This window comes from Agromyces chromiiresistens, assembly GCF_029167465.1.
Lineage (GTDB): Bacteria > Actinomycetota > Actinomycetes > Actinomycetales > Microbacteriaceae > Agromyces > Agromyces chromiiresistens.
On sequence record NZ_JARFNL010000006.1, the window covers coordinates 288,358 to 346,028 of the forward strand.

The following is a 57,671-nucleotide window of genomic DNA, read 5'->3' on the forward strand; positions in this document are numbered from 1 at the left end:
CCTCACGCAGTCGAACCGGCACATCGCGGGCGACGAGGTCTTCGACCAGCTCACGGCCGAGGGCAAGCACGTCGTCGTCCTCGGCGGCGGCGACACGGGCGCCGACTGCATCGGCACCGCGCACCGTCAGGGCGCGCTGTCGGTGACGAACCTCGCGATCGGCAAGCAGCCGGGGCAGGAGCGGCCCGACCACCAGCCGTGGCCGATGCACCCGACCGTCTTCGAGGTGCAGAGCGCCCACGAAGAGGGCGGCCGTCGCGAGTTCCTCGCCTCCACGGTCGAGTTCCTCGCGAACGAGGCGGGCGAGGTCCGAGCCATCCGGGTCGCCGAGACCGAGTACCTCGACGGCCGCCGCGTGCCCAAGGCGGGCACCGAGCGCGAGATCCCCGCCGACCTCGTGCTGCTCGCCCTCGGATTCACCGGTCCCGAGACGAACGAGCTCGACGAGCAGCTGCAGCTCGCGGTCACCGACCGCGGCAACCTCTCGCGCGACGCGGCGTACGCCACGGCCGAGCCGGGCGTCTTCGTGGCTGGCGACGCGGGCCGCGGCCAGTCGCTCATCGTCTGGGCGATCGCCGAGGGCCGTGCTGCGGCCGCCGCAGTAGACCGGTACCTTGAAGGCGAGACCTCGCTGCCGAGCCCCATCGCGGCGACGGCGCGCGCCATCGCCGTCTGAACCCCAGGCGCGCCGCTCGGCGCGTCGTCCGAACCACGATCAGCGCCTCGGCGCGGAACACCGGGAGTAACACCACATGAGACGAGCGAAGATCGTCGCCACCCTCGGGCCGGCGACATCGAGCTACGAGCAGATCCGGGCGATCATCGATGCGGGCGTCGACGTCGCCCGCATGAACCTCAGCCACGGCACGTACGACGTCCACGAGGGCGTCTACCAGAACGTGCGCAAGGCGGCGGCCGACTCCGGCCGTGCGGTCGCCGTCCTCGTCGACCTGCAGGGGCCGAAGATCCGCCTCGGCAAGTTCGCCGACGGGCCGCACGAGCTCGCCGAGGGCGACATCTTCAAGATCACCACTGAAGACATCCTCGGCACGAAGGAGATCGTCGGCACGACGTTCAAGGGGCTGCCGCAGGACGTGAAGCCCGGCGACTTCCTGCTCATCGACGACGGCAAGGTTCGGGTCGAGGTGCTCGAGACCGACGGCACGGTCGTCACGACCAAGGTCATCGTCGCGGGTCCCGTCTCGAACAACAAGGGCATCAACCTGCCCGGCGTCGCGGTCAACGTCCCGGCCCTCTCCGACAAGGACGAGGCCGACCTGCGCTGGGGCCTGGAGCTCGGCGCCGACCTCATCGCGCTGTCGTTCGTGCGCAACGCCGCCGACATCACCCGCGTGCACGAGATCATGGACGAGGTCGGCCGCCGCGTGCCCGTCGTCGCGAAGGTCGAGAAGCCGCAGGCGGTCGACGCGCTCGAGGAGATCACCGAGGCGTTCGACGCGGTCATGGTCGCGCGCGGCGACCTCGGCGTCGAGCTGCCGCTCGAGGCCGTGCCGATCGTGCAGAAGCGCGCCGTCGAGATCGCCCGCCGCCTCGCGAAGCCGGTCATCGTCGCGACGCAGATGCTCGAGTCGATGATCCACAGCCCCGTGCCGACGCGCGCCGAGACCTCCGACGTCGCGAACGCCGTCCTCGACGGCGCCGACGCGGTCATGCTCTCGGGCGAGACGAGCGTGGGGGAGTACCCCGTGATCACGGTGCAGACCATGGCCCGCATCATCGAGTCGACCGAACAGCACGGGCTCGACCGGATCGCCCCGCTCGGCACGAAGCCGCGCACCCAGTCGGGCGCCATCACCGCCGCCGCGGTCGAGGTCGCCGACTTCGTCGAGGCGAAGTACCTCTGCGTGTTCACCGAGTCGGGCGAGACGGTGCGCCGCATGACGCGCCTGCGCTCGAAGATCCCGATCCTGGCGTTCACGCCCGACCCCGCGATCCGACGCCGCATGGCGCTCAACTGGGGCGTCGAGTCGTTCGTGGTCTCGCGCGTCACCCACACCGACCAGATGGTCGGGCAGGTCGACGAGGCGCTCGCGAAGACCGGCAAGGCGGTCAACGGCGAGAAGGTCGTCATCATCTCGGGTTCGCCTCCCGGCATTCCGGGCACCACGAACGACGTGCGCGTGCACGTCGTCGGCGAGGTGCTCTAGCGGTTCCTCGGTGAAGGGTCGGTCAGGAATGACCGGCCCTTCACCGTCTTCCGGGCACCGCGGCGGGATGCCTCGGTCGCGCGTCGTGGCAGAATCCGATCGTGGTCGTGAGATTCGAGTGCCGGACGGTCCTCGCCCTGAGCCCGTCGGAGGCGTTCGAGCGCTCGCTCGACATCGACCTGCACATGGCGTCGATGGCACGCTCCCGCGAGCGCGCCGTCGCCGGGGTGACGTCGGGCAGGATCGGGCCCGGCGAGCAGGTGACCTGGCGCGCGTGGCACTTCGGCGTTCCGCTCAGCATGACGAGCCGCATCACCGCGTACGACGAACCGCGATGCTTCATCGACGAACAGGTGCGCGGCCCGTTCCGGTCGTTCCGTCATGTGCACCGGTTCGAACCGACCGCCGACGGCACCGGCGCGATCATGACCGACGAGGTCGAGTTCGACGCGCCGTTCGGCCCGCTCGGTCGGATCGCGGAGGTCGTGCTCGGGCCCTATCTGCGGCATCTCATCGAGGCTCGGAACGCCCACCTCGCGGAGCGCGGGACGGGCTGATCCGCGAACGCCGCGCGGGCGATGGTGCCGGTGGTGGGGGTCGAACCCACACGCCCTTTCGGGCAAAGCATTTTGAGTGCTCCGCGTCTGCCATTCCGCCACACCGGCCAGAGGCCTCGCCCAGAATACCGTAGGCTTTCCTGCGTGACTGACACCGAATCAACTCAGCCGGCAGCTCCGCGCCGCGTGGTCGTGGCAGAAGATGAGTCGCTCATCCGCCTCGACATCGTCGAGATTCTGCGCGACAACGGCTACGAGGTCGTCGGCGAGGCGGGCGACGGCGAGACCGCCGTGGCGCTTGCGACCGAACTGCGCCCCGATCTCGTCATCATGGACGTCAAGATGCCGCAGCTCGACGGCATCTCCGCGGCCGAGCGCCTCTCGAAGGGCCACATCGCCCCGGTCGTGCTGCTGACCGCCTTCAGCCAGAAGGAGCTGGTCGAGCGCGCGAGCGAGGCCGGTGCACTGGCCTACGTCGTGAAGCCCTTCACCCCGAACGACCTGCTGCCGGCGATCGAGATCGCCCTGGCCCGCCACGCGCAGATCATCGCCCTCGAGGCCGAGGTCGGCGACCTCGTCGAGCGCTTCGAGACCCGCAAGCTCGTCGACCGGGCGAAGGGCCTCCTCAACGAGAAGATGGGCCTCTCCGAGCCCGAGGCGTTCCGCTGGATCCAGAAGGCGTCGATGGATCGCCGCCTCACGATGAAGGACGTCTCGCAGGCGATCATCGAACAGCTCGCGCCCAAGAAGTAGGGCCCGCAGAACATCGAACGGCGGATGCCTCGACGAGCACGGTCTCGTCGAGGCATCCGCCGTTCGTGATCGCGGCACGTGGGCCGGGGCCGGGAGCCGGCCGGACGTCCGGCGGTGTCGGCGGCCGCTTGTAGGCTGGTGCGGTGACGGACGCAGACAAGCCCACCCTCCTCGTCGTCGATGGCCACTCGCTGGCCTTCCGAGCCTTCTACGCCCTTCCGGTCGACAGCTTCACGACGCGCGACGGCCAGCACACGAACGCCATCCACGGCTTCCTCTCGATGCTGCTGCTCCTGCTCCAGAACGAGAAGCCCACGCACCTCGCGGTCGCGTTCGACGTGTCGCGGCACTCCTTCCGCACGCGCGAGTACGCCGAGTACAAGGGCACCCGGGGCGAGACCCCGCCCGAGTTCAAGGGCCAGGTGCCGCTGCTGCAAGAGGCCTTGCAGGCGATGGGGATCCAGGTCCTCGAGAAAGAGGACTTCGAGGCCGACGACATCCTCGCGACCCTGGCGGCGCGCGGGCGCACCGAGGGCTATCGCGTGCTGCTCGTCTCGGGCGACCGCGACACCATCCAGCTGGTGAACGACGACGTCACGCTGCTCTACCCGAACGCCCAGGGCGTCTCGCAGCTCAAGCGGTACGACCCCGAGGCGGTCGTCGAGCGGTACGGCATCCGCCCCGAGCAGTACCCCGACGTCGCGGCACTCGTCGGCGAGACGAGCGACAACCTGACCGGCATCACGAAGGTGGGCGAGAAGACCGCGGTCAAGTGGCTCGGGCTCTACGGCGACCTCGACGGCATCCTCGCCCACGCCGACGAGATCAAGGGCGTCGTCGGGCAGAACCTGCGCGACGAGAAAGAGAACGCGATCCGCAATCGCAAGCTCAACCGTCTCGTCGACGACGTCGAACTCGACGTCGTGATCCCCGAGCTCGCCGCGCGTCCGATCGACATCGAAGCGGTCCGCCCGCTCTTCGAGCGGCTCGAGTTCCGCACGCTCTTCGAGCGCCTGCGCAAGCTCGCGGCGGGCGAGACGAACGGCAACGGCAACGGGGCGGCGCCCGCGGCCGAGCCGGCACCGCTCATCGCCGCGCCGACGATGCCGACCTCGCAGAGCCTCGCCGGCGCCGAACTCGCGGCGTGGCTCGAGCGCGCCGTCGCCGCAGAGCCCGCGGGGCTCGGCCTCAGCCTCGAGGTCATCGACGGCCTCGTGGTGGGTGCCGGCATTGCGACGGCGACCGAGACGGTGCACCTCGCCTGGCGATCCGGCGCGGCCGAAGCAGGGCCGTTCGAGGCGTGGCTCGCCTCCGACTCCCCGAAGATCATGACCGATGCGAAGCCGCAGCTCGAGGCACTCGCGCGATCCGGTCTCGCCCTCGACGGGCTCGTCCTCGACACGCTCGTGGCCGGCTGGCTCGTGCGACCGAACCTGGTCGAGAAGACCCTGCCCGACCTCGTCGACCGCTACCTCGGCGAGACGGTGCCGCAGGCCGATCCCGCGCAGCTCGTCCCCGAAGAGGGCACCGACGCCGGCGCGCCGGAGTACGCGTGGTTCACGGTGCGCGTGGCGCCCGCCGTTCTGCGTGCCCTGCCCGAGCGGTCGCGTCAGCTGCTCGCCGACATCGAGATGCCGCTCGTCCCCGTGCTGGCCGCGATGGAGTTGCGCGGCGTGACCGTCGACCACGCCGAGCTCGCAGCGCTGTCCGCCGAACTCGGCGAGCGGGCCGCCGGCCTCGCCGAGGCCGCGTACGCGGAGATCGGTCGCGAGGTGAACCTCGGCTCGCCGAAGCAGTTGCAGGAGGTGCTGTTCGACCAGCTCGGCATGCCGAAGACGCGCGCCACGAAGACCGGCTACACGACCGATGCGAGTGCGCTGGCCGACCTCCAGGAGTCCAGCCCGCACCCGTTCCTCGGCTACCTGCTCGAGCACCGCGATGCGACCAAGCTGCGCCAGATCGTCGATTCGCTCGACAAGTCGATCGCGGCCGACGGCCGCATCCACACGAACTACGGCCAGATCGGCGCGGCGACCGGGCGCATGTCGTCGAACGATCCGAACCTGCAGAACATCCCGATCCGCACCGAAGACGGGCGACGCATCCGAAAGGCGTTCCGCCACGGTGCCGGGTACGCAGAACTCCTGACGGCCGACTATTCGCAGATCGAGATGCGCATCATGGCGCACCTCTCCGGCGACCCCGGGCTCATCGAGGCGTTCAACGCGGGCGAAGACCTGCACCGGTTCGTGGGTGCGCGCGTGTTCGCGGTCGACCCCGCCGACGTCACGCCGCTCATGCGCACGAAGGTCAAGGCGATGTCGTACGGCCTCGCCTACGGCTTGAGCGCGTTCGGCCTCTCGAAGCAGCTGCGCATCGATCGCGCTGAGGCGCAGCAGCTCATGCGCGAGTACTTCGAGCGCTTCGGAGCGGTGCGCGACTACCTGCGCGGCGTGGTCGAGCAGGCGAAGATCGACGGCTACACGGAGACGATCTTCGGCCGGCGCCGTCCGTTCCCCGACCTCAACAGCCCGAACCGCGTGCACCGCGAGAACGCGGAGCGCGCCGCGCTCAATTCGCCGATCCAGGGTTCGGCCGCCGACATCATGAAGATCGCGATGGTCGGCGTCGAGCGCGAGATCCGTGCGCAGGGGCTCGAGAGCCGCATGCTGCTCACCGTCCACGACGAGCTCATCTTCGAGGTGGCGGGCGGCGAATCCGAGGCGCTCGAGGCGCTCGTGCGCGACAAGATGGCGAACGCGGCCGAACTCAAGGTGCCGCTCGACGTACAGGTCGGGCGGGGCAGCGACTGGGAGGACGCGGCGCACTGATCGAGGGATCCTCGACGTCGACACGGGCGGGTTCGCTGTCCTAGGTTCGGAGGATGGCATCGAGTGAGCGCACCCCGACCGACGTCGACCGCATCGCCGAAGGCTGGGTCGACACGCTGGTCGACCTCGACCCGAGCATCGGCACCTACATCGGCCGGACGAGCCACGACGACCGGCTCGCCGACTACTCGCCGGCCGGGCACGAGCGGCGGGTCGCCGCGATCCGCGAGGCGGCCGCCGCGCTTCGGGCCGCCGACCCGGCCGACGACGTCGACCGCATCACGGTCGCGGACCTCGGCTCCGAGCTGGAGCTCGAGCTCGCCCGGCACGACGCCGGGCTCCACCTCCGGGACCTCAACGTGATCGCGAGCCCGACGCAGGAGATCCGCGACGTGTTCGACCTCATGCCGACCGCCGAGGTCGACGACTGGTCGCGCATCGCGAATCGCCTCGGAGCGGTCCCGGGCGCGCTCGACGGCTACATCGAGACCCTGCGCGCGGGCGTCGGGGCGGGCATCGTCCCCGCGGTCCGGCAGGTGCACGAGGTCGCGGCGCAGGCGCGGCGCATCGCGAAGGCCGACGGCTTCTTCGCGACGTTCGCCGCGAGCGCGAAGGCGGGGGAGTCCGAGCTCCCCGACGCGCTTCGGCGCGACCTCGAGGCGGGCGCCGGCACGGCGAGCGAGGCGTACGACCGGCTCGCCGAGTTCCTCGAGTCCGAGCTCGCGCCGGTAGCGGGCGACGCCGATGCCGTCGGCCGCGACATCTACGCCCTCGAGTCGCGGCGCTTCCTCGGCGCCGTGATCGACCTCGACGAGACCTACGAATGGGGCATCGAAGAACTCGCGCGCATGGTCGCCGAGCAGGAGTCGATCGCGAACGAGATCAAGCCCGGGGCATCCGTTGCCGAGGCCATCGCGTTCCTCGACGACGATCCGAGCCGCAAGCTGCACGGCACCGACGCACTCCAACGGTGGATGCAGGAGACCAGCGACCGCGCGGTCGCGGAGCTCGCCGGCACTCAGTTCGACATCCCCGCCGAGATCCGCACCCTCGAGTGCATGATCGCCCCCACCCAGGAGGGCGGCATCTACTACACGGGCCCGAGCGACGACTTCTCACGGCCAGGTCGCATGTGGTGGTCGGTGCCGGAGGGCGTCACCGAGTTCGACACCTGGCGCGAACTCACCACGGTCTACCACGAGGGGGTCCCGGGTCACCACCTCCAGATCGGCCAGGCGGTCGTCAACCGCGGCCAGCTCAACACCTGGCGCCGGCAGCTCGCCGGCACGTCGGGTCACGCCGAGGGATGGGCGCTCTACGCAGAGCGTCTGATGCAGGGGCTCGGCTACCTCGACGATCCGGCCGACCGGCTCGGCATGCTCGACGGCCAGCGCATGCGCGCCGCCCGCGTCGTGCTCGACATCGGCGTGCACCTCGGCAAGCAGCGCCCCGACGGGCAGGGAGTCTGGACGGGCGACTACGCCTTCGAGTTCCTCGGGCAGAACGTCAACATGAACGAGGGCTTCGTGCGCTTCGAGGTGCACCGCTACCTCGGCTGGCCGGGGCAGGCACCCTCGTACAAGGTGGGCCAGCGCATCTGGGAGCAGCTGCGCGACGAGGTCGCCCGCCGGGAGGGCTCCGGCTTCGACATCCGCGACTTCCACCGGCGCGCGCTGGCGCTCGGCGGCGTCGGACTCGACACACTGCGCTCCGCGCTGCTCGGCTGAGTCCCGGGCGCGACGTGGCGCGTATCGTCATCGCAGGCGCGTCCGGGTTCATCGGCGCGCACCTCGTGCACCGCTACCGCGTCGCGGGCGATTCGGTGGCGACGATCGGCCGGTCCGGCGGGGACGCCTCGTGGTCCGATCCTCACGCGATCCGCCGGCTGCTCGACGGCGCCGACGTGCTCGTCAACCTCGCCGGGCGGAGCGTGAACTGCAGGTACACGCCTGCGAACCGTGAGGCGATCATGCAGTCGCGGCTGACGACGACCGCCGAACTGCGCGAGGCGGTCGCCGACGTCGACGAGCCGCCGGCCGTCTGGTTCAACTCCTCGACCGCGACGATCTACCGGCACGCCGACGACCGGCCGATGACCGAGTCGAGCGGTGAGCTCGGCACGGGGTTCTCGGTCGCCGTCGCGAAGGCGTGGGAGCGGGAGTTCTTCGACGGGGAGCTGCCGATGACCCGGCGGGTCGCGCTGCGGATCGCGATCGTGCTCGGCGACGGCAGTGCGCTGCGCCCGCTCGCGATGCTCGCCCGGCTCGGGCTCGGCGGCGCGCACCTCGACGGCCGGTGGCCGTCGTCGCGGGCGCGCCGCGGGGCCGGCACGCAGCACGTGTTCCGCACGCCCCGCGGCCGGCAGCGCTTCAGCTGGGTGCATGTCGAGGATGTCGCGCGCGCGATCGACTTCCTCCGCGACCGCGCCGACCTCAGCGGTCCGGTGAACGTCAGCTCGCCGAACCCGAGCGATGACCGCACCCTCATGCGCACCATCCGTCGACTCGTCGGTGCGCCGGTCGGCCTGCCCACGACGCGATGGATGCTCGAGCTCGGGTCGGCGGTCATCGGCACCGAGACCGAGCTCCTGCTCAAGAGCCGGTGGGTGCTGCCGCAGCGGTTGCTCGACGCCGGCTTCGAGTTCAGGTACCCCGAGCTGGAACCGGCGCTCGCGAGCATCCTCCGACCGACGGAGGGTGCCGTCGCCGCCGGCCCGGCTCGGCTCGGATGAGCCCCGGAGCCGTGCGGTTGCCGCGCACGCAGCGGTTCCGTTAGGATGGAGCGTCACTCGTGTGACATCCCTGTCCGCATGCCCATCGCGGAAACACATAACGCTCTACCGCGCGATGGGCTCGATATTGTCCTTTACGGAGCATTCACTACATGACAACCGCAACGACCAAGGCGCCCAAGCAGGTCGCGATCAACGACATCGGATCTGCTGACGATTTCCTCGCCGCGGTCGAGAAGACTTTGAAGTTCTTCAACGACGGCGACCTCATCGAGGGCACCGTCGTGAAGATCGACCGCGACGAGGTCCTCCTCGACGTCGGCTACAAGACCGAGGGCGTCATCCCCTCGCGCGAGCTTTCCATCAAGCACGACGTCGACCCCAGCGAGGTCGTCGGCGTCGGCGACACCGTCGAGGCCCTCGTTCTCCAGAAGGAGGACAAGGAAGGCCGCCTCATCCTGTCGAAGAAGCGTGCGCAGTACGAGCGCGCGTGGGGCGACGTGGAGAAGATCAAGGAGGCCGACGGCGTCGTGACCGGTTCGGTCATCGAGGTCGTCAAGGGCGGCCTGATCGTCGACATCGGCCTCCGCGGCTTCCTCCCGGCGTCGCTCATCGAGCTCCGCCGCGTGCGCGACCTCACGCCGTACCTCGGCCAGGAGATCGAGGCGAAGATCCTCGAGCTCGACAAGAACCGCAACAACGTGGTGCTCTCGCGCCGCGCGCTGCTCGAGCAGACGCAGTCCGAGTCGCGTTCGACGTTCCTCGCGAACCTGCACCCGGGCCAGATCCGCAAGGGTGTCATCTCGTCGATCGTCAACTTCGGTGCGTTCGTCGACCTCGGCGGCGTGGACGGCCTCGTGCACGTCTCCGAGCTGTCGTGGAAGCACATCGAGCACGCCAGCGAGGTCGTCGAGGTCGGCCAGGAGGTCACCGTCGAGGTGCTCTCCGTCGAGCTCGACCGCGAGCGCGTCTCGCTGTCGCTCAAGGCGACGCAGGAGGACCCGTGGCAGGTCTTCGCCCGGACCCACGCGATCGGCCAGGTCGCTCCGGGCAAGGTCACCAAGCTCGTGCCGTTCGGTGCGTTCGTTCGCGTCGCCGACGGCATCGAGGGCCTCGTGCACATCTCGGAGCTGTCGGGCAAGCACGTCGAGCTCGCCGAGCAGGTCGTGTCGGTCGGCGAAGAGGTCTTCGTCAAGGTCATCGACATCGACCTCGAGCGTCGCCGCATCTCGCTCTCGCTGAAGCAGGCGAACGAGGGCGTCGACCCCGAGGGCACCGAGTTCGACCCGGCGCTCTACGGCATGCTCACCGAGTACGACGAGCAGGGCAACTACAAGTACCCCGAGGGCTTCGACCCCGAGACCAACGAGTGGCGCGAGGGCTTCGAGGCCCAGCGCGAGAAGTGGGAGCAGGACTACGCTGCCGCCCAGGCTCGCTGGGAGGCGCACAAGAAGCAGGTTGCTGCTTCGCTCGCCGCCCAGGCTGCCGACGACTCGTTCTCGGCCGGCAGTGCCTCCTACTCGAGCGACTCGGCCGGCACGGGCACCCTTGCCGACGACGCCTCGCTCGCGGCGCTGCGCGAGAAGCTCTCGAGCAACAACTGATCGCACCTGCGACACGACTGAAGGCCGGTTCCCTCGGGAACCGGCCTTCGGCCGTTTCAGGGCGTCGTCGCGGGATGCCTCGCGGCTGCCTCGCGGCGGGCGCGACGACGCCGCACGACGAACACGAGCGCGATCACGAGCGCCACGATGCCGAAGACCACGAGCACGGGCGCCAGCACTGCGGCGAACGCGAGCGCGAAGCTCCCGGCGTCTTCCGCGGCACTCACGACCGGGCCGCCGAATCCGAGTGTCGCTGTGTTGACGACCGGCCGGGCGGCGGCCTTCGCCACGTGCACGAGCAGCGCGAGGCCGACGCCGATCGCGACGGGAACCCAGGCGTTCGAGCTGAAGAACGACCCGGGATCGGTCACGACGGCGGTCGTCGAGTCGATCCCGGTGCCGAAGACGATTCCGCCGGCGGTCGGCCTGACGACCGTCTGCACGACATCGTTCGCCGAGTCGAGACCCGGCACCTTGTCGGCGATGAACTCGACCGCGAGCAGGAGGGCCAGCACGAGCAGGACCCACTCGTTCGAGAGCCACGCCCACGCGGGCGGCAGTTCGACGAGGGTCGTGAAGCGATCGAGCGCACCGAGCACGACGAGCGGGATCCAGGCGTTGAGACCGGCCGCGAGCGCGAGCCCGGTGCCGGTGAGCAGCTCGAGCATCCGCGCCTCCTCGTGGGTCGAGTCGAGTGTCGCACGATTAGAGTGGTGTCGTGTATCTGATCGGGCTCACTGGTGGTATCGCCTCGGGGAAGTCGACCGTCGCGCGCAGGCTGTACGAACACGGGGCGGTTCACATCGATGCCGACGACCTCGCCCGGCGGGTCGTCGCACCGGGCACCCCCGGGCTCGCGGCGGTCATCGCGGAGTTCGGCGAGAGCGTCCTCCGACCCGACGGCTCACTCGACCGCGCGAAGCTCGGCGAGATCGTCTTCAAGGACGACGCCGCGCGGGCCCGCCTGAACTCCATCGTCCACCCCGCGGTGCGGGAGCTGTCGTCGCGGCTCATCGCCCGCGCCGAGGCCGATGACCCCGATGCCGTCGTCGTGTACGACGTGCCGCTCCTCGTCGAGGCATCCGTCGATCACCCGTTCGACCTCGTCGTCGTGACGAACGCGCCGCGCCGCACCCAGGTGAAGCGGCTCGTCGAGGAGCGCGGCCTCGACCTGATGCAGGCCGAGGCGCGAGTCGACGCGCAGGTCGACAACACTCGGCGGCTCGCGATCGCCGACGTGGTCATCGACACCGACGGCTCGCTCGCGCACACGATGAGCCAGACCGACGCCCTGTGGGCGCGGGTCGTGGCCGAGCGCTCCGGACGCGATGTCGGAGGCCGCTCCTAGACTTGGAGCATGCAGGCCACGCGCTCAGTTCGCCCGTTCGAGGTCATCAGCGAGTATCGACCGAGCGGTGACCAGCCGCAGGCGATCGCCGAACTCGCCGGCCGCATCAACGCGGGTGAGACCGACGTCGTGCTGCTCGGAGCGACCGGTACCGGCAAGTCGGCGACGACGGCCTGGCTCATCGAGCAGGTCCAGCGTCCGACCCTCGTGCTGGCCCACAACAAGACCCTCGCCGCGCAGCTCGCGAACGAGTTCCGCGAGCTGCTGCCGAACAACGCGGTCGAGTACTTCGTCTCCTACTACGACTACTACCAGCCAGAGGCCTACGTCCCGCAGACCGATACGTTCATCGAGAAAGACAGTTCGATCAACGCCGAGGTCGAGCGGCTGCGCCACTCGACGACGAACTCCCTGCTCAGCCGGCGCGACGTCGTCGTGGTGTCGACCGTGTCCTGCATCTACGGCCTCGGCACGCCCGAGGAGTACCTCGGGGCGATGATGCCGCTGCAGGTCGGCCAACGGGTCGACCGCGACTGGCTCATCCGCAAGTTCGTCTCGATGCAGTACCAGCGCAACGACGTCGACTTCTCGCGGGGCACGTTCCGCGTGCGCGGCGACACGATCGAGATCATCCCCGTCTACGAAGAGCTGGCGATCCGCATCGAGATGTTCGGCGACGAGATCGAGGCGCTCTACAGCCTGCATCCGCTCACGGGGCAGATCGTCCGCCAGCTCGACGCGGTTCCCGTCTTCCCGGGATCGCACTACGTCGCATCGACCGACGTGATGCAGCGCGCCATCGGAACCATCCGCGACGAGCTCGACGAGCGCCTCGCCGAGCTCGAACGCGAGGGCAAGCTGCTCGAGGCGCAGCGGCTGCGCATGCGCACGACCTTCGACCTGGAGATGATGGAGCAGATCGGGTTCTGCTCGGGCATCGAGAACTACTCGCGGCACATCGACGGGCGCGCGCCCGGCGAAGCGCCGCACTGCCTGCTCGACTACTTCGCCGACGACTTCCTCGTCGTGATCGACGAGTCGCACGTGACGGTGCCGCAGATCGGTGCCATGTACGAGGGCGACTCGTCGCGCAAGCGCACCCTCGTCGAACACGGGTTCCGGCTGCCGAGCGCCCTCGACAACCGCCCCCTCAAGTGGGACGAGTTCAAGGCGCGCGTCGGCCAGACCGTGTACCTCTCCGCGACGCCGGGCCGATACGAGATGGGCATCGCCGACGGCGTCGTCGAGCAGATCATCCGGCCGACCGGCCTCGTCGATCCGCAGATCGTCGTGAAGCCGTCGAAGGGGCAGATCGACGACCTGCTCGAAGAGATCCGCAAGCGTGCCGAGCGCGACGAGCGAGTCCTCGTCACCACCCTCACGAAGAAGATGGCCGAAGAGCTCACCGACTTCCTCACCGAGGCCGGGGTCAGGGTGCGCTACCTGCACTCCGACGTCGACACGCTCCGGCGGGTCGAACTGCTCACCGAGCTTCGCGCAGGCGTCTACGACGTGCTCGTCGGCATCAACCTGCTGCGCGAGGGTCTCGACCTCCCCGAGGTGTCGCTCGTCGCGATCCTCGACGCCGACAAAGAGGGGTTCCTCCGGTCGTCGACCTCGCTCATCCAGACGATCGGGCGCGCCGCGCGCAACGTCTCGGGCGAGGTGCACATGTACGCCGACGTGCTCACCGACTCGATGAAGCAGGCGATCGACGAGACGACGCGTCGGCGCGACCGGCAGCTCGAGTACAACCGCGTCAACGGCATCGATCCCCAGCCACTGCGCAAGCGCATCGCCGACATCACCGAGGTGCTCGCGCGCGAAGAGGCCGACACCGCTGCGCTGCTCGCGGGCCGCGACGGCCGTAAGAAGTCGCCGGTGCCGAACCTCCGTACCGAAGGCATCGCCGCCGAGGGCGCGAACGACCTCGAAGAGCTCATCCGCGACCTCAACGACCAGATGCTCGAGGCGGCCGGCGAGCTCAAGTTCGAACTCGCCGCGCGACTGCGCGACGAGGTGTCCGAGCTCAAGCGCGAGCTCCGGCAGATGGAGAAGGCGGGGCACCTGGGCTGACGGGCACGGCGGGCGCGCTGCAGTCTCGACGGGGGCGCCCGCCGGTCCGATTCGAACATCTGTTCGCCGACAGCGCATCGGTCGAGGCATCCGTGTCGGTGGGTCTCTCTAGACTCGAAGGGTGCCAGTTTCACGTCTCGATGCCCATTCGCGCCTGAGTGTCCGCGGTGCCCGCGTGCACAACCTGCACAACGTCGACGTCGAGATCCCGCGCGACGCGATGGTCGTGTTCACAGGCCTCTCGGGTTCGGGCAAGTCGTCGCTCGCGTTCGACACGATCTTCGCCGAGGGGCAACGACGCTACGTCGAGTCGCTGTCGGCATACGCCCGGCAGTTCCTCGGGCAGGTCGACCGGCCCGACGTCGACTTCATCGAGGGCCTGAGCCCCGCCGTGTCGATCGACCAGAAGTCGACGAACCGCAACCCCCGCTCGACGGTCGGCACGATCACCGAGATCTACGACTACATGCGACTGCTGTGGGCGCGCATCGGCGTGCCGCACTGCCCGGTCTGCGGCGAGAAGATCCAGCGGCAGACGGTGCAGCAGATCGCCGACCGGCTGATGGAGCTCGAGGAGGGCACCCGGTTCCAGGTGCTGAGCCCCGTGGTGTCGAAGAAGAAGGGCGAGTTCGTCGACCTCTTCCGCGAACTGGCGGCGCAGGGCTATTCGCGTGCCGTCGTCGACGGCGAACTCATCCGCCTCGACGAGCCGCCGAAGCTCAAGAAGCAGATCAAGCACGACATCTCCGTCGTCGTCGACCGGCTCGTCGCCGGGCCCGACGTGCTGGGCCGGCTCACCGACTCGCTCGAGACGGCGCTCCGGCTCACCGACGGCCTGGTGCAGGTCAACTTCGTCGACGAGTCGGGTCCCGACGCCTGGCACACCTTCTCCGAGAAGCTCTCGTGCCCGAACCAGCACCCGATCCAGCTCACCGAGATCGAGCCGCGCACCTTCTCGTTCAACGCGCCGTTCGGCGCCTGTCCCGAGTGCTCCGGCCTCGGCACGCGCATGTCGGTCGACGAAGAGCTGCTGCTCGGCGACCCGGCCCTCTCGATCACCGACGGCGTCATCCTCCCGTGGACCTCGCAGGGCAAGAGCCTCTACAACTACTACGAGAAGCTGCTCGACGGGCTCGCCCGCGACCTCGGCTTCTCCCTCGACACGCCGTGGGCCGAGCTCCCCGACGAGGCACGGCAGGCGGTCCTGCGCGGGCAGAACTTCGAGGTCAAGGTGCGCTGGCGCAACCGGTACGGCCGTGAGATGAGCTACACCTCGGGCTTCGAGGGCGTCGTGCCGTACATCGAGCGGCAGTACCTCCAGGCCGAGACCGACGTGCAACGGGCGCGGTGGGCCGAGTACCTGCGCGAGGTGCCCTGCCCCGTGTGCGACGGCAAGCGGCTGAAGCCCGAGGTGCTGTCCGTGCTGATCCACGATCACAGCATCGCCGACGTCGGCCTGCTGAGCCTCACCGATGCGCGCGCATTCATGGACCGCCTCGAGCTCACCGATCGCGAGCAGGCCATCGGCGCCCAGGTGCTGCGCGAGATCAAGGTCCGCCTCGACTTCCTCATCCGGGTCGGCCTCAGCTACCTCGACCTCGCGCGCGCCGCCGGCACCCTCTCCGGCGGCGAGGCGCAGCGCATCCGCCTCGCCACGCAGATCGGCTCGGGCCTCACGGGCGTGCTGTACGTGCTCGACGAGCCGAGCATCGGCCTGCACCAGCGCGACAACCGGCGTCTCATCGACACCCTCGTCGCGTTGCGCGACCTGGGCAACACGCTCATCGTCGTCGAACACGACGAAGACACCATCCGCACGGCCGACTGGATCGTCGACATCGGCCCCGGGGCCGGTGTCAACGGCGGTACCGTCGTGCACTCCGGCAGCTACGACGACCTGCTGAGGAACACGCGCTCGCTCACTGGCGACTACCTGTCCGGCCGCAAAGAGATCGCGACCCCGGCGCGACGCCGGCCGATCGACCGCGACCGCATGATCTCGGTGCAGGGCGCCGCGGCGAACAACCTCCGCGGCATCGACGTCGAGTTCCCGCTCGGAACGTTCACGGCGGTGACCGGCGTGAGCGGCTCGGGCAAGTCGTCGCTCGTCAACGACATCCTCTACCGCGTTCTCGCGAACAAGCTCAACGGCGCGCGCAAGGTCCCGGGCAAGCACCGCCGGGTGACCGGCCTCGAGCAGCTCGACAAGGTCGTGCACGTCGACCAGGCGCCGATCGGGCGCACACCGCGATCGAACCCCGCGACCTACACGGGCGTGTTCGACCGCATCCGCACGCTCTTCTCCGAGACGACCGAGGCCAAGGCCCGAGGCTACCTTCCGGGGCGGTTCAGCTTCAACGTCAAGGGCGGGCGCTGCGAGGCGTGCTCGGGCGACGGCACGATCAAGATCGAGATGAACTTCCTGCCCGACGTCTACGTCGCGTGCGAGGTGTGCGGCGGCAAGCGGTACAACCGCGAGACGCTGCAGGTGCACTACAAGGGCAAGAACATCGCCGAGGTGCTCGAGATGCCGATCTCCGAGGCGGCCGAGTTCTTCGAGCCGATCTCGGCGATCCACCGCTATCTCAAGACGCTCGTCGACGTCGGACTCGGCTACGTGCAGCTCGGACAGAGCGCGACGACGCTCTCGGGCGGCGAGGCGCAGCGCGTGAAGCTGGCGACCGAGCTGCAGCGACGGTCGAACGGCCGCAGCGTCTACGTGCTCGACGAGCCGACGACCGGCCTGCACTTCGAAGACGTGCAGAAGCTCCTCCGGGTGCTCGGCAAGCTTGTCGAGAAGGGCAACACCGTGATCGTCATCGAGCACTCGCTCGACGTCATCAAGTCGGCCGACTGGATCATCGACCTCGGGCCGGAGGGCGGCTCGGGCGGAGGCCAGGTCGTCGCCACCGGCACTCCCGAGCATGTCGCGACGGTCGCCGAGAGCCACACGGGCTACTTCCTCCGCGAGATCTTCGACGCCGCCGCCGAGCGCGCCGACGTCGCCAGCTGAGCCGATGGTGAGCGCGCGACCGAGCTCCGACACGGTTCCGTACCGCCCGAAGCCGGGCGAGATCCCGACGAGTCCCGGCGTGTACCGCTTCCGCGACGCCGACAGGCGGGTGCTCTACGTCGGCAAGGCGAAGAACCTGCGGGCGAGGCTCTCGAACTACTTCGCTCCGCTGAGGAGCCTCCACGAGCGCACCCGGCGCATGGTCACGAGCGCCTCGTCGGTCGAGTGGACGGTCGTCGGCAGCGAGGTCGAGGCGCTCCAGCTCGAGATCACGTGGATCAACGAGTTCCATCCCCCGTTCAATGTCCGCTTCAAGGACGACAAGTCGTACCCGTACCTCGCCGTGACGATGGCCGACGAGGCGCCGCGAGCCTTCGTCACGCGCAATCGCAAGATCCGCGGCGCCCGCTACTTCGGGCCGTACCCGAAGGTGTGGGCGATCAACGAGACGCTCGAGATCCTGCTGAAGCTCTTCCCGATCCGCACGTGCAAAGACAGCGACTACCGGCGGGCGATGGCGAGCGGCAAGCCGTGCTTCGCCGGTCAGATCGGTCGCTGCTTCGGGCCGTGCTCAGGGCTCGTCACCATCGAGGAGCACCGCGAGAACGTCGACCGCTTCGTCGGGTTCATGCAGAATCAGGACCGGCGCATCGTCGGCGAGCTGACCGATCGCATGCAGGCCGCCGCCGCCGCGCAGGAGTACGAGGCAGCCGCCCGCTACCGCGACCGCCTGCAGGCGGCGAACGCCTTCTTCGAGAAGAGCGCGGTCGTGCTCGGCGACAAGGTCGACCTCGACGTCTTCGGCGTCGACCACGACGAGCTCGCCGCCGCCGTCCAGCTGTTCATCGTCCGGGGCGGTCGAGTGCGCGGCGTGCACTCGTGGACCGTCGACAAGGAGCTCGACGTGCCGCTCGGCGACCTCGTCGACTCGATCGTGCAGAACGCCTACGCCGATGGGCTGACTCCGCCGGCCGAGGTCGTCGTTCCCGAGCTCCCCGACGACGCTGCGGCGCTCGAGGACTGGCTGGGCGCGACCGCCGGACGGAAGGTGCGCCTGCGGGTGGCGCAGCGCGGCGACAAGGCCTCGCTCCTGCAGACCGCGACGCAGAACGCACGCCAGACGCTCATGCTCTACAAGACCCGTCGTAGCGCCGACTTCACGACGCGCTCGCGTGCCCTCGAAGACATCCAGGAGGCGCTCGGCATGGCCGATGCGCCGCTCCGGATCGAGTGCTACGACGTCTCGCACCTGAGCGGCACCAACATCGTGGCATCCATGGTGGTCTTCGAAGACGGCCTGCCGCGCAAAGACGAGTACCGCCGGTTCACGATCCCGCAGTCGAGCGACGACACCGACTCGATCCATCAGGTGCTCACCCGACGGTTGGCGTACCTCGCGAACGCGCACGAGGCTGCGGCCGAGCGCGAGGGAGACGCCGGCGACGCTCCCGAGCGGCGCAAGAAGTTCGCCTACCCGCCGAACCTGCTCGTCGTCGACGGCGGGCAGCCGCAGGTCGCGGCCGCGGAGCGCGCCCTGCGGGAGTCGGGAGTCCAGGGCATCTACCTCTGCGGCATCGCGAAGCGTCTCGAGGAGATCTGGACGCCCGAGAGCGACTTCCCGGTCATCCTGCCGCGCAACAGCGACGCGCTCTTCCTGTTCCAGCGGGTGCGCGACGAGGCCCATCGGTTCGCGATCACGCACCAGCGGCAGCGTCGCAAGCGCGACATCGGGTCGGTGCTCGCCGAGATCCCGGGCCTGGGCCCCGCCCGGGTGAAGGAGTTGCTGCGCCATTTCGGCTCGGTCGCGCGGTTGCGTGCGGCCGACGAGCACGCCATCGCCGAAGTGAAGGGCATCGGCCCGACGCTCGCGGCGACCGTCCACGCGCAGCTGCACGCCGATCCCGCGCCCGCACCCCGCTAGGCTGGTGTGTCGGTACGAGAAGGGGGCTGGCATGGCGGCGGGGGAGCCCGAGCGGCAGGAGATGCTCATCGTCACGGGGATGTCCGGTGCCGGACGATCGACCGTGGGCAATGCGCTCGAGGACCTCGGCTGGTACGTCGTCGACAACCTGCCGCCGCAGATGCTGCGCCCGCTCGTCGAGCTCGTCGAACGAGCCGGCACGTCTCTGCCGCGCATCGCGGCGGTCGTCGACATCCGCGGCCGTGACTTCTTCGCCGAGCTCCAGGACATCATCCAGGCGCTGCGCACCGGCGTGAACGTCCGCGTCGTCTTCCTCGACGCGAACGACGCGGTGCTCGTGCGGCGTTTCGAGGCGGTCCGCAGGCCGCACCCCCTGCAGGGCAACGGCACCCTCCTCGACGGGATCGGCGCCGAACGTGCTCGCCTCGCGACCCTTCGCGAGGCGAGCGACTTCGTCGTCGACACCTCCGACCTCAACATCCACCAACTCGCCAACCTCATCACCGAGACGTTCGCCGACGCCGACCATGCGGGCCTCCGGGTGACGATGCAGAGCTTCGGCTTCAAGTACGGTGCTCCGACCGACGCCGACCTCATCGCCGACGCCAGGTTCCTGCCCAATCCGTTCTGGAATCCCGAACTGCGACACCTCACGGGCGAAGACGCCCCGGTGCGCGACTTCGTGCTCGGCCAGCCGGGCGCCATGGAGTTCATCGACGCCTACGCCAAGGCGCTCGAACCCGTCCTCGCCGGCTACCAGCGAGAGAACAAGCGGCACGCGACGATCGCGATCGGCTGCACGGGCGGCAAGCACCGCTCGGTGGCGATGGTCCGAGAGCTGAGCGAGCGCGTCGCGAACATGCCCGGCGTCGTCGTGAGCGTGAAGCATCGCGACCTCGGTCGCGAATGACGCCGGGCCCGCAACACAGATTGGAACACAGGTGCCATTGACCGCTGATGTGAAAGAGGAGCTCGCCCGCGTCGAGGTCTCCAAGACGAGCGTACGAGTCGCGGAACTCGCGTCCGTGCTGCGCTTCGCCGGCGGACTCCACATCATCCAGAACCGCATCGCGATCGAAGCGGAGCTCGACTCGAAGACGGTCGCCAAGCGCGTCACCCGCGATCTCGGCGAGATCTACGGTGTTCGTCCCGACGTCTCGGTGATCTCGCCGTCCGGTGTCCGCCGCACCAACCAGTACCTCATCCGCGTGCTCGACGGCGGCGAGACCCTCGCCCGTCAGACGGGGCTGCTCGATGCGCGTCGCCGGCAGGTGCGCGGCCTCCCGAACAAGCTGACGACGGGCTCGCGCGACGAGATCGCCGCGGTCTGGCGCGGCGCCTTCCTCGCGCAGGGGAGCCTCACCGATCCCGGCCGCTCGGCCGCGCTCGAGATCACCTGCCCCGGCAACGAGACGGCGATGGCGCTCGTCGGGGCGGCCGGGAGACTCGGCATCTCCGCCAAGGCGCGCGAGGTGCGGGGCGTGCACCGCGTCGTCATCCGCGACGGAGAGGCGATCAGCGCGATGCTCTCGGCCATGGGGGCGACCGGCACCGTCCGCAACTGGGAGGAGCTCCGCCAGCGCCGCGAGGTGCGGGCGACGGCCAACCGGCTGGTCAACTTCGACGACGCGAACCTGCGCCGGTCGGCCCAAGCCGCAGTCGCCGCGTGCGCGCGGGTCGAGCGGGCGATGGAACTGCTCGGCGACGACATCCCCGACCACCTGCGCTACGCCGGCGAGCTCCGGCTCGCGCACCGCGATGCGAGCCTCGACGAGCTCGGCCACCACGCCGACCCGCCGATGACGAAGGACGCCGTCGCCGGACGGATCCGGCGACTGCTCGCGATGGCCGACAAGCGTGCCGCCGACCTCGGCGTCCCGGGCACCGAGGCGAGCCTGCCTGCTGATCTCGACGAGGTCTGAGCCCCAGTCGTCCTTCCCGCCGTTGCCCCGCGTGACGAGCCCCGATGGCGGCGTCGGGGTCGGGCATAGACTCGGGAGAGCGGCCGTGGAGACCCGGGTGAGACGCCCGGGTGCCCCGGCGCGTCTGACAAGGAGAAGCAATGGCTGACTACACCCTCCCCGATCTCGCCTACGACTATTCGGCGCTCGAGCCGGCGATCAGCGGCACGATCATGGAGCTGCACCACTCGAAGCACCACCAGGCGTACGTGACCGGCGCGAACACCGCGCTCGCCCAGCTCGCCGAGGCGCGCGACTCGGGCAACCTCGCGAACGTCAACAAGCTCGAGAAGGACCTCGCGTTCAACCTCGGCGGCCACGTCAACCACTCGATCTTCTGGACGAACCTGTCGCCGAACGGCGGCGACAAGCCGACCGGAGAGCTCGCCGCCGCGATCGACGACCAGTTCGGCTCGTTCGACAAGTTCCAGGCCCACTTCACCGCGACGGCGCTCGGCGTGCAGGGCTCGGGCTGGGCCGTGCTGGCGTGGGACTCGCTCGGTCAGCGCCTGATCATCGTGCAGTTCTTCGACCAGCAGGGCAACCTGCCGGCCGGGATCGTTCCGCTCCTCATGCTCGACGTCTGGGAGCACGCGTACTACCTCGACTACAAGAACGTGCGCGCCGACTACGTCAAGGCGTTCTGGACGATCGTCGACTGGGAGAACGTCCAGCAGCGCTTCACCGCAGCTGGTGAGAAGACCTCAGGGCTGCTGCTACTGTCGTAAATCGGATGGTGTCCCCGGCATCGTCCGGGGACGCCGTCGTCCGATCCGTCCATCCGTGAAACGGCGCGATCCGCGCCACGTCAGGAGACATCCGTGTCTGTAAAGATCGGCATCAACGGCTTCGGCCGTATCGGCCGCAACTACTTCCGCGCGGCACTCGCCCAGGGCGCCGACCTCGAGATCGTCGCGGTGAACGACCTCACCGACAACAAGACGCTCGCCCACCTCCTGAAGTTCGACTCGGTCACGGGCCAGCTCGACGCCACCGTCGAGTACGACGACGAGCACATCATCGTCGACGGCACGCCGATCCGCGCCTTCGCGGAGCGCGACCCCGCGAACCTCCCGTGGGGCGACCTCGGCGTCGACATCGTCATCGAGTCGACGGGCTTCTTCACGAAGGCCGCCGACGCGCGCAAGCACCTCGAGGCCGGGGCGAAGAAGGTGCTGATCTCCGCACCCGCGACCGACGAGGACGCGACGTTCGTCATGGGCGTGAACGAAGACACGTACGTGCCCGAGCGCCACCACATCATCTCGAACGCCTCCTGCACCACGAACTGCCTTGCGCCGCTCGCCAAGGTGTTCAACGACGCGTTCGGCATCGAGCGCGGTCTCATGACCACGGTGCACGCCTACACCGCCGACCAGAACCTGCAGGACGGCCCGCACAAGGACCTGCGTCGCGCACGCGCCGCGGCGATCAACATCGTGCCGACCTCGACCGGCGCCGCCAAGGCGATCGGGCTCGTGCTGCCCGAGCTCGTCGGCAAGCTCGACGGCTTCGCCCTCCGCGTGCCCGTGCCGACCGGCTCGATCACCGACCTCACCGTGACGGCCTCGCGCCCCGTGACGGTCGACGAGATCAAGGCCGCCTACAGGGCCGCCGCCGAGGGGCCGCTGAAGGGCATCCTCAAGTACTCGGAGGACGAGCTCGTCTCCTCCGACATCGTCTCCGACCCGCACTCGTCGATCTTCGACGCCGGACTCGTGCGCGTGATCGGCGACCAGGTGAAGCTGTCCGCCTGGTACGACAACGAGTGGGGCTATTCCAACCGCCTCGTCGACCTGACCGAGTACGTGGCCGACCGGCTCTGAAAGCGAGAAACGTGACCCTGCGAACCATCTCCTCACTCGGCGACCTCGCGGGCAAGCGCGTCGTCGTCCGCTGCGACCTCAACGTTCCGTTGAACGACGGGGTCATCACGGACGACGGCCGCGTGCGCGCGTCCGTCCCGACGATCGACGCCCTGCGCTCGCAGGGCGCCCGTGTGATCGTCATCTCCCACCTCGGTCGCCCCGACGGCGCGCCCGACCCCAAGTACAGCCTGGCGCCCGTCGCCTCGCGGCTCGGCGAACTGCTCGGCGCCCCCGTGGCGTTCGCGACCGACACGGTCGGCGAGGATGCCTCGGCGAAGGCGGCGGCGCTCGGCGACGCCGACGTGCTCGTGCTCGAGAACCTGCGCTTCAACCCGGGGGAGACCTCGAAGAACGAGGCCGAGCGCACCGCGTTCGCCGGTGAGCTCGCGGCCTTCGCCGACGCGGTCGTCTCCGACGGCTTCGGCGTCGTGCATCGCAAGCAGGCGAGCGTGTACGAGCTCGCCGAGCTGCGCCCGAGCGCCGCGGGACTGCTGATCGCCGCCGAGCTCGACGTGCTCGACCGGCTCACCGAGAACCCCGAGCGCCCGTACACGGTCGTGCTCGGCGGTTCGAAGGTCTCCGACAAGCTCGGGGTCATCGCCCACCTGCTGCCCCGTGTCGATCGCCTCCTCATCGGTGGCGGCATGCTGTTCACGTTCCTCGCCGCCCAGGGGCACAAGGTCGCGTCGAGCCTGCTCGAGGCCGACCAGATCGACACCGTCAACGGCTACCTCGCCGAGGCCGCCGAGCGCGGGGTCGAACTCGTGCTGCCGACCGACGTCGTGGTCGCGGCATCGTTCTCGGCCGATGCGGAGCACGTCGTCACCCCGGCCGACGCGATCGAGGAGACGCCGTTCGGAGCCTCCGGGCTCGGCCTCGACATCGGTCCCGAGACGGCGGCGCGGTTCGCCGAGCTCGTGCGCGACTCGAAGACGGTGTTCTGGAACGGCCCGATGGGCGTCTTCGAACTCGCCCCGTTCGCCGCCGGCACCCGTGCGGTGGCCGAGGCGCTCACCGAGGTCGACGGCCTCAGCGTGGTCGGCGGAGGCGACTCGGCCGCTGCCGTGCGCGTGCTCGGCTTCGACGACGAACGATTCGGACACATCTCGACGGGCGGGGGCGCGAGCCTCGAATTCCTCGAGGGTAAGAAGCTCCCCGGACTGGAGGTCCTCGGATGGCAGTGAAGCGCACCCCGTTCATCGCAGGCAACTGGAAGATGAACCTCGACCACCTGCAGTCGATCGCGTTCGTGCAGAAGCTCGCGTGGGCGCTCGGCGACGCGAAGCACGACTTCGCCGACGCGGAGGTCGCGGTCTTCCCGCCGTTCACCGACCTGCGCAGCGTGCAGACGCTCGTCGCAGCCGACTCGCTGTCGATCGGCTATGGCGCGCAGGACCTGTCGAAGCACGACTCCGGCGCCTACACGGGTGAGATCTCGGGCGCGTTCCTGAAGCAGCTCGACTGTGGGTACGTCATCATCGGCCACTCCGAGCGGCGCACGCTGCACGGCGAGACCGACGACGACGTGAACGCGAAGGTCATCGCCGCCCACCGCCACGGCCTCGTGCCAGTGCTCTGCGTCGGTGAGACCGCGGACGACCTCGAGGCGCACGGTGCCAGCGCGGTGCCGGTCGCACAGCTGCGCGCGGCGCTCGAGGGCGTCGATGCGGCCAAGGGCCTCGTCATCGCCTACGAGCCGGTCTGGGCGATCGGATCGGGTCAGGCGGCGACGCCCGCCCAGGCCGAACAGGTCGCCGCCGCCCTGCGCGCGGTGCTCGCCGAGATCGCCGGCGACGAGATCGCCGCGTCGACCCGCATCCTCTACGGCGGATCGGTCAAGGCGGCCAACATCGCCGCGTTCCTGCGCGAGCCGAACGTCGACGGTGCGCTCGTGGGCGGTGCGAGCCTCGACATCGACGAGTTCTCGAGCATCGTCCGCTTCAAGAAGCACGTCGGCGCCTGACCCGCGTCGGGGGTCGGCGCGAGTCTCCGACCTCCGACGCCGCGCCCGGCTATACTCGATTGTCGGCATCGACCCCCTGCGTCGTGCCCGGAAAGGTTCACCGTGGAGATTCTCCAAGTCGTGCTCGAGGTGCTGCTCGGCCTCACGAGCCTGCTGCTGACGCTGCTCATCCTGCTGCACAAGGGTCGCGGCGGCGGTCTGTCCGACATGTTCGGCGGTGGCGTCACCTCGAGCCTGGGTGCGTCGGGCGTCGCCGAGCGCAACCTGAACCGCATCACGGTGGTGCTGGGCCTCGTCTGGATCACGTGCATCGTGATCCTCGGGCTCATCACGAAGTTCCAGACCGGCGCCTGACGAGGAGGAGACATGGCATCAGGCAACAGCGCCATCCGCGGCTCCCGCGTGGGAGCCGGACCGATGGGCGAGCAGGACCGCGGCTTCCACGCCGATCGCGTCGCGATCAGCTACTGGGACGCCCAGGGCAACGAGACCGTCCGGTACTTCGCGGCGAACCTGCCCGAAGAGGAGATCCCCGACGTCATCGACAGCCCGTCCACGGGGCTGCCGGCTGGTCGTGACCGTGAGAATCCTCCCGCGGTGACCAAGCTCGAACCGTACAAGACCCACCTCGCGTACGTGAAGGAGCGTCGTACCGAAGACGAGGCGGCCGCGCTGCTCGACGAGGCGCTCACCCAGCTCCGCACCCGGCGCGGGCAGCTTCCCAAAGACTGATTTCGCTCCCTGGGCGACGAGAACGGGGCGGGCCATCGGCCCGCCCCGTTCGTCGTGCGTGGGGTGATCCGCGTCAGTACTCCCGGGCGATGAGCGCCTCGGGCACCTCGGCCGCGGCGTCGCGGTCGACGAAGAACACGGTGCGCCGGCGTCCCTTGATGCCGGCGACCGGCACCTCGTCGCGGCTCGCGCCGGCGAGTGCGAGCCCGAGGGCGGAGGCCTTGTCGGCACCCGCGAGCACCATCCATACGCGCTGAGACGCGTTGAGCACCGGGCGGGTGAGGCTGAGGCGCTCGGGCGGCGGCTTCGGCGAATCGCGCACGGGGATGACCGTCTGGTCGGCGACCTCGATGCCCGACCGGTGCGGGAAGAGCGAGGCGATGTGTCCATCGGGTCCGACGCCGAGGAACGTGATGTCGAAGATCGGGTGCTCGGCGCCCTCGGCGGCATGGTCGGCCAGCTCGGCCGCGTACTCGACGGCGGCCTCGTCGAGCGTCAGTCCGGAGTCGGAAGCCGGGAACGGATGCACGTTCTCGTCGGGGAGGTCGAGATCGTCGAGGAGGGCGTCGCGCGACTGGCGATCGTTGCGATCGGCATCGCCGTGCGGAACCCACCGTTCGTCGCCCCACCAGAAGTGCACGCGCGACCAGTCGATCGACATGCGAGCGGGGGAGGCGGCCACGGCCTCGAGCACGGCCGAGCCCATCGACCCGCCCGTGAGCACGACGTGCACGACGGGCTGCGCGTCGAGCAGGTCGAGCGTCTTCGTGATGAATCGCGCGGCCACCGCGCCGGCGAGCGTCGCCTTGTCGGGGTGCACGAGCACCCGGCGTTCGTTCGTCACTCGATCTCCTCCGCACCGTCGTCGGCGAGGAGCCGGAGCCCCTTCGCGATGACTTCACCGTACAGCTCGTCGGGGTCGAGTCGGCGCAGCTCATCGGCGAGGCAGTCGCGAAGGCTGCGTCGGGGGAGCGCGACGTCGTGCAGCGGCTGGTCGGGCTGACGCAGCGTCGCAACTCCCGGCACGTCGCGCACGAGCTCGATGGGGCCGCTCGGGCGATCGAGCCGCACACCGTGGATGCCGTGCGACCCCTCGTCGACGCCGGTGAGCTCGACCTCGGTCGAGCAGCCGAGCTGCAGCCGCAGCCAGGCGCCGAGCAGGGTCGTCGACGGCGAGTCGATCGCGCCCGACACGTGCACCGCGGTGATCGGCTCGTAGGGCGGCTGGTCGAGCACGGCGGCGAGCTGGGCCCGCCAGAGCGTGAGCCTCGTCCACGAGAAGTCGGCGTCCCCGGGGGTGTAGCTCGCCGCGAGCGCATGCAGGGCCGCCTGCGGATCGGGCTGGGTCGAGGCATCCGTGATGCGTCGCTGCGCGATGCGCCCGAGCGGTGAGCGCCCGGGCACCGCCGGCGCGGCGCCGGGCCACCACGTGACCACCGGGGCGTCGGGCAGCAGCAGGGCCATCACGAGGCTCTCCTCGTAGCGCGCGGCGTCGCCGTGCGCGCGGAGGATGATGACCTCGCTCGCACCCGCGTCGCCGCCCACCCGGATCTCGGCGTCGAGTCGGGCTTCGATCGCGTCGGATTCGGTACCGGGCTCGATCGAGACCACGATGACGCGCATCGGATGCTCGCGCGAGGCGTCGTTGGCCGCCTCGATGGCCTCCTCCTCGGCGTCGGGCGTGGTGGCGATGACGAGCGTGAGCACCCGGCCGAGGGCGACGACGCCGCCGTCCTCCCGGATCTTCACGAGCGTCTTCGAGACCTGGCTCGTGGTCGTGTCGGGCAGTTCGACGATCATGGGCGTCTCCAAGTGCGTCCGTCGCGGGCGAGCAGCTCGTCGGCCGAGCTCGGCCCCCAGGTGCCGGGCCGGTACTGTTCGGGCTGACCCTGGGTCGCCCAGAACTCCTCGATCGGGTCGAGGATCTTCCAGCTGAGCTCGACCTCCTCCTGGCGGGGGAAGAGCGGCGGGTCGCCGAGCAGCACGTCGAGGATGAGCCGCTCGTACGCCTCGGGGCTCGCCTCGGTGAACGCGTGGCCGTATCCGAAGTCCATCGTGACGTCGCGCACCTGCATGCCGGCGCCCGGAACCTTCGAGCCGAACCGGATGGTGACGCCCTCGTCGGGCTGCACGCGGATGACGAGCGCGTTCTGGCCCAGCTCGGAGGTCTGGCTGTCGGCGAAGAGCTGCTGCGGCGCCCGCTTGAACACGACGGCGATCTCCGTGACGCGACGCCCGAGGCGCTTGCCGGCACGCAGGTAGAACGGTACGCCGGCCCAGCGCCGGGTTCCGATCGTGAGCTTCATCGCCGCGTAGGTCTCGGTCGTCGAGGCGGGGTTCATGCCGTCCTCCTCGAGGAAGCCGACGACGTGCTCGCCACCCTGCCAGCCGCCCGAGTACTGACCGCGCGCGGTGCCCGTCGCGAGGTCCTCGGGGATGCGCACGGCGGCAAGGATCTTCTCCTTCTCAGCGCGCAGGTCGGCGGCGTCGAACGAGATCGGCTCCTCCATCGCGGTGAGCGCGAGCAGCTGCAGCAGGTGGTTCTGGATGACGTCGCGGGCCGCGCCGATGCCGTCGTAGTAGCCGGCACGACCGCCGACCCCGATGTCCTCGGCCATCGTGATCTGCACGTGGTCGACGTAGTTGGTGTTCCAGATCGGCTCGTACAGCTGGTTGGCGAAGCGCAGGGCGAGGATGTTCTGCACCGTCTCCTTGCCGAGGTAGTGGTCGATGCGGAAGACCGAGTCGGGCGGGAACACGCTCGCCACGACGTCGTTGAGCTCGCGCGCCGACGCCAGGTCGCTGCCGAACGGCTTCTCGATCACGACCCGCCGCCACTGGCCGTCGCGCTGCTCGGTGAGGCCCGAGCGCTTGAGCTGCTCGGTGACGAGCGGGAACGACTTCGGCGGGATGGACAGGTAGAACGCGTGGTTGCCCATCGTGCCGCGTTCGCGGTCGAGCGTCGCGACGACGTCACGCAGGCGGTCGAACGCCGCGTCGTCGTCGAACGTCCCGGTGACGAACCGGATGCCTCGCGCGAGCTGCTGCCAGACGTCCTCGCGGAACTCGGTGCGGGCGTACTCCTTCACGGAGTCGTGCACGATCTGTGCGAAGTCCTCGTCCTCCCAGTCGCGGCGGGCGAACCCGACGAGCGCGAAGCCCGGGGGCAGGAGCCCGCGGTTCGCGAGGTCGTAGACCGCCGGCATCAGCTTCTTGCGCGAGAGGTCGCCCGTCACGCCGAAGATGATGAGGCTCGACGGCCCCGCGATGCGGTTGAGCCGGTAGTCCTTGGGAGATCGGAGGGGGTTGTGGTGCGCCGAGATCTCTGCCGAAACCACGTGCCGGTCCTTTCGTTCGGTCACCCGATGGCGTCGATGAGCGGGCCGAGGTTCGCGGCCGGGTCGGTGAGCGTCAGTGTGAGCACCGGGCGCCCGTGCTCGGCGAGCACGCTCGCGTCGCCGGAGGCCTGGGCTGCGATGAGCTGCCCGAAGGTGAACGGGCGCTCGGGGATGGCGAGGTCGTCGACCGGCGTCTGCGTGATCTGCAGGAACACGCCGACCGCGGGGCCGCCCTTGTGGAACTGGCCCGTCGAGTGGAGGAACCGCGGGCCCCATCCGAAGGTGACGGGGCGACCGGCTCGCGCCGCGATGAGGTCGCGCAGCTTCGCGACCTCGGGGTGGGCGACCCGGTCGACGTAGGCCTGGATCGACACGTAGCCGTTCGCCGGCAGCTCCTCCAGCAGGACGTCGACGGCCGAGACGAGGTCGCTCGCGGCGCCGATCACCTCAGGGGTGCCGCGCACCTCGATGCCGTCGGCGACGAACGCGGCGGGCTCGGGTGCCGGACGCGCGTCGAGGAGGCCGCGCGCGGCGACCTTCGCCGATTCGACGTCGGGCTGGTCGAACGGGTTGATGCCGAGGAGACGCCCCGCCACGGCGGTCGCGTACTCCCACACGAGCAACTGGGCGCCGAGCGTGCCCGACACGCGGATGTCGCCCGACCGGTCGTGGGTGAAGATCGAGTCTCCTGCGTCGTCGACGAGGCGCACGACCTGCAGGTCGGGGAGCGACTCGCCGAGCTCGGGGGCATCGGCGTCGAGCACGACGGGCAGGATGCCGGTGCCCTCCTTGCCCGTGGACTCGGCGATCAGCTGCTCGGCCCAGTCGGCGAACCCGACGATGTGGGTGCCGTCGGCGACGATCGCGAGCTTGTCGCGCAGCGGCGCGGTCGCGGCGATCGCGGCGCCGAGCACGAGTCCGGGGTTGTCGGGCGTATCGATCGCGAGCGAGAGCTCGATGGTCTCGGCCTCGTCGAGGATCTCCGCGATGTCGACGCCCGCGAGGCCCGAGGGCACGAGGCCGAAGGCCGTGAGCGCCGAGTAGCGGCCGCCGACGTTCGGGTCGGCGTTGAAGACGCGGTATCCGGCCGCGCGGGCCGACTCGTCGAGCGGCGAACCCGGGTCGGTCACGACGATGATGCGGTCGGTCGGATCGATGCCGGCGTCGCGGAACGCCTGCTCGTAGGCCCGGCGTTGGCTGTCGGTCTCGACGGTCGAGCCCGACTTCGACGAGACGACGAGGGCGGATGCCTCGAGCCGGTCGCCGAGCGCGGCGCGGACCTGCCCCGGCTCGGTGGAGTCGAGGACCGTGAGATCGACGCGTGCGGTGCGCGTGATCACCTCGGGTGCGAGCGATGAGCCGCCCATGCCGGCGAGCACGATGTGACGCACGCCGGCGGCCTCGAGTTCGTCGCGCAGGGCTTCGATCTCGGCAACGAGCGGGCGCGAGACCGCGACGGCCTCCGTCCAGCCGAGGCGCTTGCCGGCCTCGTCTTCGGCCGCGGGGCCCCAGAGCGCGGGGTCCTGCGCGGTGATGCCGCTCGCCACGAGGTCGGCGACGAGTGCCGGGACCGTGCGGCGCACCGCATCGGCGGCCGCGCCCGAGACGGAGATGCGGAAGCTCATCGGGCGGCCTCCAGCGCGGTGCGCACGGAGTCGAGCAGCTCGCCCCAGGAGACGTTGAACTTCTCGACGCCCTCGCGCTCGAGGAGTGCGGTGACGTCGTCGTAGTCGACGCCCACGGTCGCGAGCGCGTCGAGCACCTCGCCGGCGCCGGCGTAGTTGCCGGTGACGGTGTCGCCCTCGACGACGCCGTGGTCGAACGTCGCCTCGAGCGTCTTCTCGGGCATCGTGTTGACGACGCCGCGGGCGACGAGCTCGGTCACGTAGAGCGTGTCGGGCAGCGTCGGGTCCTTGACACCGGTCGAGGCCCAGAGCGGACGCTGGAGGTTCGCGCCGGCGGCGATCAGCGCCTGGGCGCGCTCGGTCGCGAACTGCTCCTCGAACAGCTCGTACGCGAGCCGGGCGTTCGCGACGCCCGCCTTGCTCTTGAGGGCCAGCGCCTCGGGCGTGCCGATGGCGACGAGCCGCTTGTCGATCTCGGTGTCGACGCGGGAGACGAAGAACGAGGCGACCGAGTGGATCTGCGACAGGTCGTGGCCCGCCGCCTTCGCCTGCTCGAGGCCGGAGAGGTAGGCCTCGATGACCTCGCGGTGGCGGTCGAGGCTGAAGATGAGCGTGACGTTGACGCTGATGCCGGCGCCGATCGTCTCGCGGATCGCGTCGAGGCCCTCGACGGTCGCGGGGATCTTGATCATCGCGTTCGGCCGGTCGACCTTCGCCCACAGGGCCTTCGCCTGGGCGACGGTGCCCTTGGTGTCGTGGGCGAGACCGGGCTCGACCTCGATCGAGACGCGGCCGTCGACGCCGCCGGTGCGGTCGTAGACGGGCCGCAGCACGTCGGCCGCCGCGCGCACGTCGTCGGTCGTGATGTCGAACACCGCGGTGTTGACGTCGGCGCCCGCGACGGCGAGCTCGTGCAGGTGCTCGGTGTAGCCGTTGCCCGCGGTGAGCGCGTTCGCGAAGATCGTGGGGTTCGTGGTGACGCCGACGACGTTGCGCTCGGCGATGAGGCGGGCGAGGTCGCCCGTCACGAGGCGCTCGCGCGAGAGGTCGTCGAGCCAGATGCTGACGCCGGCCTCCGAGAGGGCGGCGGTGGGGGAGCTGGTCATGGGGTGTCTCCTCTTCTGGCTCGCGTCAGGCCGACGCGAGCGATTCCTTCGCGGCGGCGACGACGGCCTCGGCCGTGATGCCGAACTCGCGGAACAGGGTCTTGTAGTCGGCGGACGCGCCGAAGTGCTCGATCGACACCGACCGGCCGCGGTCGCCGACGTACCGGTGCCAGGTGAGCGCGATGCCGGCCTCGACCGACACCCGTGCCGTCACCGACGCAGGCAGCACCGACTCGCGGTACGCGGCATCCTGCTCGTCGAACCACTCGAGGCTGGGGGCGGAGACGACGCGGGCGCCGATGCCCTCAGCGGCCAGCGTCTCGCGGGCGGCGAGTGCGAGCTGCACCTCGGAGCCCGTCGCGATGATGATCACGTCGGGTTCGCCCGACGCGGCGTCGGCCAGCACGTAGGCGCCCTTCGCGGTGTTCGCGGCGCTCGCGAGCACGTCGCCGGATGCCTCGCCGTCGCCCCGCTCGAACACCGGGATGTTCTGGCGGGTGAGGGCGATGCCGGCCGGTCCGCCGCGTCGCTTCAGGATCTCGAGCCACGCGTGGGCGACCTCGTTGGCGTCGGCGGGACGCACGACGTCGAGGCCCGGGATCGCGCGGAGCGTCGCGAGCTGCTCGATCGGCTGATGGGTCGGTCCGTCCTCGCCGAGGGCGACCGAGTCGTGGGTCCAGACGAAGATCGAGGGGACCTGCATGAGCGCGGCGAGCCGGACCGACGGCCGCATGTAGTCGCTGAAGATGAGGAACGTGCCGCCGAACGCACGGGTCGGGCCGTGCAGCACGATGCCGTTCACGATCGCGGCCATCGCGTGCTCGCGGATTCCGAAGTGCAGCACGCGGCCGTAGGGGTTGCCCGCCCACTCGTGCGTCGAGTGCTCCGTCGGCACGAACGAGCCGCCGCCGTTGATGGTCGTGAGGTTCGACTCGGCGAGGTCGGCCGAACCGCCCCAGAGCTCGGGCAGCTCCGCGGCGAGGGCGTTGATGACCTTGCCGGAAGCGGCACGCGTCGACACCTCGGTGCCGCCTTCGAAGACGGGCAGCGCGTCGGCGATGCCCTCGGGAAGCTCGCCCGCCTCGAGGCGATCGAGCAGCGCCTTGCGCTCGGGATTCGCCGCGGCCCACGCGTCGAACGTCTGCTGCCACTCGGCGTGCGCGGCAGCACCGCGCTCGCGCGCGGCGCGGGTGTGTGCGATCACATCCTCGGCGACGACGAAGCTCTCCTCGGGGTCGAAGCCGAGCACCTCCTTCGTCGCCGCGAGCTCGGCGCCGCCGAGGGCGGAACCGTGGATCTTGCCGGAGTTCTGCTTGCCGGGCGAGGGCCAGCCGATGATCGTCTTCAGAATGATGATCGAGGGCTTCGCCTGCTCGGCCTTCGCGGCATCGATCGCGCGGTGGAGCTCGTGGACGTCTTCGACGTACTCGCCGGTCTTCTTCCAGTCGACCGTCTGCACGTGCCAGCCGTACGACTCGTAGCGCTTCGCGACGTCCTCGGTGAAGGCGATGTTGGTGTCGTCCTCGATGGAGATCTGGTTCGAGTCGTAGATGACGACGAGGTTGCCGAGCTGCTGGTGGCCGGCGAGGCTCGACGCCTCCGAGGTGACGCCCTCCTGCAGGTCGCCGTCGCCCGCGATCACGTAGACGAAGTGGTCGAAGGGGCTCTCGCCGGCCGGGGCGTCGGGGTCGAAGAGGCCGCGCTCGTAGCGGGCGGCGTACGCGAAGCCGACGGCGGAGGCGAGGCCCTGGCCGAGCGGGCCGGTCGTGATCTCGACGCCGGCGGTGTGGCCGTACTCGGGGTGGCCGGGGGTCTTCGAGCCCCAGGTGCGGAGCGCCTTCAGGTCGTCGAGCTCGAGGCCGTCGCCGGCGAAGTAGAGCTGCACGTACTGGGTGAGCGACGAATGCCCCGCCGAGAGGATGAACCGGTCTCGGCCCAGCCAGGCGTGGTCGGCCGGGTCGCGGCGCATGACCTTCTGGAAGAGGAGGTAGGCGGCGGGGGCCAGGCTCATCGCGGTGCCGGGGTGGCCGTTGCCGACCTTCTCGACGGCGTCAGCCGCGAGCACCCGGGCGGTGTCCACCGCGCGATCGTCGATGGATTCCCAGTGCAGAGTTGCCACGAGGTGCAGTTCCTTCCGTTCGTGACGGCGACGGGGAACTCGTCCCCGACCCGCCGAGGACGTTGCGGCGCGGTACCGCCGGGCGCGTGAACCGGTTGGGATGCCTTGGGGGGAATCGTGGATCACGGCGCCAAGCGCGCATTCCTCAGTATATGGACTTCGTGACGCGCGATGACGGGGTATGACTCACACCGCGCAGTGTCTCGTGTGAGGGTTGCGGTGGCGCCGAACCGGGCCCGGCCGGCCGGATGGCCTAGAATCGTCGGGAGGCGGCGCGGCGCCCGGCACGAGCCTGCGCGCGCGCCTCGGAAGAGGAACGATGCAGGCAGCCGTAGACACCCGTGAAGCCCGACCGGCGATGACCGTTCGGCGCAAGCTCGCCGCCTATCTCGCGCTCACGAAGCCGCGCGTCATCGAGCTGCTGCTCGTCGTCACGGCGCCGACCATGATCCTCGCGCAGCAGGGGCTGCCGAGCCTGTGGCTGATGCTCGCGACCCTCATCGGCGGTGCCATGAGCGCCGGTTCCGCAGGGGCGTTCAACTGCTACATCGATCGCGACATCGACCGGGTCATGAAGCGCACCCAGGGGCGCCCGCTCGTCACCGGTGAACTCAGCGACCGCGAGGCGCTCGTCTTCGCGTACGCGCTGGGCGCGGCATCCATCGTCTGGCTGTGGGTCTTCACGAACTGGCTCGCCGCACTGCTCTCGCTCGCGGCGATCCTGCTCTACGTCGTCTTCTACAGCCTGATCCTCAAGCGCCGCACCGCGCAGAACATCGTCTGGGGCGGCATCGCGGGCTGCATGCCCGTGCTCATCGGCTGGGCGGCCGTCACCGGCAGCCTCGACTGGGCACCGTTCATCCTGTTCCTGATCATCTTCCTGTGGACCCCGCCGCACTACTGGCCGCTGTCGATGAAGTACAAGGACGACTACGCGGCGGCCGGTGTTCCGATGCTCGCCGTCGTGCGCGGTCGGGCGCAGGTCGGACTCCAGGTCATCCTCTACGCGTGGGCGACGGTCGCCTGCTCACTCCTGCTGATCCCCGTTGCCGACATGGGGCTGGTGTACTCGACCGTCGCGATCGTCACGGGCGTCTGGTTCATCTACGAGACGCACCGCCTGTACAACCTCGCGATCCGGCACGTCCAGGTCTCGCCGATGCGCGTGTTCCACGGCTCGATCGCGTACCTGTCGCTGCTGTTCCTCGCGGTCGGCGTCGACCCGCTGCTGCCCTTCTGAGTCGGGGTCTCACCTCCCTTCCGGGCGCAATTTGCGCCCGTCGCCTCTTCGGAGATCGCCACCGACTCGGAAGGGTGTCAGCCCGTGGCTCCGAAAGCTGGATTATCTCCGATCGGGCGGCGTCGGGCGGACTCTGGGTACTCGAGGACGACGGCGCGCACGTCGCGAAGGACGCGCACGGCGCCGTGCCGCCGCTCGCCGCACGAGTCCACTGGTCGAGACCGCTTGTGCCGCGGCATCCCGACGCGCTCCTCGACCCGATCGAGAACGTCCTTGCGCTCGTGGCTCGTTCTGCTCGGCTACCACGTCATCAGGGTGGGCTCTCACCACGTCGTCCACGACTGGCCGGGAGTGCAGGACCGCATCGCGCGGGCGGTCGCGCAGGGCCTGCACCGGCGCTGACTGCTGTCTTCGTCATGGCATCCGGATCGGGAGTGCGACAGAGATCGGGGATCGCCGTGAACGCGGAGCGATCGGGCTCCAGGTGCCCGAACCTGCGCTGATCTCCGAAATGGTGGCGCGGGTCAGGCGGATGCCGCGACCGGGGTACGCGACACCTCGGCAGCGATCGGGCGCTTCAGGTGCAGGATGACGAGGGTCATCGCGGCGGCCGAGAGGGCGGCGAGCACCATGTGCATCCCGACGGCGAGCGGCGGCAGGCCGTTGCGCGCCTGGTAGAGGCCGACCGCGATCTGCACGAGTTCGACGACGAGCAGCGCGGTCGCCCAGCGGCGGGTCGGCAGGCCGTCGCGCCATGCGGCGATGACGAGCACGAGGGTGAGTACGAACAGCAGGTAGCCGGGCCACGCGTGCACGTGCTCGAGGACCTCGGAGTCGAAGCCGGTGCGACCGGCTGCCGCGTCGCCCGAGTGGGGACCCGACCCGGTCGTGAGGACGCCGAAGACGATCGAGATCGCGAGCACCGCGCTCGTCGCATGCGTGAGTCCCGCGTACCAGGCGGGAACGGCCCGCTCACGAGGGCCTGCGGGTTCGTCGAGACGGGCGAGGAAAGCTGCGGTGACGCAGACGAGCACGAGCGAGGAGACGTAGTGGAAGCCGACGATGAACGGGTTGAGGCCTGTCCAGACGGTGATGCCGCCGACGATCGCCTGCGCGACGATGCCGATGCCGACGATCAGCGAGAGCACGAACAGGTCGCGCCGCTCGCGCCGGATGCGCCAGACGAGCAGGAACACGATGAGGGCGAGGACGCCCACGACTCCGGTCATCGTCCGATTGCCGAACTCGATCAGCGAGTGGTAGCTCAGCTCCTCGGTGGGCACGAGCGACTCCGGCGTGCACGTCGGCCAGGTCGGGCATCCGAGGCCCGAACCGGTGAGGCGCACCGCGCCGCCGGTCGCGATGATCGTCACCTGCGCGACGAAGGAGGCCCAGGCGAAGAAGCGGAGTGAACGGGGCACGCGGGTCGTTCCTGATCCGGGTCGCGCTGTGACGGGCTGGGAGTCCCAGGACCCACACGGCGGCGACCCTATAGACTTGAGTGGTTGGCGCAACTGTTGCGACGCGCGCAAGAGCGCGGCACGCAGGCACCAGCCATCTTAGGTTCGCACTGGAGCCACCCGCACATCATCACCCGCTCACCGAGTGCCTCGACTGGCGAGGGGGATGAGCCGGACTGATAGCCGGTCGCACGGGAGGAGAAGAGGGAGAGCATGACGGACGTACTGATCGACCGCCCCGAGCTCGAAGGGCTCGGCAATTACGAGTTCGGCTGGGCCGACTCCGACGCCGCGGGGGCCTCGGCCCGTCGCGGAATCTCGCCGGAGGTGGTCGCCGATATCTCGCGGTTGAAGGACGAGCCGGAGTGGATGCTCCAGCGCCGCCAGCGCGGCCTGCAGCTCTTCGAGCGCAAGCCCATGCCGACCTGGGGCGCCGACCTGTCGGAGATCGACTTCGACAACATCAAGTACTTCGTGCGCTCGACCGAGAAGCAGGCCCAGACCTGGGAGGACCTGCCCGACGACATCAAGAACACCTACGAGCGACTCGGCATCCCCGAGGCCGAGCGCCAGCGCCTCGTCGCGGGCGTCGCGGCCCAGTACGAGTCCGAGGTCGTCTACCACCAGATCAACGAAGAGCTCGAGCGCCAGGGCGTCATCTTCATGGACACCGACACGGCGCTGCGCGAGCACCCCGAGTTCTTCGAGGAGTACTTCGGCACCGTCATCCCCGCCGGCGACAACAAGTTCGCCGCGCTGAACACGGCGGTCTGGTCGGGCGGCTCGTTCGTCTACGTGCCGAAGGGCGTGCACGTCGAGATCCCGCTGCAGGCCTACTTCCGCATCAACACCGAGAACATGGGCCAGTTCGAGCGCACGCTCATCATCGCCGACGAAGGCTCGTACGTGCACTACATCGAGGGCTGCACCGCCCCGATCTACAAGAGCGACTCGCTGCACTCGGCCGTCGTCGAGATCATCGTGAAGAAGAACGCCCGCGTTCGCTACACGACGATCCAGAACTGGTCGAACAACGTCTACAACCTCGTCACGAAGCGCGCCACGGCTGCCGAGGGCGCCACCATGGAATGGGTCGACGGCAACATCGGCTCGAAGGTGACGATGAAGTACCCGTCGATCTTCCTCATGGGCGAGCACGCCAAGGGCGAGACCCTCTCGGTCGCCTTCGCCGGCCCGGGCCAGCACCAGGACGCGGGCGCGAAGATGATCCACATGGCGCCGTACACGCAGTCGTCGATCGTCTCGAAGTCGATCGCACGCGGCGGCGGCCGCGCCGGCTACCGCGGCGAGGTCCGCGTCGACGCGAACGCCCACCACGCGGCCAACACCGTGCGCTGCGACGCGCTGCTCGTCGACACGATCTCGCGCAGCGACACGTACCCGGCGATCGACATCCGGGTCGACGACGTGCAGCTCGGACACGAGGCCACGGTCTCGAAGGTCTCGGAGGAGCAGCTGTTCTACCTGATGGCCCGCGGCATCCCCGAGGACGAGGCCATGGCGATGATCGTGCGCGGCTTCATCGAGCCGATCGCGCGCGAGCTGCCGATGGAATACGCGATGGAACTCAACAAGCTCATCGAGATGGGCATGGAAGGATCGGTCGGCTAAGCGATGACCACCGCAATGCAGAGCACCGCTATGCCCACCGCAGAGCAGCACGGGCTCGTCGCGCACTCCGACGGCGCGTTCGTCCCGGTCCAGACCCGTTCCGAGCGCTTCCGCTCCGTGAACGTCGAGGACTTCGAGCCGGTCAACGGCCGCGAGCACGAGTGGAAGCTGTCGCCCGTCGCGGCGTTCGCCGACCTGACCTCGGGTGCGCTCGACGGCTCTCGTCCCGACGTCGAGGCCGATGAGGTCGACGGCGTCGCCGTCTCGTGGATCGCCCGCGACGACGCCCGCATCGGCACGGCCGGCACGCCGGAGGAGCGCGCGAGCGCCAACGCCTGGTCGAGCTTCGACGAGGCGCTCCTCATCTCCGTGACCGGTGAGGACGACAAGGTCGCGACCGTCAGCCGCTCGGGTCTCGGCGCCACGCCTCGCGCGGCCCACACGATCATCGAGATCGCGCCGAACAGCCGCGGCCTCGTCGTCCTCCGAGGCACCGGCGACGCCCGCCTGTCCGAGAACCTCGAGATCCTCGTGGGCGAGGGCGCTCAGCTCACCGTCGTCTCGCTGCAGGAGTGGAGCGACGACTCGGTGCACCTCGCGAGCCAGTTCGCGAAGGTCGGCCGCGACGCCTTCCTCAAGCACATCGTCGTCTCCCTCGGGGGCAAGGTCGTGCGGGTGAACCCCTCGACCCACCTCGCCGAGCAGGGCGCCGACGTCGAGGCGCTCGGCCTCTACTTCGCCGACGCCGGACAGCACCTCGAGCAGCAGGTCTACGTGCACCACGACGCGCCGCACACCAAGAGCCGCGTGACCTACAAGGGTGCCCTGCAGGGCGAGGGCGCGCGCACCGTCTGGATCGGCGACGTGCTCATCGGCCAGAAGGCGACCGGCACCGACAGCTACGAGCAGAACCGCAACCTCGTGCTCACCGAGGGCACGCGCGCCGACTCGGTGCCGAACCTCGAGATCGAGACCGGCGACATCGAGGGCGCCGGCCACGCGTCGGCGACCGGCCGGTTCGACGACGAGCAGCTCTTCTACCTGATGGCCCGCGGCATCCGCGAAGACGAGGCGCGTCGCCTCGTCGTGCGCGGCTTCCTCACCGAGGTCGTGCAGAAGATCGGCTCGCCCGAGCTCGAATCGCGGCTCACCGCCGCCATCGAAGCCGAACTGCAGGGGAACTGACGTGGCATCCGTTCGTGTCTGCGCCGTCGACGAGCTCGTCGAGAACCAGGCGTCGCGATTCGTTCTGGACGGCGTGCCGATCGCGGTCGTGAAGGACTCCGCGGGCGATGTCTTCGCGATCGGCGACACGTGCACCCACGGCGACATCTCGCTCGCCGAGGGCTTCGTCGAGGACGACACGCTCGAATGCTGGGCCCACGGCTCGAAGTTCTCGCTGAAGACCGGCAAGCCCCTCACCCTCCCGGCCTACGAGCCGGTTCCCGTCTACCGGGTCGAGATCGAGGGCGGCGACGTCCACATCGACCCCTCGGTCACGCTGACCGTCTGACCCACGCTGCTCCGGCCGCGGCCGGCTACCGAAAGAGAATTCCCAAGAACATGTCTGTGCTCGAGATCAAGAACCTGCACGTCAACGTCGAGACCGACCAGGGTACCCGCGAGATCCTCCGCGGCGTCGACCTCGTCATCAACGAGGGCGAGATCCACGCCATCATGGGCCCGAACGGATCGGGCAAGTCGACGCTCGCCTACACCATCGCCGGCCACCCCAAGTACACGGTCGTCGAGGGCGAGATCCTCCTCGACGGCGAGAACGTCCTCGAGATGTCGGTCGACGAGCGTGCTCGCGCGGGTCTCTTCCTCGCGATGCAGTACCCGGTCGAGATTCCCGGCGTCACCGTCACGAACTTCCTCCGCACGGCGAAGACGGCGATCGACGGCGAGGCGCCGAGCGTCCGCACGTGGGTGAAGGACGTCCGCGAGTCGATGTCGAACCTGAAGATGGACTCGGCCTTCGCCGAGCGCAACGTCAACGAGGGCTTCTCGGGCGGCGAGAAGAAGCGCAACGAGATCCTCCAGCTCGAGCTGCTGAAGCCGCGGTTCGCGGTCCTCGACGAGACCGACTCGGGCCTCGACGTCGATGCGCTCAAGATCGTCTCGGAGGGCGTCAACCGCGCCAAGGCGAACACGGGCCTCGGCATCCTGCTCATCACGCACTACACGCGCATCCTCCGCTACATCAAGCCCGACTTCGTGCACGTGTTCGTCGCCGGTCGCATCGCCGAGCAGGGTGGCCCCGAGCTCGCCGACCGCCTCGAGGACGAGGGCTACGACCGCTACCAGGTCGCCGAGCCGGCGTCCGCGGCCGCCGCCGAATAGTCCACGGGTAGAATCGCACCATGGTCACCTCACTCGCGCCCGAGCGCTACGACGAGGTCTCCGAGGCCCTGAAAGACGTCATGGACCCGGAGCTCGGGGTCAACATCGTCGACCTCGGCCTCATCTACGACCTGGGCTGGGACGACGAGAACGACGCGCTCGTCATCCACATGACGCTCACGAGCGCCGGCTGCCCGCTGACCGACGTCATCGAGGAGCAGACGGCCGAGGCCCTCGACGGGGTCGTCGAGGCGTTCCGCATCAACTGGGTGTGGATGCCGCCGTGGGGCCCCGAACGCATCACCGACGACGGCCGCGACATGATGCGGGCGCTCGGCTTCGCGATCTGACCCGGTCGCCCGAACCACGAGCACGGATGCCTCGTGCAGCAGTCGCTGCACGAGGCATCCGTCGTTTCAGGTCAGGCCGCGGCGAGCGAGCAGCGCGTCGATCCGCGGCTCGCGGCCGAGGAAGGCGCGCACGGACTCGCGCGGATCGCGCGAGCCGCCCGGGCCGAGGATCTCCGCCCGGAACCGGCCGCCGTTCTCGCGCGTCGCGCCGCCGTGCTCCTCGAACCAGGCCATGATGTCGGCGCCCGGCACCTCGCTCCAGACGTACGAGTAGTAGCCCGCGTCGTAGCCGCCCGCGAAGACGTGGGCGAAGTAGCCGCTCGAGTACCGCGGCGGCAGCAGCGGGTCGGCGAGCCCGGCGGCGTCGAGCGCCGCGCGCTCGAATTCCGCGACGTCGGCGGGCGCCAGTGCCGCGGCGGTCCCTGCGTCGAGCCGGTGCCAGGCCTGGTCGAGGATCGCAGCCGCGAGGTACTCGGTCGTCGAGAATCCCTCGCCGAACGTGCGCGACGCGAGGAGGCGCTCGACGAACTCGGGGGCGAGCCGTTCTCCCGTCTCGTGGTGCACCGCGTAGTTCCCGAGGACCTCGGGCCGCAGCATCCAGAGCTCGTTCACCTGGCTCGGCAGCTCGACGAAGTCGCGGAAGACGTTCGTGCCCGCGGCGCTCGGGAACCGCACGCGCGCGAGCAGCCCGTGCAGGGCGTGGCCGAACTCGTGGAAGAGCGTCTCGGCCTCGTCGAAGGTGAGGAGCGTCGGGTCGCCGTCGGCGGGCTTCTGCACGTTGAGGTGGTTGACGACGACGGGCAGGTCGCCCGTGAGCTCCGACTGCTCGACGAGGGAGCTCATCCAGGCGCCGCCGCGCTTCGAGGAGCGCGCGTAGAGGTCGAGCACGTACAGCCCGACGGCGGCGCCGTCCGCCTCGCTCACCTCGAACACCCGCGCGTCGGGGTGGTGGCCGACGAGGTCGGGCCGTTCGGCGAACCGGAGCCCGTAGAGCAGGGTCGCCGCGTGGAACACGCCGTCTCGGAGCACCCGGTCGGCCTCCAGGTACGGGCGCATCGCCGCGAGGTCGACGTCGTGGCGTTCGGCCCGTTCGCGCTGGGCGAGGTAGATCCAGTCGGATGCCTCGAACGGGCGCAGTCCGTCCCGCTCGGCCCGTCCGGCGAGGGCGGTCGCCTCTCGCTGCGCGTTCGCGATGGCGGTCGGCGCGAGCCTCCCGAACAGTTCGGCGACGGCCTCGGCCGTCCCGGCGGTCTCGTCGGCGGTGACCGCGCTCGCGTGGTCGGCGAAGCCCAGCAGCTTCGCCCGCTCGGCGCGGAGCGCGACGAGCGCGAGCAGGATCTGGCGGGTGTCGTGGTCGCCGCCCGAGGTGCCGCGACCCCGCGACGCGGCGAACAGCCGGTCGCGCGACGCTGGGGAGTCGAGCTCGGCGAGTGCGGGCTGTTGCGTCGACAGGACGAGGGGGAGGAGCCAGCCGTCGAGCCCGCGTGCCGCCGCCGCCGCACGAGCCGTCGCGCGGCGCCGGTCGTCGAGCCCCGCAAGGTCGTGTTCATCGGTGAGATGGAGCGCCCGCTCGTTGGTGTCGGCGAGGAGCGTCTGCTGGAAGGCGGTCGTGAGTCCGGCGATGCGTTCGTTGAGGCGTTCGAGCGCGGCGCGCCCGTCGGGGTCGAGGCGGGCGCCGGCGAGCACGGCCACGCGATGCCGGCGGCGCAGCAGGTATGACTCGTCGTCGGCGAGCTCCAACCCGCCGGCGTCGAGTCGCGCGACGAGCGCGTCGATTCGCGCGAACAGGCGGGGTTCGAGAAGCAGCGCGTCGCGGTGCGCGGCGAGCCTCGGCGCGAGTTCGGCCTCGATCGCGTCGACGGCCTCGTCGGCGTCGGCCGAGCTGCGGTTCTCGAAGACCGGGAGCACCCGGCGGAGCGTCGCGCCGGAGCGCTCGAGGGCGACGATCGTGTTCTCGAACGTCGGCAGGTCGGCGTCGCCGGCGATGCGGTCGAGCTCTTCGCGCTGCTCGCCCATGCCGAGTTCGAGCGCCTCCCGGAAGTCGGCGGGGGTGATGAGCTCGAACAGGGGCAACCGGTACGGGAGCGGACTCGGGTCGAGCAGCGGGTTGCGATGGGCGTCGTCCATCCGTCAACACTACGGGCGCGGCCGATCGGGGCGGCGGCGCGTGGATCCGTGTCGCCCGCCGCCGGGCTTCTCATCCGCGCGTCGCGCGCGCCATGATCGATCCATGACCGTTCGCATCAGCACCGTGCTCGTCCCGTTCGGCCCGGCGACCGCCCTCGAGCTGACCGATGCCCAGGTCGACGCGCTCGGCGGCGGAAAGCGCGCCGCGGTCGTCGTCGGCATCGCCGGCCGCACCGCGCGGGTGCGCCTGGCCGTGATGGACGGCCGCAACGTCATCGGGCTGTCGAAGGCGGTGCGCGCCGAGCTCGGCGTCGACATCGGTGATGCGGTCGAGGCGACCGTCGACCTCGACACCGCCGAGCGCGCGGTCGACGTGCCGGCCGACCTCGCGGCAGCCCTCGACGCCGAGCCGCCCGCGAGGAGGGCCTTCGAGGCGCTGTCGTACTCGCGGCGGAAGGAGCTCGCACGCGGCGTCGCCGAGGCGAAGCGCCCCGAGACGCGCGAGCGCCGGATCGCGGCCGCCGTCGAAACGCTGCGCGCGTAGGCTCGGGTCATGGAGAGCGAATCGCCGTCGACCCGCGACGCGTACACCCACGGCCATCACGCGAGCGTCCTGCGCATCCACGCGTGGCGCACCGTCGAGAACTCGGCGGCGTACCTCGCCCCGCATCTCGATGCCGGCGCCCGCATCCTCGACGTCGGCTGCGGCCCGGGCACGATCACCGTCGACCTCGCACGCCGCGTGCGCCCGGGAAGGGTCGTCGGCATCGACGCGTCTGAAGACGTCGTGGCGCAGGCCGCCGGCCTCGCAGCGAGCGAGGGGGTCGGCAACGTCGAGTTCCGCACGGGTGATGCCTACGCGCTCGACGTCGACGACGACGCCTTCGACGTCGTGCACGCCCACCAGGTGCTGCAGCATCTCGCCCGGCCCGTCGACGCGCTGCGCGAGTTCCGGCGCGTGCTCAGGCCCGGGGGACTGCTCGCCGTACGCGACGTCGACTACGGCGGGATCATCTGGAGCCCGGCCTCGGCGGGCCTCGATCGCTGGCTCGCGCTGTACCACGACGTGCACGACTGGAACGGCGGCGACGCTCACGCCGGCCGCCACCTCAAGCGGTGGGCGCGCGAGGCGGGATTCGCCGACGTGACCGCGTCGGGCTCCGTCTGGGTGTTCGCGAGCGACCTCGAGCGCGAGTGGTGGGGCGGTTCGTGGGCCGAGCGGGCGACCGAGTCGAGCTTCGCCGCACACGCGATCGAGTCGGGACACTCCAACCCCGACGAGCTCCGGCGGGTCGCGCAGGCGTGGCGCGACTGGGCGGCCGATCGTGACGGGTGGCTGCTCATGCCGCACGGCGAGGTGCTCGCCCGGGCCTGAGCGGGTACCGCCGGTCGAGGAGCGCTACCAGTCCTCGTCGGCGTCGAGCGCGTCGGCGATGACCTCGCGAACGACGGTGCCGTCGTCGAGCTCGGCGATCGGGCGTCCCTCGAGCCAGGTGAGGGTCCAGTGGCGACCAGCGGGATCGCCCTCGAACGCGGCCTCGGCTGCGGCGATGCGCGGACGGAGGTCGCCCGGCACCGAGGCTGGAGGCTCGTCGCCGAACGCCCACCTCGTGCCGAGTCGCATCAGGCCTCCATCTCGTAGGTCACCCAGCTCGTGCGCTTCGCGAGGCGGTCGTAGAGCTGCTGCGCGGTCTCGTTGTCGGCGGCCGTGATCCACGCCACGCCCCCGTGGCCGACCTCGGCGGCGCGAGCGTGCACGAACTCGATGAGCGCACGGCCGGTGCCCGTGCCGCGCTGCGACTCGGCCACGTAGAGGTCGTCGAGGTACATGCCGTAGGTGGCGCTCAGCGACTCGGGGACCTGGCGGAAGTGCGCGAGCCCGACGGGCGTGCCCTCCTCGTCGACGGCGAGCGCGGCCTGCAGCGGATTGTGCTCGTCGCGCAGCCAGTTCCAGACGATGAGCGCCTTCTGGTCGTCGAGCTCGGTCTCGTAGAACGTGCAGTACGCCTCGAAGAGCGGCAGCCAGCCGAAGAAGTCGTCGTCTCCGGCCATCCGGATCTCGTTGGTCATGGTTCCCCCTATTCGGACGGCGCCTCGAAGACGACGTCGCGGACGTCGAACTCGTCGGCCTCGGTGAAGGCGAGCTCGGCGATGCGCCCGACCGCGCGCAGGTCGGATGCCACGTGCTCGAGCAGCGCGGTCGTCGCGGCGGGCGCGGCGATCGTCGCGTGGGCGACGGGCGTCTTCTGCGAGGCCTTGACGTCGGTCTTCGCGCGCCGGATACCGGTGAGCGCGAGGCTCGCGAGCTCGAGCAGCTCGCCGCTCGCCTCGCCGCGGGCCGAGAGCTCGTCGGCGGTCGGCCAGGCGGCCCGGTGCACCGAGCCGTCGTGCGACCAGCTCCACGCCTCCTCGGTGGCGAACGGGATGACCGGGGCGAAGAGCCGCAGCAGCACGCCGAGCGCCGTCTTCAGCGCGGCGACGGCCGAGGCCTGCTCGGGGCTGGGCTCGCCGTACGCGCGCTCCTTGACGAGCTCGAGGTAGTCGTCGCAGAAGGTCCAGAAGAAGGTCTCCGCGACCTCGAGCGCACGAGCGTGGTCGTACGACTCGAGCGCGCGGGTGGCGCGGTCCACGACCGTGGCGAGCTCGGCGAGCATGCTGCGGTCGACGGGCACCGTCACCGGGGCGTCCGCCGAGCCCTCGAAGCCGAGGATGAACTTCGCGGCGTTGAGGACCTTGATCGCGAGCCGGCGCCCGATCTTCACCTGGGTCGGGTTCTGCGGGTCGAACGCGGCGTCGGTGCCGAGTCGGCTCGACGCGGCCCAGTAGCGCACGGCGTCGGAGCCGTGCTGCTCGAGCAGTCCGGCGGGCGTCACGACGTTGCCCTTCGACTTCGACATCTTCTTGCGGTCGGGATCGACGATGAAGCCCGAGATCGCCGCGTTCGCCCACGGCGCGACCCCGTGTTCGAGCTCGGCGCGCAGCGTCGTCGAGAAGAGCCAGGTGCGGATGATGTCCTGGCCCTGCGGGCGCAGCGAGTAGGGGAAGACGAGGCTCCAGAGCTCGGGATCGCGCTCCCAGCCGCCCGCGAGCTGCGGGGTGAGCGACGAGGTCGCCCACGTGTCCATCACGTCGTGCTCGCCGATGAAGCCGCCGGGCGCTCCGCGCTGCGCCTCGTCGTAGCCGGGCGCGGGTGCGGACGACGGGTCGACGGGCAGCATGTCCTGGGTGGCGACGATCGGTTCGTCGAACACGGGGTCGCCCTGCGCGTCGAGCGGGTACCAGACGGGGATGGGCACGCCGAAGAAGCGCTGGCGCGAAACGAGCCAGTCGCCCGAGAGGCCGCCGACCCAGTTGTCGTAGCGCACGCGCATGAAGTCGGGGTGCCAGTCCATCTCGCGGCCGTGCGCGAGGAGTCGCTCGCGCAGCGCCTCGTCGCGCGCGCCGTTCTTGATGTACCACTGGCGCGTCGACACGATCTCGAGCGGCTTGTCGCCCTTCTCGAAGAACTTCACCGGATGGGTGATCGACTTCGGGTCGGCGAGCAGGTCGCCCGAGTCGCGCAACTGCTGCACGACCGCCTGCTTCGCGCTGAACGTGGTCTTGCCGGCGAGCTCGGCGTACGCCGAGCGCCCCGCCTCGGAGGTGATCGCCTCGGGCGCCTCGGCGATGACCCGGCCGTCGAATCCGATGATCGCGCGGTTGGGCAGGTCGAGCTCGCGCCACCAGACGACGTCGGTCACGTCGCCGAAGGTGCAGATCATGGCGATGCCGGTGCCCTTGTCCTTCTGGGCGAGGTGGTGCGCGACGACCGGCACCTCGACGCCGAACACCGGCGTCGTCACCGTCGTGCCGAAGAGGGGCTGGTAGCGCTCGTCGTCGGGATGTGCCACGAGCGCGACGCACGCGGGGATGAGCTCGGGCCGGCTCGTCTCGATCTCGACGATGCCGCCGTCGGGGCGGTGGAACGACACCCGGTGGTAGTGCCCAGGCTGCTCGCGGTCTTCGAGCTCGGCCTGGGCGACGGCGGTGCGGAAGGTCACGTCCCACAGCGTCGGCGCGAGCGCCTGGTAGGCCTCGCCGCGCTCGACGTTGCGGACGAACGCGAGCTGCGAGGTGAACAGCGCCTCGTCGGCGATGGTGCGGTACGTCTGGGTCCAGTCGACCGAGAGGCCGAGCATGCGCCAGAGCGCCTCGAACTGCTGCTCGTCCTCGACGGTCAGTCGCTCGCAGAGCTCGATGAAGTTGCGGCGCGAGATCGGCACCTGGTCGGCGGCCTTCGTCGACTTGCCGTCGCCGCCCTCGAACGGCGGCACGAAGCCCTCGACGTAGGGGAGAGTCGGGTCGCAGCGCACGCCGTAGTAGTTCTGCACGCGGCGCTCGGTCGGCAGGCCGTTGTCGTCCCACCCCATCGGGTAGAACACGTGCTTGCCGCGCATGCGCTGGAAGCGGGCGACGACGTCCGTGTGGGTGTACGAGAAGACGTGGCCGATGTGCAGCGAACCCGAGGCCGTCGGCGGGGGAGTGTCGATCGAGTAGATGCACTCGCGCGTGGCCGATCCGCGGTCGAACCGGTAGGTGCCCTCACGCTCCCACGCGCCTCCCCAGACCGATTCGAGGCCTTCGAGAGCGGGCTTGTCGGGGATGCGCGAGGTGTCGGTCATGATGCTCCGGTTCGATATCTGCGGCACCGAGTCCGTGATGAGGTGCCTGAATGTGACGCTCAAGCCTAGCGGAGCGCACCGGGGAACGCCCCGTGAGGCGGGGTTGCGGCGCGGCGCGGTCAGTGCGCGAGGCGCGGTGCGTCGGCCAGCAGCCGCGCGGTGTAGGGATGCTCGGGCGCGACGAGCACCCGGTCGGCCGGCCCCTGTTCGACGATGGTGCCGGCCCGCATCACGGCGACGCGGTCGGCCATGTGGCCGACGACGCCGAGGTCGTGCGAGATGAAGAGCATCGCGAGCCCCTGTTCGCGTTGGAGCTCGTCGAGCAGGTCGAGGATCTGCGCCTGGATGGTCACGTCGAGTGCGGAGACCGGCTCGTCGCAGACGAGCAGATCGGGGCGAGCCGCGATCGCGCGAGCGATCGCCACGCGCTGCCGCTGGCCGCCCGAGAGCGTGAGCGGCTCGCGATGGGCGACACCGGAGGTGAGGCCGACCCGGTCGAGGAGCTCGGCGATGCGTCGGGCTCGGCCGGTGCGGACGGCGGTGCGGTCGGCGGTCGGGGATGCCGCGACCCCGTGCTGATCGGCATCGGAAGGCGCTTCCGCGTCGGCGTCGGCGTCGGCGAGGATGCGGCCGACGGTCCATCGAGGGTCGAACGAGCTCAGCGCGTCCTGGTAGATCGCCCCGACCCGCCGTCGCCGTGGTCGTCGTGCGCGCTCGTCGAGGGCCGACCACGGTTCGCCGTCGAAGGTGATCGTGCCGGTGTCGGGCGAAGTCAGCGCGAGCACCAGGCGCGCCAGCGTGGTCTTGCCCGATCCGGACTCGCCCACGAGCCCGACCGTCTCGCCCCGTGAGACGACGAGCGACACGTCGTCGACGGCGGCGAACCGCACTCGGCCGGGAAGGGTGAACGACTTGCCCACGCGATCGACGACGAGGAGCGGTGCGGCGCTCAGCGCCGCACCGCGGTGGTCGTCGCTCGGGGCGGCACCGACGACCGACGATCCGCGTGCCGGCTCGGTCGGACCGGTCGGCACGGCCGAGGTTCTCGGCTCGGTCGGATCGGATGCGGGCTTCGGGCCCGGTCCGCTGAGCGCGACACCGCGCGGCACGTCGGCGGGCACGGCGGCGATGAGCTGCCGCGTGTACGGGTCGCTCGGCGCACCGAGCACCGCGGCCGTCGCGCCCTGCTCGAGCACGCGCCCCTCGCGCATGACGAGCACGCGATCGGCGAGCCGCGACACCACCGCCAGGTCGTGGCTGATGAGCAGCAGCCCGGTGCCGCGATCGCGGATCGCAGCCAGCAGGTCGAGCACGCGCGCCTGCACCGTCGCGTCGAGCGCCGTCGTCGGCTCGTCGGCGATGAGCAGCGGTGGGTCGAGCGCCAGGGCCGAGGCGATGAGCGCGCGCTGGCGGAGTCCGCCCGAGAGCTCACCGGAGCGCCGGCGGGCGGCCGTGGCCGGGTCGGGCATGCCGACGGCGTCGAGGACCTCGCCCGCCCGGGCGCGGCGTTCGGCACGAGGCATCCGGTCGTGGATGCGCAGGGCGTCCTCGACCTCGCGGCCGACGGGGCGCAGCGGGTCGAGCGCGACGAGCGCATCCTGCAGCACGAGGCCCGCGGTGCGGCCGCGCACCGTGCGCCAGTCGTGTTCGGTCGCTCCGCGCAGGTCGCGGCCGTCGATGCGCAGGACGTCGGCGCGGACGCGGGCGCCGTCGCCGGCCATGCCGAGCAGGCTCCTGGCGGTGACCGACTTTCCCGAACCGGACTCGCCGACGAGGGCGACGCACTCGCCCGGCGCGATCGAGAGGCCGACGCCGTCGACGACGCGGGCGTCGCCGAAGTCGACCGAGAGGCCGTCGAGCTCGAGCACGGGACGGCGCGTCGTCGTGTTCATCGGACGCCCCGTTCCCGCCTGGCGAGCGCGCGGCCCAGCACCGTCGTCGCGATCGTCGTGCCGACGATCATGAGGCCGGGGAACACGGTCATCCACCACGCGGTGGCGAGGTAGGTGCGGCCGGCCGAGAGCATCGCGCCCCATTCGGCGGCCGGCGGTTCGGCGCCGAGTCCGAGGTAGCTGAGCGCCGCGGCCCAGACGATCGCCTGCCCGATGCCGAGCGTCGCGAGGACGACGAGCGGCAGGAGGGCGTTGGGCAGGATGTGCGCACCGAGGATGCGGGGCCTGGTGCGTCCGAGCACCGTGGCCGCCTCGACGTACGGCGCGGAGCGGATCGAGATCAGCTGACCGCGGATGATGCGTGCGTACCCGGGCGCCGTCGACAGGCCGACGGCGATCGTGGCGGTGACGGGCCCCGGCCCGGCGACGACGATGACGAGGAGCGCGAGGAGCAGGCCGGGGAACGCGAACAGCACCTCGACGAGCCGACCGACCCCGAAGTCGACGGCACGGCCGCCGAAGCTCGCCGCGACGCCCAGCACGAGCCCCAGCGCGAGCCCGATCGCAGTTGCGGCGACGCCGATCGCGAGCGAGGTCGCCGTACCCGCGATCACGCGGCTGTAGAGGTCGCGTCCAGATTCGTCGGTTCCGAACCAGTGCGCTGCCGACGGCGGCTGGAACGCGTCGGCCGGCGCGATCGCGTTCGGATCGTACGTCTCGAGCAGCCACGGGAAGCACGTGGCCACCAGCAGGAAGGCGACGAACGCCCCCGCGATGATCGTGCCGACTCGCGGGCGCCCGGTGGGCCTGGCCTCGGCCGCAGCAGCATCGACGGTCGCCTGCTGGAGTTCGAGATCGCTCATCGCGCCTCCCCGGCGAGGCGCGGATCCGCGACGCGCATCGCGAGATCCGTCACGACGGTCATGACGACGTAGACGAGCGCGACGAGCAGTACGACGCCGGTCACGACCGGGATGTCGCGGAGCGTCACCGCCTGCAGGAGGGTTCGGCCGAGCCCGGGCATCGCGAAGATCGTCTCCACGACGACGGCGCCCGAGAGCAGCCATCCGAGCGCCCAGCCCGACAGGCTGATGCCGGGCAGTGCGGCGTGGCGCAGCGTGTGCCGGAACCGCACGCCGAGCGCGCTCTCGCCGCGGGCGCGGGCCGAGACGACGAACGGCTGCCGCATCGCGTCGAGGAGGCTCTCGCGCATGACCTGGGCGAGGAAGCCGGCGAGGGGCACGGCGAGGGTCACGACCGGGAGGATCAAGCCGACCGGCGTGCCGGTCGCGACGGGGGGCAGCCAGCCGAGTCCGGAGCTGAAGACCGCGATGAGCACGGCGGCGAGGAAGAAGTGCGGCAAGGCCGCGGCGAAGAGCTCGATGCCCTGTCCGACGGCCGTGGCGATGCGCCCCCGGCCGGTCGACCAGAGCGACAGCGCCAGCGCGAGCACCCACGCGAGCGCGAGCGAGCAGACGGCGAGCAGCATCGTGCCGCCGACCTGGGCACCGAGAAGCTCGGCGACCGGCACCTTGAGCGCGTACGAGGTTCCGAGGTCGCCGGTGACGAGGCGGCCCAGCATCGCGAGGTACTGCGCCAGGAGCGGCTGGTCGAGCCCGTAGTCGAGGCGCACCTGGTCGAGGGCCTCCTGCGAGGCCTGCGAACCGGGCCCGCCGAGGATCGCCTGCGCCGGATCGCCCGGGATCAGGCGGATGGCGAAGAAGGTGAGGGTCGCGACCGCCCACATGACGAACACCGCCCCGCCGACGAGCAGCGCGACGTGGCGCACGGCCGGTCCGCTGCCGCGGGCGGCCCGGCGGCCGGTCGACGACGGGGATGACCCGCCGTCGACCGGCATCGTGTCAGTCGGCGATCCAGGCGTCATAGAAGGTGGGCGTCGACACGGTCGGCAGTGCACGCGCTCCGTGCACCGAGTTCGCCACGAGGAAGCTGTTCTGCTGGTCGTAGAGCGGCAGCAGGTAGTGCCCGCCGAGGATGAGCGCCTGGGCCCGTTCGTACAGGTCGGCCCGCTCGGCGGCGTCGCTCGTGGACGCGGCGTCCGTCAGCAGGGCATCGATCTCGGGGTCGTTCACCTGCGCGAGGTTCGCGAAGTAGCCGCTCGGCGCCGGCGTGATGCTGTCGGAGTGGTACAGGATGCGCAGCACGTCGGGGCCGACCTTCGTGTACGGCGCGCTCACGATCTCGTACTCGTGGGCGAAGAGCGCCCCGTACCAGCTCGACAGGTCGAGCAGGGAGATCTGCACGTCGAACCCGGCCTCCTTCGCCGTCGCCTGCACCTGCTCGAAGAGCGACTGCTCCGCGGGCACGGACTGGTTCGTGCTCACGGGGAACCGGACCACGAGGCGCTCGCCGTCCTTCACGCGGGTGCCGTCGTCGTCGCGCTCGGCCCAGCCGGCCTCGTCGAGCAGCGCGTTCGCGCGGTCGAGGTCGGTCTCGAACAGGTCGGGGTCGGAATAGGCGAGCGCCTCCGCCGAGGAGAGCGGCGAGTACGACCGCTCGGCGGTGCCGAAGTAGAGCGAGTCGATGCCGTCGTTGACGTCGACGGCGGCGATGAACGCCTCGCGGACCCGCTCGTCGTCGAAGGGCGCCTGGCCGGAATTGAGCTCGATGCGGTTCGATGCGCCGGGGCGGGGCGCATCGATCCATGTCGGGTCGCCCGACTTCTCCGCAGCCGCCGCCGTGTCGGGCTGCGGGTTGTCGATGACGTCGACCTGGCCGGCCTGCAGCGCGGCGTAGCGCGAGGCGGCGTCGGGGATGAACCGCCAGTCGATCGCCTCGAGGTACGCGGCCCCCTCGTGCTGGGCGTCGGCGGGAGGCGAGACGTAGTCGTCGTTGCGCACGAGCGAGACGCGCTCCTGCTTCTCCCAGCCGTCGACCACGAACGGGCCGGTGCCGATGGGCGCTTGGCAGTTCTCCTCCATGCCGCGGGCGAGGCCGGCCGGCGACTCGATCGCGAGCCAGGGCTGCGAGAGCGATTCGAGCAGGGCGCTGTCGGGCGCCGTCAGCACGAATCGGGCGACCTCGGGGGAGACGACCTCGACCCGGTCGACCTTGCCGAGCGCGAGGTAGCCGGTCGACGACTGGGTCGCCGGGTCCTTCAGGTGCTCGACGTTCGCCTTCACGGCTTCGGCGTCGAACGGCGTGCCGTCGGTGAACTCCACGTCGTCGCGGAGCGTGAACTCCCAGGTCAGCCCGTCGTCGGAGGCCTGCCACGACTCGGCGAGCCAGGGGATGATCTCGCCCGACTCGTCGAGCGAGACGAGCGACTCGAGGAACTGGGTCGCCACGAGGGCCTGCGGGTAGTTGCCGCCGACGTGCGGGTCGAGGCACGTCGGTTCGGCGTCGCCGGAGGCGTACCGCAGCGTGCCGCCGGCGACCGGCTCGTCGGAGGCGTCGGGTTCGGCCGCCTGGCAGCCGGCGAGCGCGACGGCGCCGACGAGTGCCGCGACGGCCAGGCCGAATGTGCGGGGGCGGCGGAGCGGGTGGAGTGCAGCGTGCATCGAGTCCTCGAAGGGGAGATGGGATGTGAGCGGGACGACGCCGGCCCTGGGCCATCCTGACACCGCGTTTCGGCCACGACAAGCAACTTGTTCGCATTGCAATAGAACAATTAGGATGTTTCGGTGCTGATCAGACTCGACGCCGCATCACCGACCCCACTGGCCGATCAGCTCGCGTCCGCGCTCAGGTCGTCGATCATCGACGGTCGGCTCACCGGCGGCGAGCGTCTGCCGGCGGCGCGCACGCTCGCGTCGGAGCTCGGGCTCAACGTGCACACGGTGCTGCGCGCCTACCACCGGCTCCGCGACGAGCAGCTCATCGAGGTGCACCGCGGACGGGGCGCGGTCGTCGCGGTGCGCATCGGCGGGCATGCGGCGCTCGCGGGCGCCGTGCACGACCTCGTCGAGGAGGCCCGCGAGCACGGGCTGCCCGAGGCGGCGCTGCTCGAACTCGTCCGCGCGGCCTACCGCTCGGCCCCGCAGATCGGCGTCGTGCGCCCGATGCGTCCCGCGGGCCCGCCGTCGACACGGTATTCTTGAGGCCAACGACGTCGATCCGGCCATCACCGGGGAGTCTTCGGAAGAACGCGGTCGTCATTCGCTGAGCCTGTCGAAGCGAGCGTCGAGCGTCAGTAGAACCGAACGGGGCGGCCCGTCACAGCCGGCAATGAGGGGTGAATCGGTGCCCGAGCCTGTCGAAGGGCCGATTCGCAAACGAGGTGGTACCGCGGTGGCGGCTCGATCGAGCGGCCGGCGTCCTCGTGAAGCATCCGTCCCACAAGGAGCGAGCGTGTACCCCCGCACCCCAGACGACCACGGTGTCGCCCCCTCACCCGACTTCCCCGCCGTCGAGCGCGAGGTGCTCGCCTTCTGGAAGGCCGACGGCACCTTCCAGGCCTCCATCGCCCAGCGCGAAGGCGCCCCCGAGTGGGTCTTCTACGACGGCCCCCCGTTCGCGAACGGCCTGCCGCACTACGGCCACCTCCTGACCGGCTACGCGAAGGACCTCTTCCCGCGCTTCCAGACGATGCGCGGCCACCAGGTGCACCGCCGCTTCGGCTGGGACACGCACGGCCTGCCCGCCGAGCTCGAAGCGGAGCGCCAGCTCGGCATCACCGACAAGAGCGAGATCGAGGAGATGGGCATCGCGGCGTTCAACCGCGCGGCCCGCGAGTCGGTGCTGCGCTACACGAAGGAGTGGGAGGAGTACGTCACCCGCCAGGCCCGCTGGGTCGACTTCGAGCACGACTACAAGACCCTCGATGTCACGTTCATGGAGAGCGTGATCTGGGCGTTCAAGACCCTCTACGACAAGGGTCTCGCGTACGAGGGATACCGGGTGCTGCCCTACTGCTGGCGCGACCAGACCCCGCTGTCGAATCACGAGCTGCGCATGGACGACGACGTCTACAAGATGCGCCAGGACCAGACGGTGACGGTCACCTTCCCGCTCACCGGCGCGAAGGCCGAGTCGCTCGGGCTCACCGCGGTCCGGGCGCTCGCGTGGACGACCACGCCCTGGACGCTGCCGACGAACTTCGCGCTCGCCGTCGGGCCCGACATCGAGTACGCGGTCGTGCCCGCCGGCCCCAACGGCACGCCCGACGCGACCGTTCTCCGCGAGCAGGCCGAGGGAACCGAGGCCCCCGAGGTGCTCGGCGGCGAGTACCTGCTCGCCGTCGACCTCGTCGGCGGCTACGCGAAGGAGCTCGGCTACGATTCCGCCGACGACGCCCGTGCGGCCGTTTCGCGCACGGTGCGCGGTGCCGACCTCGATGGCGTCACGTACGACCGCCTCTTCGACTACTACGCCGACGTCGAGGCGTACGGGCTGCAGAATGCCTGGCGCATCCTCGTCGCCGACTACGTCACGACGGAAGACGGCACGGGCATCGTGCACCAGGCACCTGCCTACGGTGAGGAGGACCAGAAGATCGGCGAAGCCGCAGGCATCCCGGTCGTCATCTCGCTCGACGAGGGCGGCAAGTTCCTGCCCGCCGTCACCGACGTCGCCGGGATGCTCTGGAGCGACGCGAACAAGCCGCTCACGCAGCTCCTGAAGGCCGAGGGGCGTCTGCTCCGCCAGGCGAGCTACGAACACTCGTACCCGCACTGCTGGCGGTGCCGCAACCCGCTCATCTACAAGGCCGTCTCGAGCTGGTTCATCAAGGTGCCCGAGTTCAAGGGCCGCATGGGCGAGCTCAACCAGGACATCAACTGGGTTCCCGACAACGTGAAGGACGGCCAGTTCGGCAAGTGGGTCGCGGGCGCTCGCGACTGGTCGATCAGCCGCAACCGCTACTGGGGCTCACCGATCCCGGTGTGGAAGAGCGACGACCCCGAGCACCCGCGCATCGACGTCTACGGCTCGCTCGAAGAGCTCGAGCGCGACTTCGGGCGGCTTCCGGTCGGTCCCGACGGCAAGCCCGACCTGCACCGTCCCTACATCGACGAGCTCACCCGGCCGAACCCCGACGACCCGACCGGGCGGTCGACGATGCGACGCATCACCGACATCTTCGACGTCTGGTTCGACTCGGGCTCGATGCCGTTCGCGCAGGTGCACTACCCGTTCGAGAACCGGGAGTGGTTCGACACGCACAACCCGGCCGACTTCATCGTCGAGTACATCGGGCAGACGCGCGGCTGGTTCTACGTCATGCACGTGCTCTCGACCGCGCTCTTCGACCGCCGGGCGTTCTCGAACGTCGTGAGCCACGGCATCGTGCTCGGCAGCGACGGGCAGAAGATGTCGAAGTCGCTGCGCAACTACCCCGACGTCTCGGAGGTGTTCGATCGCGACGGCTCCGACGCCATGCGCTGGTTCCTCATGTCGAGCTCGGTGCTGCGCGGCGGCAACCTCATCGTCACCGAGGAGGGCATCCGCGAGGGCGTCCGCCAGCTGATGCTGCCGCTCTGGAGCACCTGGTACTTCTTCTCCCTCTACGCCAACACGGCGAAGGACGGCGGGTACGAGGCATCCCGATCGACGACGTCCACCGACGTGCTCGACCGGTACCTGCTCGCGAAGCTGCGCGACCTCGTCGAAGCGGTCACGGCCGACCTCGACGACTTCGACTCGCCGCTCGCCGCGCAGAAGCTGCGCGACTTCGGCGACGTGCTCACGAACTGGTACGTGCGCCGCTCGCGCGACCGGTTCTGGCAGGGCGTGGCCGACGACGGCTCGGGCCGTGAGGCGTTCGACACCCTCCACACCGTGCTCGAGACGCTCACGCGCCTCGCAGCGCCGTTGCTGCCGCTCGTGAGCGAGAAGATCTGGCGCGGCCTCACCGGCGGACGCAGCGTGCACCTGACCGACTGGCCAGAGGCGAGCGAGTTCCCGGCCGACCCGGCGCTCGTCGCCGCGATGGACGCGGTGCGCGAGATCAGCTCCACCTCGCTCGCGCTGCGCAAGCAGGCCGGGCGCCGGGTGCGGCTTCCGCTCGCCCGGCTCACGGTCGTCGGTGCGGATGCCTCGGCCCTCTCGCCGTTCGAGGCCATCCTGCGCGACGAGCTCAACGTGAAGAACGTCGACCTGGTGCAGCTCGACGAACGGAGTGCCGAGACGTACGGCGTGACCAAGCGCCTCACGGTGAACGCACGCGCCGCGGGTCCCCGCCTCGGCAAGCAGGTGCAGCAGGCGATCCAGGCCGCGCGCTCGGGCGACTGGTCGCTCGACGGCGAGACCGTCGTCGCAGCCGGCATCGCCCTCGAGCCGCACGAGTACGACCTCGTGCTCGAAGCCGGATCGGGCGACGGCGAGCGCGCCCTCGGCCTGCTCGCCGACGGGGGCTTCGTGATCCTCGACACCACCACGACGCCCGAGCTCGAGGCCGAGGGCCTCGCGCGCGACGTCGTGCGAGCCGTGCAGGAGGCCCGCAAGGCCGCCGGCCTCGAGGTCGGCGACCGGATCGCCCTCACCCTCACGCTCGACCCCGTCGGCGCGCGCGCCGCCGAGACCCACCGCGAGCTCATCGCGGGCGAGACCCTCGCGACCTCGCTCGAGGTGCTCGCCTCGGCCGACCTCGACGGCGAGGCCAAGGCCGTCGGCGACGACTCGCGACTGACCATCGGATTGGAGCCCGCATGACCGGCCCCGACGACCTCGAGGCGCGCGACGCCGCCGACGCGGTGCACGCGTCGCTCATCGCGCGCGTCGGCGAGGGCGCACCGCGCCCCCGGCTCGAGCCCACCCGGCGCACCGTCGAGCTGCTCGGCGACCCGCACCGGTCGGCGCCCGTGATCCACATCACCGGGACCAACGGCAAGACGTCGACGAGTCGCATGATCGAGAGCCTGCTGCGCGCATCCGGCCTGCGCACGGGCCTGCTCACGAGCCCGCACCTCGTGCGGTTCACCGAGCGCATCCGCATCGACGGCGAGTCGATCACCGACGAGGCGGTCGCCCGCAACTGGGAGGAGATCCTCCCGTTCATCGCGATCGTCGACGCGGAGCTCGAACAGGCGGGGGAGCAGCCGCTCACCTACTTCGAGGCGCTCACGGTGCTCGCGTTCGCATGCTTCGCCGACGCGCCCGTCGACGTCGTGGTGCTCGAGGTGGGCATGGGCGGCGAGTGGGACTCCACGAACGTCGCCGACGGCCAGGTCGCGGTCTTCACCCCGATCGCGCTCGACCACCAGGCACGGCTCGGCTCGACCGTCGAGGCGATCGCGCGCACCAAGTCGGGCATCATCAAGCCTGCCGCGTCGGTCGTGACCGCGCGACAGTCC

47 protein-coding genes and 1 tRNA gene (2 of these 48 only partly in view) are annotated in these 57,671 nt (G+C 70.3%); 31 read left to right on the top strand and 17 right to left on the bottom strand.

Going from position 1 to position 57,671, the window contains the following annotated elements; translation table 11 throughout:
- The 3 genes from PX701_RS16605 to PX701_RS16615 form a co-directional block, all read left to right on the top strand.
- Positions 1-676, top strand: the 3' end of a protein-coding gene (locus tag PX701_RS16605) for a glutamate synthase subunit beta (RefSeq protein WP_231430918.1). It extends 782 nt beyond the left edge of the window; only the last 676 of its 1,458 coding nucleotides appear in the window; its start codon lies beyond the left edge, outside the window; its stop codon occupies positions 674-676.
- 76 nt (positions 677-752) lie between these two features.
- Entirely contained in the window at positions 753-2,168 is a 1,416-nt protein-coding gene (gene pyk, locus PX701_RS16610; protein WP_231430919.1) for a pyruvate kinase, read from the top strand.
- A 101-nt stretch (positions 2,169-2,269) separates the two neighbouring features.
- Positions 2,270-2,725: an SRPBCC family protein gene (locus PX701_RS16615; protein WP_231430920.1), complete on the top strand. Its 456-nt coding sequence runs from the start codon at positions 2,270-2,272 to the stop codon at positions 2,723-2,725.
- A 22-nt stretch (positions 2,726-2,747) separates the two neighbouring features.
- On the opposite strand, the gene PX701_RS16620 is transcribed toward PX701_RS16615, so the two are convergent.
- Positions 2,748-2,833: transfer RNA gene (locus PX701_RS16620), tRNA-Leu, on the bottom strand.
- Positions 2,834-2,869: 36 nt separating this feature from the next.
- Between PX701_RS16620 and PX701_RS16625 the strand changes: the two genes are divergently transcribed.
- The 5 genes from PX701_RS16625 (at position 2,870) to rpsA (ending at position 10,644) form a co-directional block, all read left to right on the top strand.
- The gene (locus PX701_RS16625) at positions 2,870-3,478 is read left to right on the top strand and encodes an ANTAR domain-containing response regulator (protein ID WP_231430921.1); all 609 of its coding nucleotides are present in this window, start codon (positions 2,870-2,872) and stop codon (positions 3,476-3,478) included.
- Between the two features lie 143 nt (positions 3,479-3,621).
- Positions 3,622-6,309: a DNA polymerase I gene (polA, locus tag PX701_RS16630; protein WP_231430922.1), complete on the top strand. Its 2,688-nt coding sequence runs from the start codon at positions 3,622-3,624 to the stop codon at positions 6,307-6,309.
- 53 nt (positions 6,310-6,362) lie between these two features.
- A complete protein-coding gene (locus PX701_RS16635; protein WP_231430923.1) occupies positions 6,363-8,036 on the top strand; it encodes a DUF885 domain-containing protein in 1,674 nt (557 codons plus the stop codon).
- 14 nt (positions 8,037-8,050) lie between these two features.
- On the top strand, positions 8,051-9,040 hold the full coding sequence (locus tag PX701_RS16640) for an epimerase (RefSeq protein WP_231430924.1): 990 nt from the start codon (positions 8,051-8,053) through the stop codon (positions 9,038-9,040).
- Between the two features lie 152 nt (positions 9,041-9,192).
- Positions 9,193-10,644 (top strand): 30S ribosomal protein S1, encoded by a 1,452-nt coding sequence (rpsA, locus tag PX701_RS16645; RefSeq protein ID WP_275506927.1) that lies wholly within the window; start codon positions 9,193-9,195, stop codon positions 10,642-10,644.
- Between the two features lie 56 nt (positions 10,645-10,700).
- Here rpsA and PX701_RS16650 read toward each other — a convergent pair whose 3' ends face one another.
- A complete protein-coding gene (locus PX701_RS16650; RefSeq protein ID WP_275506928.1) occupies positions 10,701-11,312 on the bottom strand; it encodes a DUF4126 domain-containing protein in 612 nt (203 codons plus the stop codon).
- A gap of 50 nt (positions 11,313-11,362) precedes the next feature.
- On the opposite strand from PX701_RS16650, the gene coaE reads away from it, so the two are divergent.
- From coaE to PX701_RS16710, 12 genes are all read left to right on the top strand, one after another.
- Positions 11,363-11,992, top strand: a complete 630-nt coding sequence (gene coaE, locus PX701_RS16655; protein ID WP_275506929.1) for a dephospho-CoA kinase — start codon at positions 11,363-11,365, stop codon at positions 11,990-11,992.
- Positions 11,993-12,001: 9 nt separating this feature from the next.
- Positions 12,002-14,068, top strand: a complete 2,067-nt coding sequence (gene uvrB / locus PX701_RS16660) for an excinuclease ABC subunit UvrB (protein ID WP_231430928.1) — start codon at positions 12,002-12,004, stop codon at positions 14,066-14,068.
- Positions 14,069-14,189: 121 nt separating this feature from the next.
- Positions 14,190-17,081, top strand: a complete 2,892-nt coding sequence (uvrA, locus tag PX701_RS16665) for an excinuclease ABC subunit UvrA (protein WP_275506930.1) — start codon at positions 14,190-14,192, stop codon at positions 17,079-17,081.
- A gap of 7 nt (positions 17,082-17,088) precedes the next feature.
- On the top strand, positions 17,089-19,002 hold the full coding sequence (uvrC, locus tag PX701_RS16670; protein ID WP_275506931.1) for an excinuclease ABC subunit UvrC: 1,914 nt from the start codon (positions 17,089-17,091) through the stop codon (positions 19,000-19,002).
- Between the two features lie 31 nt (positions 19,003-19,033).
- A complete protein-coding gene (gene rapZ / locus PX701_RS16675; RefSeq protein ID WP_231430931.1) occupies positions 19,034-19,912 on the top strand; it encodes an RNase adapter RapZ in 879 nt (292 codons plus the stop codon).
- A gap of 31 nt (positions 19,913-19,943) precedes the next feature.
- Positions 19,944-20,924, top strand: a complete 981-nt coding sequence (gene whiA / locus PX701_RS16680) for a DNA-binding protein WhiA (RefSeq protein WP_231430932.1) — start codon at positions 19,944-19,946, stop codon at positions 20,922-20,924.
- A gap of 140 nt (positions 20,925-21,064) precedes the next feature.
- On the top strand, positions 21,065-21,691 hold the full coding sequence (locus tag PX701_RS16685; RefSeq protein WP_275506932.1) for a superoxide dismutase: 627 nt from the start codon (positions 21,065-21,067) through the stop codon (positions 21,689-21,691).
- 93 nt (positions 21,692-21,784) lie between these two features.
- Positions 21,785-22,789 carry a type I glyceraldehyde-3-phosphate dehydrogenase gene (gap, locus tag PX701_RS16690; RefSeq protein WP_275506933.1) on the top strand — a complete coding sequence of 335 codons (1,005 nt, stop codon included), beginning with the start codon at positions 21,785-21,787 and terminating at the stop codon, positions 22,787-22,789.
- Positions 22,790-22,800: 11 nt separating this feature from the next.
- Entirely contained in the window at positions 22,801-24,015 is a 1,215-nt protein-coding gene (locus PX701_RS16695) for a phosphoglycerate kinase (protein WP_275506934.1), read from the top strand.
- Positions 24,006-24,794 (top strand): triose-phosphate isomerase, encoded by a 789-nt coding sequence (gene tpiA / locus PX701_RS16700; RefSeq protein ID WP_231430936.1) that lies wholly within the window; start codon positions 24,006-24,008, stop codon positions 24,792-24,794. Before PX701_RS16695 ends, tpiA begins: the two co-directional genes overlap by 10 nt.
- 102 nt (positions 24,795-24,896) lie before the next feature.
- Positions 24,897-25,148: a preprotein translocase subunit SecG gene (gene secG / locus PX701_RS16705; protein WP_231430937.1), complete on the top strand. Its 252-nt coding sequence runs from the start codon at positions 24,897-24,899 to the stop codon at positions 25,146-25,148.
- 12 nt (positions 25,149-25,160) lie between these two features.
- Positions 25,161-25,526, top strand: coding sequence for an RNA polymerase-binding protein RbpA (locus PX701_RS16710; protein WP_231430938.1), 366 nt, complete (start codon positions 25,161-25,163; stop codon positions 25,524-25,526).
- Between the two features lie 73 nt (positions 25,527-25,599).
- Here PX701_RS16710 and pgl read toward each other — a convergent pair whose 3' ends face one another.
- Genes pgl through tkt form a run of 6 tightly spaced genes read right to left on the bottom strand, consistent with a single transcriptional unit; the run spans position 25,600 to position 33,714 of the window.
- Positions 25,600-26,370, bottom strand: coding sequence for a 6-phosphogluconolactonase (gene pgl / locus PX701_RS16715; RefSeq protein WP_231430939.1), 771 nt, complete (start codon positions 26,368-26,370; stop codon positions 25,600-25,602).
- Complete coding sequence (locus tag PX701_RS16720) at positions 26,367-27,326, bottom strand: glucose-6-phosphate dehydrogenase assembly protein OpcA (protein ID WP_275506935.1); 960 nt, start codon at positions 27,324-27,326, stop codon at positions 26,367-26,369. Before PX701_RS16720 ends, pgl begins: the two co-directional genes overlap by 4 nt.
- The gene (gene zwf / locus PX701_RS16725; RefSeq protein ID WP_231430941.1) at positions 27,323-28,864 is read right to left on the bottom strand and encodes a glucose-6-phosphate dehydrogenase; all 1,542 of its coding nucleotides are present in this window, start codon (positions 28,862-28,864) and stop codon (positions 27,323-27,325) included. Before zwf ends, PX701_RS16720 begins: the two co-directional genes overlap by 4 nt.
- Positions 28,865-28,884: 20 nt before the next feature.
- Positions 28,885-30,489 carry a glucose-6-phosphate isomerase gene (locus PX701_RS16730; RefSeq protein WP_275506936.1) on the bottom strand — a complete coding sequence of 535 codons (1,605 nt, stop codon included), beginning with the start codon at positions 30,487-30,489 and terminating at the stop codon, positions 28,885-28,887.
- Entirely contained in the window at positions 30,486-31,595 is a 1,110-nt protein-coding gene (gene tal / locus PX701_RS16735; protein ID WP_275506937.1) for a transaldolase, read from the bottom strand. Before tal ends, PX701_RS16730 begins: the two co-directional genes overlap by 4 nt.
- Before the next feature lie 25 nt (positions 31,596-31,620).
- Positions 31,621-33,714: a transketolase gene (gene tkt, locus PX701_RS16740; protein ID WP_275506938.1), complete on the bottom strand. Its 2,094-nt coding sequence runs from the start codon at positions 33,712-33,714 to the stop codon at positions 31,621-31,623.
- Positions 33,715-34,033: 319 nt separating this feature from the next.
- Here tkt and PX701_RS16745 point away from each other — a divergent pair, with 319 nt between their 5' ends.
- Positions 34,034-34,954 (top strand): heme o synthase, encoded by a 921-nt coding sequence (locus tag PX701_RS16745; RefSeq protein WP_275506939.1) that lies wholly within the window; start codon positions 34,034-34,036, stop codon positions 34,952-34,954.
- A 524-nt stretch (positions 34,955-35,478) separates the two neighbouring features.
- Here PX701_RS16745 and PX701_RS16750 read toward each other — a convergent pair.
- Entirely contained in the window at positions 35,479-36,375 is an 897-nt protein-coding gene (locus PX701_RS16750) for a COX15/CtaA family protein (RefSeq protein ID WP_275506940.1), read from the bottom strand.
- A 252-nt stretch (positions 36,376-36,627) separates the two neighbouring features.
- On the opposite strand from PX701_RS16750, the gene sufB reads away from it, so the two are divergent.
- From sufB to PX701_RS16775, 5 genes are read left to right on the top strand one after another with little or no spacing between them, the layout of a single operon-like run.
- Positions 36,628-38,046, top strand: coding sequence for a Fe-S cluster assembly protein SufB (gene sufB / locus PX701_RS16755; RefSeq protein ID WP_231430947.1), 1,419 nt, complete (start codon positions 36,628-36,630; stop codon positions 38,044-38,046).
- 15 nt (positions 38,047-38,061) lie between these two features.
- Positions 38,062-39,231 (top strand): Fe-S cluster assembly protein SufD, encoded by a 1,170-nt coding sequence (gene sufD / locus PX701_RS16760; RefSeq protein WP_275506941.1) that lies wholly within the window; start codon positions 38,062-38,064, stop codon positions 39,229-39,231.
- A 1-nt stretch (position 39,232) separates the two neighbouring features.
- Positions 39,233-39,559 (top strand): non-heme iron oxygenase ferredoxin subunit, encoded by a 327-nt coding sequence (locus PX701_RS16765; RefSeq protein WP_231430949.1) that lies wholly within the window; start codon positions 39,233-39,235, stop codon positions 39,557-39,559.
- Between the two features lie 50 nt (positions 39,560-39,609).
- A complete protein-coding gene (gene sufC, locus PX701_RS16770; protein WP_231430950.1) occupies positions 39,610-40,389 on the top strand; it encodes a Fe-S cluster assembly ATPase SufC in 780 nt (259 codons plus the stop codon).
- Positions 40,390-40,409: 20 nt separating this feature from the next.
- Positions 40,410-40,739 carry a metal-sulfur cluster assembly factor gene (locus PX701_RS16775; protein WP_231430951.1) on the top strand — a complete coding sequence of 110 codons (330 nt, stop codon included), beginning with the start codon at positions 40,410-40,412 and terminating at the stop codon, positions 40,737-40,739.
- Positions 40,740-40,805: 66 nt separating this feature from the next.
- Here PX701_RS16775 and PX701_RS16780 read toward each other — a convergent pair whose 3' ends face one another.
- Entirely contained in the window at positions 40,806-42,866 is a 2,061-nt protein-coding gene (locus PX701_RS16780; protein WP_275506942.1) for a M3 family metallopeptidase, read from the bottom strand.
- A 103-nt stretch (positions 42,867-42,969) separates the two neighbouring features.
- Here PX701_RS16780 and PX701_RS16785 point away from each other — a divergent pair, with 103 nt between their 5' ends.
- Both PX701_RS16785 and PX701_RS16790 read left to right on the top strand, forming a co-directional pair.
- The gene (locus tag PX701_RS16785; RefSeq protein ID WP_231430953.1) at positions 42,970-43,410 is read left to right on the top strand and encodes a YdeI/OmpD-associated family protein; all 441 of its coding nucleotides are present in this window, start codon (positions 42,970-42,972) and stop codon (positions 43,408-43,410) included.
- Between the two features lie 9 nt (positions 43,411-43,419).
- Positions 43,420-44,241, top strand: coding sequence for a methyltransferase domain-containing protein (locus PX701_RS16790; RefSeq protein ID WP_231430954.1), 822 nt, complete (start codon positions 43,420-43,422; stop codon positions 44,239-44,241).
- Positions 44,242-44,265: 24 nt separating this feature from the next.
- Here PX701_RS16790 and PX701_RS16795 read toward each other — a convergent pair whose 3' ends face one another.
- The 7 genes from PX701_RS16795 to PX701_RS16825 all read right to left on the bottom strand — a co-directional run bounded on the left by PX701_RS16795 (position 44,266) and on the right by PX701_RS16825 (position 52,940).
- Positions 44,266-44,490 carry a hypothetical protein gene (locus PX701_RS16795; protein ID WP_231430955.1) on the bottom strand — a complete coding sequence of 75 codons (225 nt, stop codon included), beginning with the start codon at positions 44,488-44,490 and terminating at the stop codon, positions 44,266-44,268.
- On the bottom strand, positions 44,490-44,936 hold the full coding sequence (locus PX701_RS16800; protein WP_231430956.1) for a GNAT family N-acetyltransferase: 447 nt from the start codon (positions 44,934-44,936) through the stop codon (positions 44,490-44,492). The genes PX701_RS16795 and PX701_RS16800 overlap by 1 nt, the downstream gene beginning before the upstream one ends.
- 8 nt (positions 44,937-44,944) lie before the next feature.
- A complete protein-coding gene (gene valS, locus PX701_RS16805) occupies positions 44,945-47,527 on the bottom strand; it encodes a valine--tRNA ligase (RefSeq protein ID WP_275506943.1) in 2,583 nt (860 codons plus the stop codon).
- Positions 47,528-47,646: 119 nt separating this feature from the next.
- Positions 47,647-49,419, bottom strand: a complete 1,773-nt coding sequence (gene nikE, locus PX701_RS16810; RefSeq protein WP_275506944.1) for a nickel ABC transporter ATP-binding protein NikE — start codon at positions 49,417-49,419, stop codon at positions 47,647-47,649.
- The gene (locus PX701_RS16815; protein WP_231430959.1) at positions 49,416-50,282 is read right to left on the bottom strand and encodes an ABC transporter permease; all 867 of its coding nucleotides are present in this window, start codon (positions 50,280-50,282) and stop codon (positions 49,416-49,418) included. Before PX701_RS16815 ends, nikE begins: the two co-directional genes overlap by 4 nt.
- On the bottom strand, positions 50,279-51,277 hold the full coding sequence (locus PX701_RS16820) for an ABC transporter permease (protein WP_275506945.1): 999 nt from the start codon (positions 51,275-51,277) through the stop codon (positions 50,279-50,281). The genes PX701_RS16815 and PX701_RS16820 overlap by 4 nt, the downstream gene beginning before the upstream one ends.
- A 4-nt stretch (positions 51,278-51,281) precedes the next feature.
- Complete coding sequence (locus PX701_RS16825) at positions 51,282-52,940, bottom strand: ABC transporter substrate-binding protein (protein ID WP_275506946.1); 1,659 nt, start codon at positions 52,938-52,940, stop codon at positions 51,282-51,284.
- A 123-nt stretch (positions 52,941-53,063) separates the two neighbouring features.
- Between PX701_RS16825 and PX701_RS16830 the strand changes: the two genes are divergently transcribed.
- The 3 genes from PX701_RS16830 to PX701_RS16840 all read left to right on the top strand — a co-directional run.
- Positions 53,064-53,480 (top strand): GntR family transcriptional regulator, encoded by a 417-nt coding sequence (locus PX701_RS16830; RefSeq protein WP_231430961.1) that lies wholly within the window; start codon positions 53,064-53,066, stop codon positions 53,478-53,480.
- A 250-nt stretch (positions 53,481-53,730) separates the two neighbouring features.
- Positions 53,731-57,030, top strand: coding sequence for an isoleucine--tRNA ligase (gene ileS / locus PX701_RS16835; RefSeq protein WP_231430962.1), 3,300 nt, complete (start codon positions 53,731-53,733; stop codon positions 57,028-57,030).
- On the top strand, positions 57,027-57,671 hold the start of the coding sequence (locus PX701_RS16840) for a bifunctional folylpolyglutamate synthase/dihydrofolate synthase (RefSeq protein WP_231430963.1). It continues 720 nt past the right edge of the window; the window shows 645 of its 1,365 coding nt (coding positions 1-645); it begins with the start codon at positions 57,027-57,029; its stop codon lies off the right edge, out of view. The genes ileS and PX701_RS16840 overlap by 4 nt, the downstream gene beginning before the upstream one ends.

Coding starts and splice junctions, on each gene's coding strand:
- pyk (WP_231430919.1), top strand. CDS start 753: ATGAGACGAGCGAAGATCGTCGCCACCCTCGGGCCGGCGACATCGAGC.
- PX701_RS16635 (WP_231430923.1), top strand. CDS start 6,363: ATGGCATCGAGTGAGCGCACCCCGACCGACGTCGACCGCATCGCCGAA.
- rpsA (WP_275506927.1), top strand. CDS start 9,193: ATGACAACCGCAACGACCAAGGCGCCCAAGCAGGTCGCGATCAACGAC.
- PX701_RS16650 (WP_275506928.1), bottom strand. CDS start 11,312: ATGCTCGAGCTGCTCACCGGCACCGGGCTCGCGCTCGCGGCCGGTCTC.
- uvrB (WP_231430928.1), top strand. CDS start 12,002: ATGCAGGCCACGCGCTCAGTTCGCCCGTTCGAGGTCATCAGCGAGTAT.
- rapZ (WP_231430931.1), top strand. CDS start 19,034: ATGGCGGCGGGGGAGCCCGAGCGGCAGGAGATGCTCATCGTCACGGGG.
- PX701_RS16685 (WP_275506932.1), top strand. CDS start 21,065: ATGGCTGACTACACCCTCCCCGATCTCGCCTACGACTATTCGGCGCTC.
- tpiA (WP_231430936.1), top strand. CDS start 24,006: ATGGCAGTGAAGCGCACCCCGTTCATCGCAGGCAACTGGAAGATGAAC.
- PX701_RS16710 (WP_231430938.1), top strand. CDS start 25,161: ATGGCATCAGGCAACAGCGCCATCCGCGGCTCCCGCGTGGGAGCCGGA.
- PX701_RS16720 (WP_275506935.1), bottom strand. CDS start 27,326: ATGATCGTCGAACTGCCCGACACGACCACGAGCCAGGTCTCGAAGACG.
- PX701_RS16730 (WP_275506936.1), bottom strand. CDS start 30,489: ATGAGCTTCCGCATCTCCGTCTCGGGCGCGGCCGCCGATGCGGTGCGC.
- tal (WP_275506937.1), bottom strand. CDS start 31,595: ATGACCAGCTCCCCCACCGCCGCCCTCTCGGAGGCCGGCGTCAGCATC.
- PX701_RS16745 (WP_275506939.1), top strand. CDS start 34,034: ATGCAGGCAGCCGTAGACACCCGTGAAGCCCGACCGGCGATGACCGTT.
- sufB (WP_231430947.1), top strand. CDS start 36,628: ATGACGGACGTACTGATCGACCGCCCCGAGCTCGAAGGGCTCGGCAAT.
- sufD (WP_275506941.1), top strand. CDS start 38,062: ATGCAGAGCACCGCTATGCCCACCGCAGAGCAGCACGGGCTCGTCGCG.
- sufC (WP_231430950.1), top strand. CDS start 39,610: ATGTCTGTGCTCGAGATCAAGAACCTGCACGTCAACGTCGAGACCGAC.
- PX701_RS16775 (WP_231430951.1), top strand. CDS start 40,410: ATGGTCACCTCACTCGCGCCCGAGCGCTACGACGAGGTCTCCGAGGCC.
- PX701_RS16780 (WP_275506942.1), bottom strand. CDS start 42,866: ATGGACGACGCCCATCGCAACCCGCTGCTCGACCCGAGTCCGCTCCCG.
- PX701_RS16785 (WP_231430953.1), top strand. CDS start 42,970: ATGACCGTTCGCATCAGCACCGTGCTCGTCCCGTTCGGCCCGGCGACC.
- PX701_RS16790 (WP_231430954.1), top strand. CDS start 43,420: ATGGAGAGCGAATCGCCGTCGACCCGCGACGCGTACACCCACGGCCAT.
- PX701_RS16795 (WP_231430955.1), bottom strand. CDS start 44,490: ATGCGACTCGGCACGAGGTGGGCGTTCGGCGACGAGCCTCCAGCCTCG.
- PX701_RS16800 (WP_231430956.1), bottom strand. CDS start 44,936: ATGACCAACGAGATCCGGATGGCCGGAGACGACGACTTCTTCGGCTGG.
- valS (WP_275506943.1), bottom strand. CDS start 47,527: ATGACCGACACCTCGCGCATCCCCGACAAGCCCGCTCTCGAAGGCCTC.
- nikE (WP_275506944.1), bottom strand. CDS start 49,419: ATGAACACGACGACGCGCCGTCCCGTGCTCGAGCTCGACGGCCTCTCG.
- PX701_RS16815 (WP_231430959.1), bottom strand. CDS start 50,282: ATGAGCGATCTCGAACTCCAGCAGGCGACCGTCGATGCTGCTGCGGCC.
- PX701_RS16820 (WP_275506945.1), bottom strand. CDS start 51,277: ATGCCGGTCGACGGCGGGTCATCCCCGTCGTCGACCGGCCGCCGGGCC.
- PX701_RS16825 (WP_275506946.1), bottom strand. CDS start 52,940: ATGCACGCTGCACTCCACCCGCTCCGCCGCCCCCGCACATTCGGCCTG.